This window comes from Lysinibacillus xylanilyticus (assembly GCF_001183605.1).
GTDB classification, from domain to species: Bacteria; Bacillota; Bacilli; order Bacillales_A; family Planococcaceae; genus Lysinibacillus; species Lysinibacillus xylanilyticus.
Genome location: NZ_LFXJ01000008.1, coordinates 346,029 through 403,699, shown reverse-complemented (window position 1 = coordinate 403,699; position 57,671 = coordinate 346,029). Strand labels below are relative to the sequence as shown.

Genomic DNA, 57,671 nt, shown 5'->3' with positions numbered 1-57,671 from the left:
TAGCAAAAGACTGCTTAAACTCTATACGCTTCAGGAAAGAATATAAGCAGTCTTTACGCAAATTAACCTACATATGTTAGTTTTTCATTATTTTTAAAGACTTCGTCGATTGTACCGCCACCTATACATTCTTCACCGTCATATAGTACAACAGCTTGTCCAGGTGTAATCGCACGTACTGGCTCAGCAAACGTAATATGAGTACGTCCATCCTCTAAAATTTCCACTTCTACAGGTGTATCTGTTTGACGATAACGGAATTTTGCAGTGCATGAAAATTTCCCGGGCAATTTTTTTGTCGAAGTATAGTTCATTTTCACAGCAGTCAGTGAAGTAGAAAATAGTGAATCATTATTGAAACCTTGTCCAACTAGTAGCACATTGCGCTCCAAATCTTTCCCTAACACGAACCAAGGTTCTCCGTCGCCACCAATTCCAAGACCATGACGCTGACCAAGTGTATAGTACATTAATCCATCATGTTGGCCCATTACGACTCCATCCATCGTCTCCATCTTACCAGGTTGAGCTGGTAAAAATTGACTTAAAAATTCTTTGAAATTACGCTCTCCAATAAAGCAAATTCCTGTTGAATCTTTTTTCTTTGCTGTAGCTAACCCAGCTTCCTCCGCAATTTTACGGACTTCTTTTTTCTCAATATGTCCAATTGGGAACATTACATGCGACAATTGTTCCTGTGATAATTGGTTTAAGAAATACGTTTGATCTTTATTATTGTCAATGCCTCGAAGCATTTTAACTTCGCCATCGCCACTACGATCAACTCGAGCATAGTGACCTGTCGCTAAATAATCAGCCCCAAGATCCATCGCATGCTCTAAAAACGCTTTAAATTTAATTTCCTTATTACACATAACATCAGGATTTGGCGTGCGTCCTGCTTTATACTCTTCTAAAAAGTATGTGAAAACCTTATCCCAATATTGTTTTTCAAAATTAACTGCATAGTACGGAATCCCAATTTGATTACATACTTTAATAACATCATCATAGTCTTCTGTAGCTGTACAAACGCCATTTTCGTCTGTATCATCCCAGTTTTTCATAAATATCCCGATTACTTCATATCCTTGTTGTTTTAGCAAATATGCAGCAACCGAAGAATCTACCCCACCCGACATGCCGACTACAACACGAATTTGTGAGGGGTCACGTGTTTCTTTCATTTTGGTCACCTTTTCTTTTATTCAAATTCCATTAAATATACAATTATTAGCAAACTATTTTTTTGCTAGTCTTTTCACAATCGCTACTGTTTTTTCAGCTGTATGTTGTACATCAGCTTCTGTTAAACCTTGACCGAAGCTAAAGCGGATCGAGTTACGTAATTCCTCTGCCTCTTGTCCAAACATCGCTACTAAAACATGTGATGGATCAATGGAGCCAGCAGTACACGCAGAACCACTCGATACGCAAATACCTGCCATATCAAGATTTACTAGGAATGATTCTACTTCCATACCAGAAAAACTTACATTTAAAACGTGTGGGAGCGTATTTTCTAAATCTCCATTCATATGAAATGCTAGATTTTCTTTCGTGAAAACATCCAGCATAATTTGCTTAAAGCGATTGTATAACGCGCGCTTTTCTTCTCGCAACTCATTTGCAATTTGCACTGCAGTCGCAAAACCAATCACTGCAGGCACATTTTCAGTACCCGCACGACGTTTTTTCTCGTGTGCTCCTCCTAATGCATAACTAGTGAATGGTGTCCCTGCTTTTTGGTATAGGAAACCAATACCTTTAGGACCATTAATTTTATGTGCAGAAACACTTAGTAAATCAACATGTAATTCAGTAACATTAATTGACTCTAAACCATATGCCTGAACAGCATCTGTATGGAAAATAGCCTTATGTTCACGCAACAAATCACCAATTTCAGCAATCGGTTGAATTGTACCAACTTCGTTATTGCCGTACATAATCGTTACTAAAATTGTATCCTCTCTTAATGCATTTCGCACATCTTCTACAGAAACACGTCCATTTTCATCTACCGGCAAATATGTCACATCAAAGCCATCTCGCTCAAGCTTTTCACAAGTATGCAACACCGCGTGATGTTCAATTTGTGTGGTAATGATATGCTTTCCTTCAGCAGCACGGGCATAAACAGTGCCAAAAATAGCCGTATTATCCGCCTCTGTTCCGCCACTTGTGATAATAATTTCTCCAGGTTGAGCACCAATTGATTGGGCAAGTATATCACGTGCATTATCTAAATATTTGCGTGCCTCTCGACCTATCCCATGAATACTTGATGCATTCCCATAAACCTGTTGCATTGCTGTAGTCATAGCGTCTATTACTTTGTCATTCATTGGTGATGACGCTGCATGATCGAGATAAATATATGAATTCATGATGAAATCTCCTTTTACGAAAAGCGCTAAAGACTCATCTCCCTTTCTCAGGGTAGGGAGATGTGCTTTAGCCTAATTTTAAATATAGAACATATAGCCTTCCGCTACATTTTCCTCAGTGTATTGTGCTAAATCTTCAATTGACGTTGTATCTAATACATTTTTCACAGCATCGCGAATGCGAAGCCATAACTCTCGCTGAGGTGCTTCTTCATTTTCAATACCCTCTACAGGTTGAATTGGACCCTCTAACACGCTAATAACATTAGCCGCTGAAATTTCACTTGGTGGGTTTGCTAGCATATACCCACCATATGCACCGCGTACACTTTTTACTAAGCCTGAATTACGTAATGGTGAAACTAACTGCTCTAAGTATGCCTCAGAAAGATCCTTTTCAGCAGCAATTTTGCGTAGTGGAATAGGTCCCTCTCCATAATGCTTTGCTAATTCAATCATAATCGTTAGACCATAACGGCCCTTTGTAGAAATTTTCATTTTATCACCCTCAAATAGTCTAGTCAAAAATACTACCAACAGTATATCATAATCTCCTCTCGAAGAACTCGGAAATACTCTCGGGAGGTTATGATATACTATTAATTGCGCCTTAGTATAATTAGGCAAAATACTATGTAACATTTCATTATAAGCACAAAAAAACATTTAGCAATCAATTATGCCCGGCATAATTGCGTCGGGAATCGGCTTTGTGCTCTTGTACAAAGAACTCCTTTCCAATACCGTGACACCCGCTGAAAAAAGTTAAAAAAAATTACGGAAACTGTTAAAAGAGGGAAATTTTAATGCATAATGAACCACTCGCTTATCGCATGCGTCCTTTAACCCTTGATGAGATTGTAGGACACCAAGATTTTATCGGTCCTAACACCGCTCTTTATAAAATGATCCAAAATGAACATATTCCATCCATGCTGCTATATGGTGAGCCAGGTATCGGCAAAACGTCAATAGCGAATGCCATAGCAGGAAGCTCGAAGCTCCCTTTTTTTGCGCTTAATGCTACTCGTGCTGGTAAAAAGGACGTCGAGGATATTGTACAGGAAGCTAGAATCTCAGGAAAAGTCCTTCTTTTTTTGGATGAGATTCATCGTTTTAATAAATTACAGCAGGATGCTTTGTTGCCACATGTTGAAAACGGCTCAATCGTATTAATTGGAGCTACGACGGAAAATCCGTACCATGATGTAAATCCCGCTATCCGCTCACGTTGCGGAGAAATATATCAACTTAAACGTTTAACGAAAGACAATTTAATTGAGCTTATAAAAAATGCACTTTCTGATGAAAAGCGAGGGCTAGGTAAATATCACTTTGTATTAACAGATCATCAAATTAATCAAATTTCAGAAGCAGCTAATGGTGACGCACGGAAGGCATTAACTTTGCTTGAATCAATTTATTATGCAAGTGATGAAGTAGATGGTCAAACAATCGCTGCGGATCATATCATTGAGCATCTTGTAGGCAGAATTGGCGTTTATGGTGATAAAAAAGGATCCCATTTTTATAATTTGCTTTCTGCATTACAAAAATCAGTTCGAGGAAGTGATACGAATGCAGCATTGTATTATTTAGCTCATTTATTGGAAACAGGTGATTTAGTAGCTGTTAGTCGACGTTTACTTGTCATGGCTTATGAAGATATAGGCCTTGCCAACCCTGAAGTAGGACCGCATATGCTTGCGGCTGTACAAGCTGCAGAGCGTTTAGGGCTACCAGAGGCGCGTATTCCGCTTGCAAGTGCTGTTATTGAAATGTGCCTTGCATCCAAATCCAATTCTGCAATTATAGCCATTGATGCCGCCATTGCCAGCATTCATGCAGGAAAAACAGGCGATATTCCACATCATCTACGCGACGCTCACTATGAAGGGGCAAAAGATTTAGGACATGTAGGCTATCAATATCCCCACAACAGCCCTATCGGAACATTTGGAGGATGGGTAGACCAGCAATATTTACCGGATGAGCTTGTTGGCACAGAATTTTATAAACCTGTTATCGCGGGTGAAGAAAAACGGATGGCAGGAATCTACGAAAAGCTTAAATCTTTTCATAAGGATGAAAAGTAATAAGGTTACTGAAAAATATATAATAAAGTTTTTTCATAAAAATAGGGCACTTCAAAGAAGCGCCTTATTTTTTTATCTTATTACTTTCAAAAAAACAGGACTGACTACTAAGCAATCATCCTGTAATAGTTGACTTATTTGTTGTATAGCGCTTTTTATAAAATCGGTTCAATGTATCTTCTACATTTTTTATCGATGGTAATTTATTCGTTTCTTCCTCCTCTTCGATATCATGTAAATAATGAAGAAAATTGTAGGTTTGATAAAGTAGACTAGCAAATTCCTGGGAGTTCTCCCGTACTTCAGAGCGAATTGCTTTTACAGCAATTGCTTGACCTATGGATTGCTCTCTTGATGGAGAGGTTTGATCATCTACATTATCATCTGAATTTCTATATAATAATATTAATGCCTCATAAACTTCCTGGTTATCACTAAACCGTTCCTTTATCCACTGTAAGACAAATTGTAATAAGACAACAGCATAAATAAGTGACAACCACTCATCTCCAAAGGATTTTTTCGACAAACGTTTAAAGTAATCGTCTTGTGTCACAAGTTCGAATATGATTAAACGAATTGGATACAGGAGCGCATGTTCACTGTTGATATATAATTTTTCTCGATCTTTATACATAGCCAACCAAAAATCCCTTACTAATGAGATAGTTTTTCTAGTCGACAGAGCTAATTGGCATTGGATAAGCTCATGTTCAAGTGTTGACTGTATAAGCTGTCGAAATAGAAGTTCTTCATCCTCTTTTACTAATAAGAGTGGTTTTTCTAATTTCGCCAAATCGATTTCGATACCGTTTATTAACATTGAACGGCCCCCTTCCTATAAATTCTTATAGCATGGAATAAACCTTAGCCATCACTATAACGTAGTATGATTACCGTTACGATTGATACTCAAATCCATGGCGTACGTTTTAACAAACGATGATGAGATAAACCTTACACATAGATTTTCATTTTTTAACTATATTTCGACAAAAATTTATAAATACCTTTTAAGAAAAAAGTCCCTTTTTTATTTTCATACAACAAAATTTTAACACTACTTCTACAGTCTTCTCTCAATAATTTATTAACATAAAAAAAATCTGCAAAACTTTAAGAGCTGGAAATCCAATACCTCCTCACAAAGCAGAGTGCTGTAAGGATTGGTGGATCAACTTCAAAAAGTAAGCAGATTCTAGACTATAATTCTATTTTATAAAAGTGATGATAAATCATTCCGTAAATTCTTTATCAACAAACGCTTTAAATTGTTGCAGACATTGTTTGACTGCACCTTTTTGTTCAAGCACCGCATTTCGTAATGATGCTGTTTGCTCTTCATTACCTACGACTTCACGATAAAGCGCAAAAATTGCTGATAATAATTGTTCATTCTCTTCCTGGTCAATGCTAGGTAAAGAATAGGCAGCAACCGTTAATAATTGCTCAACTTTTTCAGGTGTTTTTTGTAACTCATTGGATGAATAATAGGTTGATGCCGCTAAAAAGTAGCAAAGCTTTGAACAACAATCTATAAACAAATGCCAATATGTATTGGCACTTGGTAATTCACCCGCTCTATTATCTAAATACTCTTTATAAAATGTTATAGCTTGTGTATATAAAGGATTTAATTCTCTCATAGCCTTTGGATAATTATTAGATGTATCCAAATAGTCAAATACAATATCATTCATTTTCTCTTGAAGTTTTACAATGTCTAAATGATCACGAATTACTTGAATTTCCATTTTCCCACTCTCCCATGTTGTCATTTGCTTTCTGAATGTTATTCCTACTCCCCTAAGTAGTTCTGCACATCCATACAAACTTTTTTATTATCAATTGGAATTATTAAAATTATAGCAATAAACCAAATAAAGAAGTGGGCACATGAAAAAAATAAGACAATTTAGTGAATTATTAGCATTTTAAGCACTTAAGACGAACAATTTTGGTAGAATTATATTCTTTGTACATAAACATCAAATAAAGACTGCTCTTTCGTTCGATCAACAATTTCTATAATACTTCCTTGAGTATATTTTTTTATTCTTTTTTGTGGTATATAAAAATAGGCAGTATTTGTAATTAACCACTCGCTAAGTGTTCGTTCATTACCTGTTTGATTTGTCAAAATACGTTTATGTCGAAGTATATCTGCCATTTTGTAAAAACCATCTGATAGCTCGTATGCCGAAACATCAAAATTAAAAATAGGGCTAACAACCTGTCCAACATCAAAAATGTGAATTGTTTGCCCTTCTTCATCGATAGCTAATTCAACTGTGCTAATTTCATCGAATAGATTTAAGCCCCTATATTCCATTTGATAGATTTGCTCCATAATAAAACGCCTCCTTTTAAAGGTTCTACAGCAAATGTAAAGGAGCCATAATGTGCCTCTTCACCATAAATTGTATAAATAACCCAATAAGTATCGTAGACCCCTTTTTTACAACGTTCCTATTGTAACATAGAAAAAGTAGCTGTCTTAAATCTAGACAGCTACTTCCATAAAATGGACCATCAATATAAATGAGGGTGTATTCTTTCCTCATTTATTTTTATCGAAGAAATTTTTAAATTTATCGACAAAAAGTTGTATTAGCCTTGTACACGTGTAATTTTTACATCTTTTAAGATTGTATTCACTACCCAACTGGCAGCAATTAAGCCTGCCACAGAAGGCACAAAGGCATTGGAAGATGGGGGCATTTTCGCTTTACGGATAGCTGCATCGGGTTTTCCGACATGCTCCACGACATCTGGACGAACAACAATAGGACTCTCATCAGAGAACACAACCGTTACTCCTTTATGAATACCATCTTTACGTAATTTTGTACGGATTACTTTAGCCAATGGGTCTGTGTGTGTTTTAGAGATATCTGCAATTTTGAAACGAGTTGGATCCATTTTATTGGCTGCACCCATGCTAGATATAATTGGAATATTACGCTTTAGACATTCCTTCATAATATGAATTTTATACATCACTGTGTCACTCGCATCAATGACATAATCTATGCCCTGTGCGAAAAATTCCTCATATGTTTCCTCCGTGTAAAACATATGCATATCAATTACTTCACATTCTGGATTAATATCAGCAATACGTTCTTTCATGACACCTGACTTAGATTGTCCTACCGTTGAAAGATAGGCAACTAATTGACGATTAACATTCGTAATATCAACATTATCCTTATCTACTAAAATAATGCGACCAATACCACTTCGTGCACATGCCTCAGCAGCAAATGAACCTACACCGCCTACACCAAGAATGGCTACCGTTGTATTTTTTAATTTTTCGAGACCCTCTGTTCCTATTGCGAGCTCGTTACGTGAAAATTGATGTAACATCCTTACACTCTCCGTCTATTGAATTTTTATCACGCTTTAACTGGCAGTCATTTATCTGTACCGAAGACTCCCACCTTAACACTTTAGATAGGTGGGGGATTCACTGCCCGTAAAAGCCCAATTGTTGAAAACTAATAATCAGCGCTAGAAAAAAAACCATCACTGATTACTTTATTAGTAAACCTAGTTAAATACTAAGATAAAATCAAACCTATCTTACATTTTATCACGTTATTCATCAAGTGAAAATTATAACTAAAAAAATTAAGTATTCCTAATCAAAAGTACGTTTTATGTATGTAAAGGGTACCGCAATCAATATGTTCACATTGTTCTTGAAGTAGAAAATTTAGGGCAATTGAATAAAGGGTAATTCAATTGCCTTTAGTTTCATCACTTTCATTCCTGTTCATAATTTTTGGAGAATGTTTTCGCAAAATCTGAACCGAGCTGAGCATTTAATTGCTTAAAAGCTGCAATTACTGCCCCGCCGATTGGCTGTAAGACCGGTGCCATAAATTGCAATGGTATCTCGTCCACTTGTGCGAATTGCTGTAATTCCGGTAAAAAATATGCTTCATTATTAAAAACGCCACCCACCAATACGACAGGTACGTCCCCTTTCTCCCAAGACATTTGAGAGTAACATGCTTTAATCGCCACATAATGTTTCTTGCAGGCGTCTTCAATGATCTGGATAGCAATCCGATCTCCTTTTTCCGCCACGTCAAAAACATATTTACTTAACGGTGCAATAACTGTCCGAGGATGCTCTTCTCCATAAATACACTCTATTAATTGTGGTACATTTTTTACAGAAAAATAACGTAATACTACATCTGTCAATGCTGTTGGGGCACCTCGCCCATCATAGCTTTGAAAAATAGCCTTCAGCACTTGAACACCTAAATCATAGCCACTGCCCTCATCATCAAAAAGATAACCCCAGCCACCTACTCTATGAAAATGTTGTTCACGATCGTAGCCCATTGTAATAGCGCCTGTCCCTGCAATTTGCACAATACCTGCCTGCCCAAGTGTGCCTGTATAAAGTGCAATTAGAGCATCATTATCAACAATCACATGTGCTGTATTAGAAACATATTGACGTACTATCGATTCTACAACTTCTTCTGCCTGTAGCTCTTTAACTCCAGCCATTCCAGCAAAACAACTATCTATGGCTGCAAATACTTGCGGGTTTTGCTGTTGCAAATTTTGTAGTATATCATGAATCGTTGACTTAAAATATTGAATACCCATAGCTGTTGGGTTACTCCGGGTCGTTACTACTTTAGCATAAACATTGCCCAGTTCATCACAAATCACTGCTGACGTTTTCGTTCCACCACCGTCAATCGCTAATACATACATATCTCTTTGCTCCTTTCTTTTCAATCCATTTCACCCTGTCGTATTTGTAGTTGTTAATACAGAAAATATTGGTAAATCAAGATTAAAAAGGTTCATCATCAAAAGTTGTGGATGACTTTTGTTAAAACGTCTACTATGAAAATAAGTTGATTGGAGTGGAGGCTGGGCGACTCCTTGGGGATCAGCGAATAGAGGAACGAAGGCTAAAATCATCACGTCCTGTGATAACGCCTTCGTGACCAACATCGTGCTGTTGCTGTCGCTACGTTGCACTACGCTTTCGCACAGACAAAAACACTTTGCTGCCGCTACGTTAACACTACGCTTTCGCGCAAAAAACATCTGTTGGCCCGAGACCCTGCAGCGAAGCGAAGCGGCTCATCGGACGCCCCCTGGAAGCTCTGCTCTGTGCGAAAGCGTAGCGTCAGCAACAAAGCGCCCAGCCGGAACGGAAATCAACCACACGTTTTGTGATGAACCATAAAACAAGGGATTAAGCACTATCTACTAATGGCTTAATCCCTTCTTCTGTAATCATTTCGTAAAGCCAAATGATGCCCAAGGCTGAATATGTGCTAATAAAAATTGCTCTTCTTCTACAACTCTTGCCACAACATTTGTTGATCCGGCATTTGGCATTTCCTTTAAAACAATTTGGAGCTCACCCTTATAACGTACATCTAAATTATTATCGATTGTCACATCCCCCAATTTTAATGGGTGGCTATCATGTGCAGGGAAGTCACCATTTTTGTATTTAACACGAGATTGCGTACTACGGATAACATAATCCGAAACATCGCCACGATTAAAATGTGGCTCCTTAAAAAGGATGGCTTCTTCTAAAATAGACGTTTCAATAGACTGCTCAACTTTCAGCTCTAGTTTATGGCGATTTAATTGGCCTAATGCACGTATTTCTTCATCAGAAGCATACATATTGCCGATAATACAATCATCTATTAGACCAGTGTGCCATAAATCCTTTGCTTGCACAGTAATTGGCAGATGACGATGTTCTTCTAACGTAGGCAATCCATGCTCGGTTTCTTCCCAAGGTCCGAACATAGCATGCTGCGATGAAATCATGGCTGCTGTTCGAATATGATTTGCTTTAAATTGTTGAGACGTTTGTAAATAATGTTGACGTGATAAACCCGTGAAACGTCTCGGATAAAAATTATGACAGCCAATAATATTATTTCTATTCGGTTGATAGGATAATATATTTTCTACATATTTAGTACCGTTACTAATATTTAATTCTATTTTTAAATTACTTGCATCGAGAGACATAAATGCTTCTTCCTGGCCTGAGAAACCCATATCTAGGCGCAATGCGGCTAAATGATAATGCTCCTTAAAGTAACCAATATCTATATACGTTAAGCCTAAATCTTCAAAAACAGCTGGTGCAATATCAGCAGAAATTTCAAAGCCAAGCTGCTGCGCAAATTTATTTATTTGCTGTAATTTTTGTCGTTCCTGATCGTTATTTAACGACATTAGACATGTAAATATTCGATCAAAACCATTGTCATGAGCGAGCTGAACATACCGCTTCATATCTTCTAGTGTACTATGCTGAGGATATAGTGAAATCCCTAATCTTCTCAATCCAAATACCTCCGTTAGCTTACATTTACACTTCTACTTTTTGATTCTCTAATTTTGTAACTTGCTGTTCTTTTTGAGACTCTGCTTCAGCAACTCGTAGTTCATTCTGCTTTGCCATACGGTTTGCCATTGAAATGAACGGTAAATAAATACATACCGCGACTACAATTAAGACAATACTAAGGGCAGCTCCTTGCCAAGATTGAGTTGCTAAGAATCCATTAATAATCGGTGGCGTTGTCCATGGCGGTGAAACCGTAGCTGCTGGCACAAAGCCCCACTTCGTTGCAAAGAAAGCAATAGTTACGTTAACCATTGGTGTCAAAATAAATGGTACAAATAACACTGGATTTAACACGATTGGAAGACCGAAAAGTAATGGTTCATTAATATTGAAAAGCCCTGGTGCCGCCGACAATTTCCCGACGGTATTATATTGCTTGTTCTTTCTAGCGAAAATGAAAATGGCAATAATAAGTGCTATTGTCGTACCGGAACCACCCATATTAATGAAGGCATCAAAGAATGGTTTATTTACGATGTATGGTGCTATTTCACCAGATGAAATCGCTTTTACATTCGCTTCTATAGCTGGTAAATTTATCGTTTGCATAAATGGTTCAATAATGTTGGCACCATGAACACCTAATGTCCATAAAAACGTAGGAATGAATGCTAAAAGTAAAGCCGCAATCCATGAATTTGTTAAGCCCATAAACGGCTCTTGAACAGCTGAGTAGAATGAACCGACAATATCAGGAATATCAAAGCCTGCTGAAATAATTGTACGAACTAGAGCAAATAAACCAATTGTAATAATAGCAGGTAATAATGCGGCGAAAGATTTTGAAACAGCTGGTGGTACTCCATTTGGCATTTTAATTAGCAGCTTAGGATTGCCAGTCAATTTACAAAATAATTCAGTTGACAGCAACGCAACAATAATGGCAATAAATATACCGCCTGTACCTGTCGTTAACCCTGTTAATCCACCTTCACCGAAGGTACCAAAAGTCAGATAAGTAGAAAGACTGATTACACCGGCAGAAAGTCCATCCTTGTCGTAACTTTTTGCGAGATTATAAGCAATTGTGAAAGCTAATAACAGAGAGATGATTCCAAATGTTGCTCCCCAAACATTGCCGCCCCACTGTGTCCAAGTTTCATGCTTCCAGATGGCATCGAGCGCATTTTGATAGAATTTGATAGGCAAGTTATTGACAAGAACTGCAAGTGATCCAACAATTGTCAATGGCATGATTGTAATAAATCCATCTCGAATGGCAACTAAATGACGCTGATTCCCTACTCTAGCTGCAACTGGTACAAATTTTTCTTCTAAAAAACGGAACATTTCACACACTCCCTTTACTTTTTATTGTGACATCAAGGTTTGATGCTATTCCCCTTTGATACGTTCATACAACTCAATCATTTCAGTTGCTAAATCACGAAACGTAATGGCATTCATTAAATGATCTTGCGCGTGAATTAACAGCATTGATACTTCTACTTTTTCTCCCCTTGCCTCTTGTGATAATAGAGCCGTCTGAGAATGATGCGCTTCAATCAATGCATCATTAGCTAACTGTATTTTTTCCTTTGCTTCTTGAATCTGTCCATTTTTTGCTAGCTGGATAGCCTCCATACATTCACTTCTCGTATTACCACTGTGCACAATCAGTCCCATAATGGATTCCATTAAAACTGTTTCTTCCATTGTCGTCGCCCCCTTAACCAATCAACTGTAACGCCTGCTTTAAAACATTTTCACCATTCATCATGCCGTAATCCGCCATATTGATGACATCAATCGGAAAATTCATTGCCTTGTATTTTTTTTCAAATGTCCCTTTTAAGTAACGGACTTGTGGACCTAGTAACAGCACATCCGCCGTTTTAGCAGCTAATACTTTGTCAACCTCACCTTCAGCAATCGCATAAATATCTGCCTCAATGTTTTGTTCTTGTGCCGCTTTTTGCATCTTTGACACTAGTAAACTAGTACTCATACCCGCCACGCACACTAGCATAATGTTTTTCATAAAAACACTCCTTTTTTTGATTAAGTTCGTCTTTCTAACTACCTTTATTTTTATGATTTTTTAACTATGAAATCGCTTTCTTAAGATGAGAATAGCATTAATTGGTATATACCACAATATACTTTTTAAACCATTTCCTTCCTCATAAAAAGACTTTAAAAATTGGGCTATAACTCTGCTACAGACAACTGAATGGATTCGACCAACTGGTATAGTCCAGAAAAAAGTTCAAAAAAATTTAAATTTTTAGAACAAATTACGTTCATATCCACTTTTCAATACGCGTAGCTGTCGCTACAGATAAACAATGCGTCCGGAAATGGAAAAAAGTTAAAAGTATTCATAGAATGCTGGTTTATTAGTGGGTAACGCTTGTTGCCATCGATCAATAACGTCTTCAGTCAATTGTTTATTTGCATACAAGACCGTATCCTTTACAGAAAGATAGCCAACCATCATCGCTGAAAAAAGATTAATTGGTAATGTTAACATATGCATTTCTGGGATAGAATTTGTCTCAATTATCGATACGTCACCACTTTTATTTATTTTATATGCGTGCTCATTCCAACTACAAAATGCATCTTCAATTTGAATATATAAGGGCTCCAGAATATCGCCCCACGGATAATGTTGCATAAACCTTAAAGCATCTACTATTCTTACCATCACATCCTGAACAACTTCCTTTTCAAACTGTGGTTCTTTAAAATAGAAGCCAAATTGATGGTTGTTAGAAGTAACTCCTTTAATGCTACCTACACTCGCCGCATGAGACGTTATATAACGCCAAATTGCTTGTTCTGCTAGTAAATCCTCTGCTATAAAATCATGAATCTCAAATGTTCCATCCTGAATGATATAGCGAATATAACCTGCAATTTTATCATCCTTAAAATATGCCGCAAAATGACTATCAGGCATCCTTCTCTCTATTCTTTTCCACCAAGCATCATCTCGAAGCATACTTCCATTATTAAAGATCGACTGTGCATTATGATAATCCTTAATCGCCTGAAAAAGATCACGATCTGGCCATTCGAAGCTCATACGTCTCACTTCGTCCAGCTGCTTTCCGAAAGAAGGAAACATCGATTGCGGAATGGTGTAACATAGCTTTTCAAAAAATAATTCCCAGCCAAAGTAACGATAAAAGGACACAGAAAATGGTGCTAACACAGAAATACTCTGCCCATTCTCTCGCATTTTCTTTAGTGCCTCAGTCATAAGATTTTTGATAATACCTTGTTGCCGATATTCAGGATATGTTGCAACAAAACCAATTCCACCCATCTTATAATTTTCACCATGAATTGTCATATTAAGTGGCAATATTAATAGCTGTCCAACTACTTTATGTTCATCGTAAGCACCCAATGTTGTGCTATGCTCAATCCAATAATGAAAATCATCGCGCCGCGCACCCGAATACTTATTAGGAAAACAATAATCTCTTAATTGATGTACCTGTAAATAATCTTTTGGTGGGATTATTTTTATTTCCATATGCAGGATCACCCCTTTTAGGTACTGAATATTCGTGCAATTCAAGGTAAACTTAATAGATTATTTTTCACATATTCCTCGACCTCCGAGGCTGTGGATAGCTGTAAAATGCGTTCATTATGTGGCATTAGCTGCTGTTTAGAAAGCTTAGCGATATGTGCACGAGTCCTTAAAATAGAAGAAGCACTCATGGAAAACTCATTTAATCCAAATCCTAGTAATATCGGTAACGCTATTTCATCCGCTGCCATTTCACCACACATACCTACCCATTTACCATGATTCTGTGCGGCATCAATGACAGTTTTTATCAGTCTTAAAACAGCGGGATGGTACGGTTGATATAAATAAGAAACATTTTCGTTCATGCGATCCACCGCTAACGTGTATTGGATTAAATCATTAGTACCGATTGAGAAAAAATCTACTTCCTTTGCAAATAAATCTGCAATGATGGCTGCCGATGGAATTTCAATCATCATTCCTACTTCTAGCGTTTCAGATATAGGAAACCCATCACTTGTCAAACTTTGTTTTTCTTCAAGAAATATAGCCTTCGCCATCTTAAATTCGTCCAATGTAGCAATCATCGGAAACATAATTTTCAAATTGCCGTAAGCGCTTGCTTTTAATAATGCGCGAATCTGTACACGAAACATTTCTTGTTGCGTTAAACTAATTCGAATTGCTCGATAGCCAAGAAAAGGGTTCATCTCATCAGCAAGTTTTAAATACGGTAGATTTTTATCGCCGCCAATATCTAATGTTCGAACAATCGTTGGCTTGCCTTGCATTTTTTCAAGTACGCTTTTATATGCTTGAAACTGCTCCTCCTCAGTAGGTAACTCCTGTCGTTCCATATATAAAAACTCCGTACGAAACAGGCCTATACCATCTCCACCAGCATTAATGACCATATCCGCATCTTCAGGGTTTCCTATATTCCCTGCAATTTCTACTGAAAACCCATCCGCACTCAAACTTGGTATTGAACGATACTGAAGAAGTTCTTCATTCTCTTCATTGTGTAAACGTTGTTGCTGCATATAAAAGCTAGATACTTCCGATGTAGCGTTGACAATAATCTTGCCATTTGTCCCATCTAAAATAATTGGTGCTCCATGTTGAATATTTTCCGTGGCATTTTTCGTCCCGACTACCGCTGGAATCTCTAATGTTCGTGCGAGAATAGCAGAATGAGATGTTTTGCCACCAATATCGGTTATAAACCCCTTTACATACGTTGTATCTAACATCGCAGTCATGGACGGTGTTAAATCTTTAGCAACTATAATAACATCAGAGGTTAAACGATTCATATCCACCATTTCAACCCCTAACAAATGGGCTAACACTCGTTTAGACACATCTCGAATATCTGCAACTCGCTCCTGCATATAGACGTTATCTAACCCTTCAAACAAAGCAATGAACATATTTGATACTTCGTCTAATGCAAATTCAGCATTCACCCCTGATTGAATTTTCGCTTCAATAGACGCTAACATTTCCGGATCCTCTAGCACTAATAGATGTGCAGCAAAAATGGCCGCCTTTTCAGCCCCAAATTTCTGCTGTGCGATTTCATGGATTTCTTGCAGTTCAGTTTTCGTTTTTACAATAGCTGCCTTGAATCTTTCTAGTTCAGCATGTACATCAGTAATCTTAACTTCTTCAAAAGTTAAATCTGGTTCTTTTAAACAATACGCATTTGCAAAGGCAATACCTCGGGAAACTGCAATTCCTTGTATTTCTAACATTCCTCACCAATTCCTTTTGAAACCATAACTTCTGTTATTGTTTGAAAAAGCTTCTCGGCATCAGGTCCCTCAGCGGAAATTTCTACAATGCTTCCTGGTGCTACGCCTTGTGCCATAACTCCCATAATTGATTTTAAATTAACCGATTTCTCTTTATACGTTAACTGAACGTCACACTCAAACGGTGTTACAGCCGTTACCAGTAATGCTGCTGGTCTAGCATGTAGTCCCTCTGGCGCTGTTATTTTAAACATTTTCTTCATCGATATCCCTCCACATGTTATTTAAAGTTAATACGATGTTGATAATTGGTAATCATAGCCTCATTATGAGACAAATCAGAGTCAACATTATTACTTTTAAAAACTGGTAATATTTCGTCAGATAAAGCCATGTTCTCAATGATTTCACTGATTAATGCATTTAAAATAAATGAACCGATAACTGTAGAGGATGGTGCATACTGTATTTCATTGTGATGCAGCAAACCATCTCCTATTGGTATATGCGTATCGATAACTATATCTACTACATCCTCTAAGCGCTGCCCACTTTGATGGCGTGTCGGCTGTTCACAATAAGCAAGAGATTGCAGAGACATAACAAGTACCCCTGTTTCTTTCGCTAAAAAAGCCACATCTATCGGTGCTTGATTTCTTCCGGATGTCGAAATGACTATACAAACATCATTTTCATGAAAATCAAAATGATCATTGTACCGTTCAATTATAGTCGGGTCCTTCTCGTTTTTAGAAGATGTCATTGCTCCGGCATGTAAAGTTAAAGCTTCAATAATTATAGGACGTACAGGTACAAGCCCTCCCGCACGATAAAATGCGTCCTGTGCTAAAAGATGAGAATGGCCACAACCGAATAATTGGACAATTCCTCCGCGTTGAAGCCTTTGGACAATTAATTGTGCGGCATCTTTTATTTGGGCATACTCTTGCTCCTTCACAACCTGCATTAGCTTTTGAATTTCTAGAAAATATGCATCCATAAGATCACCTTTTTATTTCACTAATGAATTTGTATCGATCAGCTCGATAAGTACTTCGCACAAGCTCAAACGGAACTCCATCAGATAAATAACTTGTACGTTTAATAATTAACACAGGTGCAGTATGATTAATTTGCAAAAATTTACTATCTTCTTTTGGAACAATAGCTGCCTCCATTTGCTGAATAGCATTTCCAATTTTTTGATGGAATTTCGCTTCAATTAACGCATACAATGACCCCATTATTTTCTTTTCATCTAGTTCTGGATATATTTTCACAGGAATATAAGTTCTTTCTATTGCCATTGGCTTGGAATCTGCACTACGAATTCGTACAACGAAGAAAACCTCTTCGCCCGCCTCTAACATTAAATCTCTAGCAATATCAACTGGTGGTACGATTTTTTCAAAGCGTAAAACTTTACTGCTTGGTTCCATCCCTCTAGACCGCATATCCTCTGTGAAACTTGTTAATCCTTTTAGCGGTTGTTCTAATTTTGGATTAGCGACATATGTACCTCTCCCTTTTTCACGATACAACAATCCGCTATTAACTAAATTTGTGATTGATTGACGAACAGTCATTCTACTAACATCAAACTGCATAGAAAGCTCTCGCTCGGAAGGTATATTTTCACCGATTTTGTATTCTTCTAAATAAATACGTTGTTTAATGATTTCTTCTATTTGTATATAGATAGGTATATGAGAATTTTTATCTAACAAGTATTGCACCATCCTTATCGCCTCTTTACTCTTTCATTTCTCAAATACAACTTTACCCCGACAAATAGTTTTTTGTACATTTAAATTTTCATCTAGTAATACAAAATCTGCATCATAACCTTCTGCAATACGACCTTTAGTTGGAAGCTGTAATTGCTTAGCAGCATTCGTAGAAGACATTGCAACAATTTCCTGCAATGAGCAATTGGTAATTGCTTTCATATTTTTTATTGCTTGCTCCATCGTTAATACACTACCCGCTAATACCCCATTAGATAAATGAGCTCCATCCTTTGAAACATGAACGGTTTGACCACCTAAATCATAATCACCATAATGTAAACCTTTTGCCCGCATCGCATCGGTAATTAAGATAATACCATTCGCTCCTTTAATACGATACGCTAGCTTTACAGCCTGAGGATGACAATGCACGAAATCAGCTATAATTTCAGTCTTCACCTGATCCTCTAAAAGCACTGCACCAACGACACCTGGATTGCGATGATGGAAAGGGCGCATTTGGTTATATAAATGTGTAGCCTGTCTTACGCCCAATGTTACTGCCCTATCCACCTCTTCAATTGATGCATCAGAATGGCCAATGGAAGCAATAACATTTAAATCTTTTAACGATTCAATAAACGTAAAGCCTCCCTCTACCTCAGGTGCAATTGTGACTTGTTTAATACGTTGTTTACTTATGTTCTGCCAGGATGTAAATTGCTCAGTAGACGGTAAAATAATGTATTCTATTGGCTGAGCTCCTGCCCGTTCTTTCGATACATATGGCCCCTCTACATGTATACCTAATAAACTTGCCTCTTCATCATTATTTTCGAATTGAGCAACATTTGATAAAGCGCTTTCAATCGCTTCTATAGATTGCGTCATTGTAGTAGCAAGAAAGCCCGTAACGCCCTCCTGTACTAAAGAACGTGCCATTTGATGTAATGCTAATTGCGTTGCATCCATCACATCATGCCCAGCAGAGCCATGTATGTGCATATCGATATAGCCAGGTAGCAGTAACCAATTTTTCTCTTTACCATCTATATAATGCTCAGCCTGAACAGATAAGTTATGACTTATTTTAATAATCCTACCATTTTCAATGAGTAAGTCGCCCTTAAAAGGTGCTCCATCATGATTGACTATCGTAACATTGGAAATTAAAAGTGTATTCTTCAATAGATCACCCCCTAATCATTTTTTGAGGAGCCTTGCTGAAGTTAACAAGCTATCATTTTATTTGGTATAGTTGTCTATACCAATTATATGACACTTTTACAAAAATAAAAAGTATTTTTTATATTTTCTAAATTTTTCAGATTCTTCACCCTAACTTTGGGGTAATTTCCGTTCAGACTAGTCGCATTCCTTGGGGCGTCGAGGCAACAACAGGTTTTGTCTGCGCGAAAGCGCAGTGATAACTTAGCGGCAGCAGCAAATGTTTCACTTCATTCTTTTTTAAGCCAAGGATCATTGTCATTTCTCCTCTGCAATTTGTACTATTATAAGTCTTGCTTGTGTGGTTGTCTTTTTGAATAGCCATTTACTCGCACTAAAAAAGGAGCCAATTTTACGCTCCTCTTTGTGCTTATTTCCTATGTATGACGAATCCCGATTGTGCCGTTATGCCAAGAAACATTCGTTTTGAACCCGCAATTCGCAGGGGGGTGCCCGCTTTGCAGCTTTAAACGTCCCGCTCCGAGTGGGGCTTGTTTGCGACTACAAAATGAAGACTCCCGATTCTAAAATGTTCGGTCAAAACTGTTAAGTAGAGCTAGCAATTAGACAAACACTTCAGGATTCGTATTACAGTTATAATAACATTAACTGTCTGATAATTCAAACTATTTTCTTTTAAAAAATCTAAATTCTTGTGAAAACGCAAAAAATACCTAGATTCTCAACAAATTTCGCTAGAGAATCCAGGTATTTAGGAGTATTAATTATCTTTTAAATGTTTTAATTGCTAGATTTAGCTCATCCAATTGTTCTAGAGAAACTTCACTTGGTGCATTTGTTAATAAGCAGCTTGCACTTGCAGTTTTCGGGAATGCAATTGTGTCACGTAAGTTAGTGCGGCCAGCAAGTAACATTACGAAGCGGTCAAGACCAAATGCTAGACCTCCATGTGGCGGTACACCATATTCAAATGCTTCTAATAAGTAGCCAAATTGAGCTCTTGCTTCTTCTTCTGTGAAACCAAGTAAATTAAACATTTTTTCTTGTAATTCACGTTCATAAATACGTAGTGAACCTCCACCAAGCTCATAACCGTTTAATACGATATCGTATGCTTGTGCTCGGACAGCAGAAGGATCAGTATCCATTAACGGAATATCTTCGTCAAATGGACGTGTGAATGGATGGTGCGCTGCTTTGTAGCGACCGTCTTCTTCAGAGTACTCTAATAATGGCCAATCTGTAATCCATAGGAATGCAAATTCTGATTCGTCGATTAATCCTAAATCTTGACCTAATTTCGTACGAAGTGCACCTAGAGAAGCTGCTACTACAGATGCTTTATCAGCAACGAATACTAAAATATCGCCCACTTCTGCTTTCATACGTTCGATTAATGCAGCTGCTAAAGCAGCGTCAAAGAATTTTGCAATCGGCCCGTTTAAGCCTTCTTCCGTTACTTTTAACCAAGCCAGACCTTTTGCTCCATAAATGCCAACGAACTTTGTTAGTTCGTCCATGTCTTTACGAGAATATTTGTCTGCTGCACCTTTAATGTTGATACTCTTCACTTGCTTGCCTTGTGCTACTGTATCAGCAAACACTTTGAAATTACAGCCATCAAAGATATCATTTAAAGCAACTAGCTCTAAGCCGAAACGTACGTCAGGTTTATCTGAACCGTAACGATCCATAGCTTCTTGATATTTCATACGTTGGAACGGAGCTGGAATATCAATGCCTTTTACATCTTTCATAACTGCTTGGATTAAGCGTTCGTTCATTTCAATAATCTCTTCTTGCGTTAAAAAGCTTGTTTCAATATCAACTTGTGTAAACTCTGGTTGACGGTCAGCACGTAAGTCTTCATCACGGAAACAACGTGCAATTTGGAAGTATTTTTCGAAACCAGACACCATTAATAATTGCTTAAATAGCTGAGGTGATTGTGGTAATGCATAAAATTCACCTTCATGAACACGTGATGGTACTAAATAGTCACGAGCGCCTTCTGGAGATGATTTTGTTAAAATTGGCGTTTCTACTTCTAAGAAGCCTTCGTTTTGTAAAAAGTTTCGAATTGTACGAGTAACGTCTGAACGCATTTTGAATGTATCAAACATAACAGAACGACGCAGGTCAAGATAACGATATTTTAAACGTAAATCTTCTGATACGTCAGTGCGATCTTCGATTTGGAATGGTGTTGTTTTTGCCGTATTAATAACGACTAATTTTGTTGCTTCTACCTCAATTTTACCGTTTGGTACATTTGGGTTGATTTGATCTTCTGCACGAAGAATAACTGTCCCTTCCACTTCGATTACGTACTCACTACGCACTTTATCGGCTAAAGCATGTGCTTCTGCTACATCAGGGCTAAACACTACCTGTGTGATCCCAGTACGGTCACGTAAATCAATGAAAATTAAACCACCTAGGTCGCGACGACGTTGTACCCAACCTTTTAATACGACTTTTTCGCCTTTTAATGCTTCTGAAAGTTCATTACTAGCATGTGTTCTTGTTGCCATTTATTTAATTCCTCCAAAATTTATTTGGCTCATCACCATTACTTATGGTTGATTTCCGTTTTCACAATTCTCATCCCAAGCTTTCGGTGATGACCTATTTATTTTACATATGTAGCATACAGTTCCTACTAAGTAGTGAATGGATGCCAAGGAAAATTAGCAGTTCATTGTTAGATAAATTATCTGTCCAAAATAACGTAAATACTTTAGACAGATAATCCTAAATTGATATATAAATGATATCTGTTTAGTTTGTATTCGTTTATTGTTTTAATAGGTAGTTCACTAATTCTGAGAACGCTACTTTTTGTTGTTCACCTGATTCCATATGTTTAACAGTAGCTACTTGTTCTTCAAGCTCTGTTTCGCCTAAAACAATCGTATATTTCGCACCTAAACGGTCTGCCGATTTCATTTGAGCTTTCATTTTGCGATCTAAATAATCCATCTCCGCAGAAATGCCCTTAGCACGGAAGGTACTTGTTAATTCTACCGTTTTTAGCTTTGCTTCTTCGCCCATAGCAATCATATAGACATCGAGTCCTGATGCTGTGTCTAATTCAACACCCTCAGCTTCAAGCGCAAGCAACAAACGCTCAATACTTAATGCGAAACCGATACCTGGTACATCCGGTCCACCAATTTCTTGCACAAGGCCATTATAGCGACCTCCACCACAAAGTGTAGTAATTGCTCCAAAGCCAGAAGCCGTTGACATAATTTCAAAAGTCGTATGATTGTAATAATCAAGACCTCTTACAAGATTTGGATCAACCTCATACGAAATTCCCAGTGTATCTAAATACGTTTTAACTTGAGCGAAATATGCCGCTGACTCCTTTGTTAGGAAATCAGTTAATGCAGGTGCAGATTTCATTAATGGGTGCTCGCGGTCCACCTTACAATCTAAAACGCGCAGTGGATTTTTTTGCAAACGATTTTGGCAATCCGAACAAAACTCATGAATATGTGGTTCGAAGTGTTGTAACAGTGCTGTACGGTGTGTATCACGTGTTTCTTTATCGCCAAGTGAATTAATGACTAATTTTAAATCCTGTAAACCTGCTGATTCATAGACATCCATTGCTAGTGCAATAACTTCTGCATCAATAGCTGGATCAGCTGAACCAATAGCTTCTACTCCAAATTGAACAAATTGACGGTAGCGTCCTGCTTGCTGACGTTCATAACGGAACATTGGTCCTAAATATGAAAGTTTTACTGGTTGGTCAGGTGCACCAAACATTTTATGTTCAACATATGCACGAACTACTCCAGCTGTATTCTCCGGACGCAATGTTAACGAACGGCCACCGCGATCTTCAAATGTATACATTTCCTTTTGAACAACATCCGTTGTTTCACCGACACCACGTGCAAATAAATCTGTTTGCTCAAAAATTGGTGTGCGAATTTCATTGTAGCGATAGACACGACAGATATCACGGATAACCGCTTCTACCTTTTGCCATTTTTCTGATTGGCCAGGCAAAATATCTTGTGTCCCTCGTGGCACTTTAAAACTCATAGAAAAACCTCCTTTATAAATTGCTTATGAGCAAGCTGTCTTCTGGACTTCTCTCATTTTTTGTCCACAAAAAAAGCCCTCGCCTCCTTGCGTATTGCAAGGGACGAGAGCTGTACAAGCTTCCGCGGTTCCACCCTAGTTGACGCATCAAATTCATGCGTCCTCCTCCTAATCGGATAACGGCCGATTCCGTTTTTTCCTACTAAGCATTACTTTTCAGAAAAAAGCCTCTCAAGTGTTGTTCACAATATACTTTTTTGTAGGAAAGATTTCAGCCTAGGTCTTTCCCTCTCTTCTCCAATAGAGGTATATGCTACTTGCTTGGTCATAAGCGATTAATCATTTTTTGATTACCCTTTATGTTAGTCACAACAAAAGGCAATGTCAACTGTTTTTGTTTTTTTAACAATACATTCTTGAAAATAACAAATTCCATTACCTTTTTCCCACGAATTCTATTACTAAAGCATGGTAAAATAGGACAAGATAGGAGGAATCTGATGAGGACAAAACTTTTAAATATTAGTATCATCTACATACTAGTGCTAATGATTGCGATTCCAAATATGAATAATGTTCAAAGAGCACTAGCCGACACCAGTGATTTAAAAGTAACTGGAACGATTCTTCATTTACGTGAGGGACCTGGACTGTCTTATCCAATTATTACGACATTAGATGAGGGTGATCAGCTAACTTCTATTAGTCGTGAGGGCGATTGGATCCAAGTAAAAGCAGGCGATAATGAAGGTTGGGTAGCATCTTGGCTAACAGCCTCAATTAACGATAAACAAACGATTGATAAAACGTTGATTTCACAAGTCGATCGTCTAAATATTCGTACTGAGCCTGACATATCTTCGGCAGTTCTTGGACAATTATCAATAGGCAATCAAGCAAAACTTATTGAAAAAAATGGCGAATGGGCAAAAATAGATTGGAACGGACTAGTAGGATGGGTTTCTACTGACTATGTTACAATCAATGACCTACCTGAAAAAAAGGTAAAGGCCGAGGCTGATGAACCTAAAGTTGAAGTATCTACAAAAAAAATTAACAAAGATACTACATTTACAGTTTTAGTGGATGCACTTAATGTGCGCCAAACGCCCGACTTAAATGCTAAAAAAATAGGAACAATTTCAAATGGACAAGCCTTTAAAGTGCTGGCTCAAGAACATAACTGGGTACAAATTCAATATAACGATAATAAAGCAGGTTGGGTTTATAGCTTTTATGGTACTTTTTCAAATATAGAAAAAACGACATCAAAATCTGCTTCTTCTTCCTCAGAGCTTGAATCTGTCACAATCATTTATAACGGGACAAACCTACGGACAGATGCAACAACAGTTGCTGATGTTGTTGCACGTGTTGATGCTGGTGAAACCTACCCTATTGTAGGCGCAAAAAATGATTTTTATGAAATTCAAGTAGATGACAAAACTGCATTTGTGGCGAACTGGGTCGTTACTACTACTTCGTCGAGCAAAGCCACTACTGCTATAAAAAAAGATAACTCTAAACCACGCAAGAAAGGCACTTTAAATGGGCTAACTATTGTCGTAGATGCTGGACATGGTGGAAATGATCACGGCACTACCGGACAACGTGGAACAGAGGAGAAGGAAATTACATTGAAAACAGCATCTCTTCTTGCTTCAAAGTTGAGTGCTGCTGGAGCAAATGTTGTCATGACAAGAGAATCAGATGAATATGTTGCACTCCGTAAACGCGTATCAATTGCGCACCAGTATGAAGCAGATGCTTTTATTAGTATTCATTATGATGCAACAGAGGATAGCTCCGTTAATGGCTTTACCTCATATTATATGAACAGTAATCAACAAGGTCTTGCAGACGCAATAAATAATGGACTTTCAAATAAAATCGATCTTAAGAATCGTGGTACTCAACAAGGAAATTATTTAGTGCTACGAGAAAATCGCCAACAAGCTGCCCTCATTGAGCTAGGCTACTTAAGTAATGGTAGTGAGGAACGTGTGATTACAACCGCTAAATTCCGAGAACAAGCCACGCTCGGCATCTACCAAGGCATTTTAAATTACTTTAATGAAAATCAATAAAGAAGTCGGGACTTTCTTCATCCCCACTTCTTAATAGTCTTTTCAATCGAGATAAATAAATAAGCTGCAAAGGAAGCATTATACTTCCCTTGCAGCTTTTTTATTATTATCAATCAATTATAAGACTGTTTTAAATGACTCTTTTGTTATAGTAGTCATAAGTAGATAGAAAGTTACGATGTTTGCTGTCTGTGTTGCAAACAGTACATGTTCATACAAACAGGTCTTAGATTTCAGTAATCGCTGTTTTACACACGCTAAAACGTAAAAGATCTCCAATTATACGAGAGTATAGGTCCTTTATGCGTTTATTTTTTCATGGTTGCTAAAGTAACCCATACAATTTCCTTCATACTAAAGAAAAATGGCGTACGGCTAACCTCTAAAACAATATCATCAGCTAATACAGAGATTAATTTTCCTTGCTGAATATTTTTCTTAGTTTGCACTACAATTGCCTGACCAATCATCATGTTAAGAGTTTCGTATAAATATGGATTTGATATGCTTCCTACCTGCGTCATATTAATACACTTCCTTCCTACAAAACTAACCATACTATTTAATGTATGAAGGAATCATAGGAAATGTACCATTTATTTAGACTCAAGAAGGATTGTAATAGGGCCATCATTTATAAGTGCAACATCCATCATCGCGCCAAATATTCCTGTTTCCACATGTAAACCGTGTTCACGCAAGGAATTATTAAATGCCTCCCATAACGGTTCCGCAACCTCAGGTCTTGCTGCACTTGTAAAACTTGGACGATTCCCTTTTTTGGCATCCCCATACAATGTAAATTGTGAGACAGATAGAATAGCCCCTCCATTTTCTAAAATGGAATGATTCATTTTTCCGTCAGCATCTTCCCAAAGGCGGAGATTCGCTACTTTTTTCGCTAAATATTCTACATCCTCTTGTGTGTCCCCATGTGTAATACCAACCAGAAGAACATAACCGCTATCAATAGCTCCCGTTACTTTTCCGTCAACAGTAACAGAGGCTGCTTTACTACGTTGTAAAACTACTTTCATTCTTTAAAACCTCAATTCTCACTTTGAATGCACCAGAAGATCCACTTTCAATACAAATAAAGTTGCTACTGTCCAACCATTCCAATTAGTTAATAACACGTTGCACTGAATATATATCAGGTGTTTGCTTAATACGTTCCACCACTTTATGCAAATGCGAAATATTTGAAATCGAAATCGTTAAATGAATCGTTGCCATTTTATCACGATCTGCACGACCACTCACTGCTAAAATATTCGTTTTTGTTTCGCTAACAATTTGCATGATTTCATTTAAAATTCCTGGTCTATCGAAGGCTGAAACTTCAATATCAACAGGGTATTCTTTTTTCTCTGGAGTAAGTCCGTGTTCCCATTCAACTTCTATTAAACGCTCCTGCTCATCATCAACTTGAATATTTGGACAGTCTGCACGGTGCACTGAAACACCTCTTCCTTTCGTAATGAAGCCTACAATTTCATCTCCAGGAACTGGCGTACAACAACGTGAAAGTCGAATAAGCATATTGTCGATATCTTTTACGATAACACCCGATTCTGTACGTTTTTGTGGAATAGGGTTTTTCATTTTTTGTTCAATTTTCTCAAGAGCTTCTTCCTGTTCACGCTCTTTGCGACGTTTTTCCGCTAAACGATTAACAACTTGTTGAGCTGTAATTCCATTCATGCCTACAGCTGCATATAAATCTTCTTCATTTGTATAATTGAATTTTTCACATACACGCTTCAAATTTTCCGCTGACATTGTTTCTTTTATCTCAAAACCTTGTGCACGGATTTCCTTTTCTATCATCTCTTTACCTTTGATGATATTTTCTTCACGAAGATGACGTTTGAAAAATTGCTTTATTTTATTTTTCGCCTGTGAGGATTGGGCTATTTTCAACCAATCACGACTCGGACCAAATGATTGCTTAGAAGTTAAAATTTCAATAATATCTCCCGTTTTCAACGGTGTATCAAGTGGTACCATTTTACCATTGATTTTCGCGCCAATTGTACGATTCCCAACTTCTGAATGCACACGGTATGCGAAGTCGATAGGTACAGAGCCTGCTGGTAATTCAATGACATCTCCTTCTGGAGTAAATACATAAACCATATCAGAAAACAAATCAAATTTTAACGATTCCATAAATTCTTCAGCATTAGAAGATTCGTTTTGGAACTCTAAAATTTCTCGGAACCACGTTAATTTTTGGTCGACATTTTGTTTTTCATTATCAACTTTTTTACCTTCCTTATACGCCCAATGCGCAGCAATCCCGTACTCGGCAATTTTATGCATTTCCTTCGTACGAATTTGAACTTCTAATGGGTCACCATAAGGACCAATTACTGTTGTATGCAGTGATTGATATAGGTTTTGTTTTGGCATCGCAATATAATCTTTAAAGCGTCCAGGCATTGGCTTCCATAATGTATGCACAATCCCAAGTACGGCATAGCAATCTTTAATACTATCGACAAGTACACGAATGGCTAATAAATCATAAATCTCATTGAACTGTTTCTTTTGTAACACCATCTTACGATAAATACTGTAAATATGTTTTGGGCGACCATAAACATCCGCTTCAATTTCAACATCTGTAAGCTGTGACTTCATCTCAGCCATTACATTGTCTAAATATGCCTCACGCTCATCACGTTTTTTCTTCATAAGACTGACAATGCGATAATATTGCTGTGGATTTAAATAACGAAGTGCTGTATCCTCAAGCTCCCATTTAACAGTCGAAATCCCAAGACGATGCGCAAGTGGTGCAAAAATTTCAAGCGTTTCTTTAGAAATACGGCGTTGTTTTTCTGCTGGTAAATGCTTTAACGTGCGCATATTATGTAGGCGGTCTGCCAGTTTAATTAAAATGACACGAATATCCTGCGCCATAGCTACAAACATTTTTCGATGGTTTTCTGCTTGTTGCGCTTCTTTAGATAAATATTTAATTTTCCCTAGCTTTGTTACACCGTCTACAAGTATCGCAACCTCTTCGCCGAATTCACGAACCAAATCGTCACGCGTAAAATCTGTATCCTCGACAACATCATGTAAAAAACCAGCCGCAACTGTTTCAGGATCCATTTGTAATTCGGCTAAAATACCAGCTACTTGCACAGGGTGAATAATATACGGTTCACCCGAGCTTCGGAATTGCTCAATATGGGCATCCCTTGCTAATTCATATGCTTTTTTCACGAATGCGACATTTTCATCATTCATGTAGGATTTGACTAACTCAAAAACGTCCTCGGGAGTCAAAATTTGCTCTTTCGCCATAACATGTCCACCTTGCTCGTCAAATTTTTCAGATTAGATATAAACTTAATTGTATAAAATATTATGGGCTATTGTAAAGTAACTGTGTCATTTTGTTTAGTTATTCTCGTGAACAATGTGAAAAATGGAAAAAATATTCATGGTAATGAATAAAAAGACCCTTTGCGAATGAAATATTCGCAAAGGGTCTCTATCTATATTTATAGTTGTTTAGCTTAATTTATTATACGCTACAGCAATTTTTGACCCAACTACTGCATTATTTTTCACTAATGCAATATTGGCATCAAGGCTTTTACCTTCTGTTAATTCTTTAACTTTTCCAAGTAAGAATGGTGTCACGTTTTTACCTTGAATACCGTTTTCTTCTGCTTCTACTAAAGCTTTTTCAATGATTTCAGTAATGAATGAATTCTCAAGCGCTTCAGACTCTGGGATTGGGTTAGCGATGACAGCTCCACCTTTTAAGCCCAATTGCCATTTTGCACGTAGCATTTCTGCCACTTCCTCTGGAGTATCAATCTTGAAGTTAACATCAAAACCGCTTTGACGTGTATAGAATGCTGGTAGCTCATCTGTACCATATCCAACAACTGGTACACCTTTTGTTTCAAGATATTCTAAAGTTAAACCAATATCTAAAATTGACTTAGCACCCGCACAAATTACAGCAACATTTGTTTGAGCTAATTCTTCTAAATCTGCTGAAATATCCATTGTTGTTTCAGCACCACGGTGTACGCCACCGATACCGCCAGTTACAAAAATTTCAATATCAGCTAGCTCCGCACAAATCATTGTTGCAGCTACAGTTGTCGCTCCTAATTTTTTTGTTGCTAAAAGATAGCCTAAGTCACGACGAGACGCTTTTGCTACACCTTGTGCATTACCGAACATTTCAAGTTCTTCATCTGATAAACCAATTTTAATTTTACCATCGATTAATGCAATAGTTGCTGGTACTGCACCATTATCACGAATAATTTGTTCTACTTCACGTGCTGTTTGTACATTTTGTGGATATGGCATTCCGTGAGAAATGATTGTTGATTCTAATGCTACGATTGGTAAGCCTTTCGCTTGTCCTGCTTTTACTTCTTCTGATAATACGATGAATTCTTTCATGTTTATTCCTCCATTTCACTGTTTAACAAATCAACTGATAGCTCAGGTCTTACTGTATATGGGGATGCAAGTGTATTTTTGGCATTCGTTAAGCCTGCATCAATACATGTTGCAAAGGATTGCCCAGTAAGCCAGCTATGTATTACAGCACTGACAAAGGCGTCTCCTGCACCTGTTACATCTTCAATTTTTTCTATAGCTTTAGCTGCGTAATGACTTGGCTTCGTTGTTGTGGAAGCTGCATACACACCCTTGCTACCCGCAGTAATAATTACCTGTTCAGCACCTAATTTAAGAAGTTGCTGTAAAGCCTTTTCATAATGCGCAGAGTTTTCGATTTTGTGACCAACAATCGTCTCTGCTTCATCTGTGTTACAAATAAACCATGTTACACCTTGCAACGTATCGGGTAATCGATTCATTTTTGGTGAAGATACCGGTACGATGACAAAAGGAATGTCACGGGCAATTGCAACCTGCTGTATGTAAGCCACTGTTTCCTTTGGACAGTTTAAGTCCATAATAAAGCAGCCCGCATTCATCAGCATTGCCTCATGTTTTTTTAGCAAACTTGGCAATAAAAGATCATATACTTCCATATTTGCTACCGCTAATGCTAGCTCGCCCTGCTCATCCATAACCGCAGTATAGGAACCAGTCGAAGCGTCAGGTAGCTGCTCTACATAACGTAAATTCATAAATGGCTCAGAAGCTTCTTGGATAACATGCCAATCAGCATCTTTGCCGGCAGTAGTCAGCAATGTTACTTGATGATTTAATCTGCCTAAGTTTTCAGCAATGTTTCGTCCAACACCACCTACACTAAATGAAGAGCTTGCAGGATTGGATGTACCGAACTGGACATTCCCCTTCACATGAAATTTTCGGTCAAGATTAGCTCCACCGATACAAATAATTTCATTTTCCTCAGGCAAAATATACGCACGACCTACAATTTTCCCCTGTTTCGTTAAGCTCGACACTAAATTAGCAAGGACTGGTCGAGACAGATTCATTTTATCGGCCATCTCTTGTTGAGACATAAACGGATTCTGGCGAATTAATGCAAGGACCGCCTGTTCTCTTTCATTCATAGCATCACCTTTTATTATATTTGTTTACATTATAAACTTTTGTTTGATTGATGTCAAAAAATTTTTAAAGAAAAAGTTGAAGCCGATATAATATTGGCTTCAACTACATGTTGTTATAACTATTGCTTCAATGAAATTTGATGCTTTACTAAATAAAGTATGGCTTTTCAGCATAACGTGGGGTTGATTTCCATTCCGGCTGGGCGCTTTGTTGTTGCTGTCGCTAATCCCCAAGGAGTCGCCCAGCCTTCACTCCAATCAACCATTTCACTTATATGCATTTTCTGGCATGTCACTCTAATTTATCTTCATAAAATGAAACTCCAGCAACAAATGTTTTTTGTGCGAAAGCGAAGCGACAACGGAAACAAATCGGAGGAACGGCTCGATACTGCAAAATGCCGATCGCTAATAAAATTTCGAGAACCGACGAAAGCTAGAATTGCGCCCAAAGGAAAATCGAGTAGCCTATTATCAAGTATTGGCATGATGAGGTGTTTGTTTTTTCACGATGATAACAAATAAACTTGCCAATGCACAGAACATCCCTGCAAGGAAAAAGGCCCAAGTATATGAATTGAAAAACTTATAGATAAGGCCACCACCATAAGCTGCAACTGCTGCCCCTGCTTGATGTGATGCGAAAATCCACCCATAAATAATGCCACTTTTATTTGTTCCAAAAATTTGTCTAGAAATACTTATCGTTGGAGGCACTGTTGCAATCCAATCTAATCCATAAAAAATTGTAAAGATTGTCAGTAAAGTGAGCGACCCTTGCATTAATGCATACGGGAGTAAAATCAGAGACGTTCCTCTTAAAAGGTAATACCAAAACAATAACCATCGATTATCAAAACGGTCAGACAGCCACCCTGATAAAGTAGTGCCTACGAGATTAAACACTCCCATAAAAGAAAGGAAGGATGCAGCGGTTACTAAAGGGATACCAAAGCTAATACAATAAGAAACAAAATGAGTACCAACTAACCCACTAGTTGAAAGTCCACAAATGAAAAAACTTCCCGCTAATAACCAAAACTCTTTCTTCTTTATAGCTTCAAATAAACCATTAAACGCAATACTAATCGGATTTTTCTTATGATTCTCCTGTTGCATTTCTAGATTTTCTTCCATTCCATAAGGAAGAATTCCAATATCCTGTGGTTTATTTTTAATAAATATAGAAATAGTGATGAACATAACCATACTTAAAATGAGAATTAATCCAATCGCCCATCGCCAAGAATAATGCTCAATAATAATTGCCAATATAGGAAGGAGAATTAACTGCCCTGTTGCAGTACTTGCCGTTAAAATCCCTACTGCCAACCCTCTACTTTTCACAAACCAATGATTGGCTACATAAGGACTTAACACCGTTAAAAAGAGACTTGCTCCTAAGCCAATAATACAACCCCATATAATGATTAATTGCCATGATTGTGTCATAAAAAGCGTAAGCATCATGCCTATGAATAATGTAGCCATCGCTCCAAGCATCATTTTCTTTAAACCAACTACTTCTAGTAATGCCGCCATAAATGGACCTGAAAAACCATATAAAAATAGACTCACTGCAAAAGCTAAAGCTATTAAAGATCGATCCCAATTAAATTCTTTTTCAAAGGAGTCTATAAATACCCCTGATGATGACATTGTAATCCCTGCAACAATAATTGAGAAAAAGGTTACGACTAAAATAAACCAGCTATAATGAATACGCTTCATCTGAACACCTTCATTTCTTAATTGATTTTTTAAATACTCTTTAATGAAAAAGATTACAGCTCAATATATGTATATGCATACATCACTGGAGTAAATCCCTTTCAAAAACATGTATATACATATATAATCTTAGTAATCGCTTTTATTACTGTCAAGAAACATTTTCCACCTTAACAAAATAAATCAATAAGGCTACTATAATATTGAACCAACTCGAAAAGGAGTACGGAGCAATGAAGAATATAGATTACACACAAATATGTGTATGTGCAAACCTTCGTAAAAAAACACGAGTCGTGACACAATTGTATGATAAATTACTACAGCCCACTGGCTTAAAAGTTACACAATACTCAATGCTAGCAAATATCGATCATCAACAATCAGTTTCCATAAGTCGACTAGGAGAAATTTTGCTGCTCGATCAAACAACTATTACACGCAATATTAACTTGTTAAAGCAAAATGGCTATGTGGATTTAAATAGAGATCCGCAAGATGCTCGAACAAAGGTCATTACACTAACTGAAAAAGGGGCTGAAAAATTAAATGAGGCTGCTCCAATTTGGCAAGATATTCAAGAAAAAATTATCAATGATATTGGCTTAGAAAAATACAATGATTTTTATGAAACATTGAAAACTATGCAAAAAATAATTCAATCTTATGAAGAAGAATAAATAAACGGACCTAAACAAAAGAATCCATTTTGAAAATGATTGATCAAAATGGATTCTTAAAGTTGTTCTAGAGTTTTTATGCCAATGAAATTAAGTAAGTATGGCTCTTCGGCAAAACGAGAGTTGATTTCCGTTCCGACTGAGCGCTTTGTTGCTGTCGCTTCGCTTTCGCACAGATAAAACATTTGTTGCTGTCGCTTTGCTTTCGCTACAGAAAACATTTGTTGCTGTCGCTTCGCTTTCGCACAGATAAAACATTTGTTGCTGTCGCTTTGCTTTCGCTACAGAAAACATTTGTTGCTGTCGCTTCGCTTTCGCACAGATAAAACATTTGTTGCTGTCGCTTTGCTTTCGCTACAGAAAACATTTGTCGCTGACGCTTCGCTTTCGCTACAAAAAACATTTGTTGCTGTCGCTTCGCTTTCGCGCAGAGCAAAGCTTCCTGGGGGCGTCCGATGAGCCGCTTGGGCCAACAGGTGTTTTTTGCGCGAAAGCGAAGTGCTAACGTAGCCGCAGCAAAAGGGGTTCATTCTGAACACCTGCTGGATTACCGCCAAATTTTATCTCTGTAAAAGCATCAATTACATAATATGACAAAGCTAACTCTCCCTTACTTTAGAATTTAAATTGTTACTAATACCTTACTATATCGATTAATCTATATATAAATAAAAAAACGCCACAAAAATGTGACGTTTTCATATTATTGAAGTACGTTATGCCGATGATTTTAAGGTGCCATATTAAATAAATTATGGCTCTCCTGAAAACGAAGGGTTGATTTCTGTTCCATCTGAGCACTTTCCTGTGAGGTGTTCAATCTCCACTACAATCAACTAATTCGTTTAGCAAGTATCCAATAGTTATTAATATTCAATAAGTGTTTTTATGTTAATGTCGCCAAGTTTTGCACGTCCGTTTAGCTCTGTTAACTCGATAAGGAATGCACAGCCAACAACTTGACCACCTAATTCTTCAATTAAACGTACAGTCGCTTCAACTGTACCACCTGTCGCAAGTAAATCATCACAGATTAATACTTTTTGACCTGGTTTAATTGCATCTTTGTGCATTGTTAGCGTATCTTTACCGTACTCAAGACCGTAGTCAGCACTTATCACTTCACGTGGTAATTTTCCTGGCTTACGAACAGGCGCAAAACCAATTTCAAGTGCATAAGCAACTGGACATCCGATAATGAAGCCACGAGCCTCAGGACCTACCACAATTTCTGCACCTAATTCTTTTGCGTAACTTACGATTTGATCTGTTGCATATTTATATGCAGCACCGTTATCCATAATTGTTGTAATATCTTTGAAGCTAATGCCCTCTTTCGGCCAGTTTTCAACCGTTGTTACGTATTGCTTTAAATCCATGTTATTGTTCCTCCTACGAAACTTATTCGTATATTAATTTAATCGTTCATCAAACCATTGTTTTAATTCTATATAAGGGGCATATACTAGCTTCTGCTCCATTTCAATCTGTTCTGAACGCTGTTTGTAAGACGGTGCCTCTGTAAGTGCCTGTTTTGGTGCATTCACGTTGACAGTCGTCAGTCCACTCTCCATTTTAACAAAATCAAGCTCAAAAAACACCTGTGTCATAAATTTTAATGCATCTAATGGCCAACCTGTATGCTTAGCTAATTCAGCCAAATGCATATTTAATGGAAAAGCAGGACGATTTTTTAAGAACTTATAATACCAAGAGAATTGCTCACGTGTAGGCAATCCATTGAAGTACTGAGAATCAGGCATGTAAAAATGTGCATATATACGGGAAGGCGCTGTTTTTCGCAAGACATTTTCTAACATTTGAACATTTTGTGGCAAATCCAGAAGCACGATATAATTGCTTTGTTCTACATTTGAAAGTGTAGGATCCACTGCTAGGATTGGTACACCAATTAGTGACTGGTAATAGGTAATCGACTCTGAACGGAAGGCTATAAATGTTGCCTCTTCTTTTGGAACCGTATTTAACCAGCGGGATGTTTGGCGAATACCACGAATATCAAATAATTGCCATTCAGTCGTTTGGACATCCTCTATCATAAATTGTGCTTTTTTACGTCCTTGCCATTCGTTAATTTGTAAATCCCCTGTAAATGATACTTTTATTCCATATGTTAACTCGTCGTGTAAATGTCCTTTATTGAATCCGACACTATCCAATTTTTCATAGCCATCCGTCAATTCCATTTTTATATGATTTTCTGCTGCTCCAATTTTCCGCATGGATGCTATCTCTACATCTTCAAGCACATAAACCGGCTTCCGAAAATCTGTACCATACGGACCAAGCGTAGAAATTTCCTCAATGGCATCTGCTGAAATTTCATCCATTTTTAGTGGTATATCAATATTGAGTACAGGTGTCAATTGTTCTTCTGATAAACATGCTTTTGCTTGAGCATCTAAGCGTGATCTTAATTCATCCACATGCTCAATGGGTAATGTCATCCCCGCTGCCATAGGATGCCCACCAAAATGGGGTAATATATCTCGATTCTTCGCTAATTCATTATACAAATGGAAGCCTTCAATACTACGAGCTGAGCCTTTAGCTGTTCCTTTTTCATGGTCTAATGAAAGTACAATTGTTGGACGATAATAAAGCTCTACAAGACGAGATGCAACAATTCCTACTACTCCAGCATTCCAGCCTTCTCCAGCAATAACTAAAACGAGTGACTCTCCGACCTTTTTATCTGATTCAATGAGAGCAATTGCCTCATCTGTAATACTCTTTACAATATCTTTGCGTTCGCTATTACACGCATTAAGCTGCTTCGCTAATGCTATTGCCTTAGCATTATCTTCAGCCATTAATAGCTCTACACCTGGCGCCGCTTCTCCTAGACGGCCAACTGCATTTAAGCGCGGCCCAAAGTAAAAACCGATTGTTTCTTCGTTAATTTTAGCTTGCTCTGCACTGGCCACTTCACACATTGCTTGTACCCAAGGGCTGAGTGAACGGCGCATTTCTTCTATACCTCGTTTTACTAAGTAGCGGTTTTCATCAACTAAAGGTACTAAATCCGCTACTGTTCCAACAGCGACATATTCAATTAAATGCGTTGGTAGTTCTCCATATAGAGCATGTGCTAACTTAAAGGCTACACCCACGCCTGCAAGCTCGCCAAATGGATAATGTCCTTCTGGGATACGAGGATGTAAAATAATATCTGCAGGTGGTAATTCATCGCCTGGTTCATGGTGATCTGTAACAATAACATCCATACCTAGTTCCTTTGCGACACGAATCGGTTCCATGCCTGAAATACCATTATCAACTGTTATAATTAGCTGAACACCCTCTTCATGTGCTTCACGAAATAGCTCTTCATTCGGTCCATAGCCGTGAATAAAACGATTCGGTATTTTAAACGATACATCGGCACCGAGATCAAGCAACACATTCAGCATTACTGTCGTGCTTGAGACACCATCCGCGTCGTAATCGCCAAATACAAGGATTTTCTCACCGTTTTCAAGCGCTTGCTCAATACGCGCTACAGCTTCTGCCATTCCATGCATTAAAAACGGGTCATGAATACTTGCTTCTGTCATATTTAATAAGCTCTCTGCGTCAGCTGTTGTTTCGCAGCCTCGTGCTGCTAAAATTTTCGCTGCAATCGCAGAAAGTTGTAGGTCATTTTGTAATGTTTGGACAAGCTTAGCGTCTGGGCGCTCTACCTGCCATCTCTTTTTCGATAGGATCATCTTTTCACTTCCTTACGTAGGCTATTATACAGAAAATCTAGCCTATCCGCACTATTTGACAGAATGATAGTTTTATCCATCAGATCGTCAATTCAATCCTTATGTTTTTCTAACTACCCGAAGGATAGAACCGGCCAAGTGACGGAAAGAGATCAACGTAACGGATAGAAGAGCCGAAGTCGTGGTTAGAACGGTCAGAGTCATGGATAGTACAGCCGTAGTCGCGGATAGAACCGTCAAAGCCTTGGATATCAGTCTCAAAAGAAAAAAGCCTACTCCGTTAAAGAGTAGACTTCTGAAACACACCTTATCAATTATGCCTCGGCATAATTGCGTCCGGAATCGGCTTTGTGCTTAGGCCTGCGAGAGGGCCGAAACGATGTCGGTCATTTCGGTAATGCCACAGGACGTGGCGTTTTTACCGATGCAGGTCAGTTAGCCGTTATCGCATGGATGCGATGATTTTAGGCTAACATCCTTTATTGAACTCCATTCCGATTCCGTGACATCCGCCGGAGGCTTAAATTTCTTTCAGCGGATGTTTGGACACCCGCTGAAAGAAGTTGAAGCAAACACTAATGCCTCAATCTTCTCCAAATTATCTTCATGCAATGCTGTCACGATCGCACTGCCAACGATTACACCATCACTTAGTGCCCCCATGCTTACTACTTGCTCGGGCGTTGAAATTCCAAAGCCAGCTAGTACTGGTATATTGCTTGCTTCACGTAAGCGAGCAAAATGATCATTTAAATCATTAGCAAAGCTTGTGCGAGCACCTGTGATTCCATTGACTGTTACAGCATAGACAAAGCCTTGACTAGCGGCCGCGATACGTTCAATTCGCGCTGGAGGACTTGTTAACGATACTAGCTGGATGATGTCGATACCATGGGGATTTAATGTGTCACGTAAGATTTCACTTTCCTCAAGTGGTACATCAGGAACGATTAACCCTTTAACACCCCCTGCCACGCAAGCCTTCGCAAAAGCTTCTAACCCAAAAGCTAACACAGGATTAAAATAAGTCATGACAACTAACGGAACTCTGATTTCTTCTTTAAATGAAGCTAATGCTTCTAGCACTTTTCGTAATGTCACACCTTCTGCTAATGCCCGTTCACCTGCTTGCTCAATCGTCGGCCCATCCGCTACAGGATCTGTGAATGGTATACCAACTTCAATTGCCGTTACACCCATTTGCTGTAGCTTCAGGATCGTTGGCTTCAAAGTTTCCAGACCTCCATCGCCTGCCATAATATATGGTACAAATGCTTTATTACCAGCGATCTTCGTTTCTTCAATTGCCTGCTGTAGAGTTATCATGACATATCTCCTCCTAATGCTTTACGAACAGTATGAACATCTTTATCCCCACGGCCAGATAAGCACACAACAATGATGTCATCTGTAGCCATTGTCTTCGCAAGTTTTGCTGTATAGGCAATGGCATGAGAGCTTTCTAGTGCGGGTAGTATACCTTCTGTTCTACACAGTAATTGCAAGCCCTCAAGTGCTTCACTATCTGTAATCGAATCGAATTTAACACGCCCAATATCATGTAAATAACAATGCTCTGGGCCCTTCCCTGGATAATCCAGACCAGCTGAAATAGAATGCGCTTCTTGTACAAAGCCATTTTCATCTTGTAATAAATACATGTAGGCACCGTGTAAAACGCCTAGCTGTCCACCGGCAATTGCTGCTGCATGCTTCCCTGTCTCAATGCCACTACCTGCAGCCTCTACTCCGTAAAGCGCTACAGTTTCATCGTCGACAAAAGGATGGAACATACCGATTGCATTACTACCACCACCTATACAAGCTACGACTGCATCTGGTAAACATCCTTCCTTAGCTAAGATCTGCTCTCTAGTTTCAACACCAATTACACGCTGGAAATCTCTTACGATTTTCGGGAATGGATGTGGTCCTAAAGCTGAGCCTAAAATATAATGAGTATCGTCAACATTTGTCACCCAGTAGCGCAGTGCTGCATTGACAGCATCCTTCAATGTTTTTGAACCTGTTTCTACAGACTCTACTTTTGTACCGAGTAACTCCATACGAAAGACATTCAATTGTTGGCGTTTTATATCCTCTGCGCCCATAAATACAACACACTCAAGATTCAATAATGCGCATGCAGTTGCCGTTGCGACTCCATGCTGCCCTGCTCCTGTTTCTGCCACTACTTTCTTTTTACCCATTCGTTTTGCAAGAAGCGCTTGACCAATCGCATTATTAATCTTATGGGCTCCAGTATGATTTAAATCTTCACGCTTTAAATAAACCTTCGCGCCGCCTAGCTCTTTTGTTAAATTTTCTGCGAAATATAATGGCGTCTCGCGACCTACATATTGTTGTAAATAATATTCCAGTTCCTCAGTAAATGTTTGATCATTCATTGCCTCATCATAGGCCGTCTCTAATTCCAACAAAGCTGTCATTAATGTTTCCGGAACAAATTGTCCACCAAATTTTCCGTAACGCCCTTCCTTTGTCGGTACACTATTTGCAATTGAATTCGCCATTATGCTCTCCCCTTCTTCAATGCCTGTATAAATGCGTTTATTTTCACTATGTCTTTTACACCATCTGTCTCCACACCACTCGATACATCTGCCATAAATGGCGACACAAGTGACACTGCTTCTTCAATATTTTCAGCTTGCAATCCGCCTGCTAAAATTAATTTTTCTCGCGGAATCCCTACCATTTCTAGCAGGGTCCAATCAAACGTGTGACCACTGCCACCTTTAAAATCTGTGCCAGGTGCATCAAATAAGTAGTAGTCTACATCATAGTTAGCAGCCATCTGAACATCTTCAGCACCTCTTACGGACAAAGCTTTAATGGCCGGATAACCTTGCTGACGAATAAACTCCGGAGATTCTTCCCCGTGGTATTGCACATAATCTAATGGCACTTCTTCTACTGCTGTGCGTAATTCCTCTGCGCTTGGATTAACAAAAACACCGATTTTTAAAACGCCATCTGGCACATGTTTGGCTAATTGCTGTGCCTGTTCAACCGTCACTCGTCGTTTACTTGGTGCAAAGACAAAACCAATTGCATCCGCTCCTGCCTCTACTGCTGCCTGCACATGCTGTTGTTCCTTCAGTCCACAAATTTTTACCTTCGTCATACAGATGCCTCCACCTTATTGACTTGTAAACTTTTTAGAGCAGAACCTGCATCACCACTGCGCATTAATGACTCACCTACAAGAACGCCACTAGCTCCCATGGAAGTCACCGCTTTAGCGTCTTCTTGTGTCCAAATCCCACTTTCACTTATTAATACTTTATCTTCATCAAACGGAAAAGCTTCTGCAATTTCACGTGTACGTTCTAAGCTCACCTCAAAGGTACGTAAGTCGCGGTTATTAACGCCAATCAGCTTGGCACCAACCGTAATAGCACGCTCAAGCTCCTCAAGATCATGTACCTCAACTAATACCTCTAAATTTAAGCCAGTTGCATAACTAAACAGATCACGTAATGCCTCATCTGTTAATGCGGCCACAATTAGTAAAATAATTGATGCACCTGATGCCTTTGCAAATCGAATTTGTACGCGATCAATCATAAAATCCTTACAAAGAAGTGGCGTCTGAACAGCATTTGCAACTGCTGCTAAATCATCAAAGGAGCCTTTAAAAAACTTTTTATCTGTTAAAACGGAAATGGCTGCTGCTCCTGCTTCCGCGTAAGTTATTGCTTGTGCCACTGGATCTGCACCTTCTGCGATTAACCCTTTTGAAGGGGATGCACGTTTCATTTCTGAGATAACCTGTAATGTTTCAGCTTTACGCAATTGCACAAATAATGATGGACGCGGTTTTTCTGTAAAATTAGCTAATGGGTCAGGCTGTTCAAGTAAAGCACTAACTTCTATCTTTTTTTGTTCGAGAATTTTGTTTAAGATATTCATTGTCGGACCTCCACTCCTTTAATATGCTCACTATAAGCAACGACTGCCTCTAATTTTTGAAGGGCACGCCCGCTAAAAATACTGTCCTTCGCCATTTCTACACCCTCTTTAACGGTTTCAGCAATTCCATAGCTGAACAATCCAATACCAGCATTCAATATTACTGTGTCAAAGTAAGCACTTTGCTTACCAGCTAATAATTTACGCATAATAGCGGCATTTTCATCTGCATTGCCTCCATGAATAGCCTCTATTGGTGCATAGCTGAGACCCGCTTCCTCAGGAGTTAAAGAAAAAGGAACCAAGTCTCCCTTATCTACTAAGACAAAAGTATTTTGACCAGCTAACGATGCCTCATCTAAACCTAGTGGACCAGAAACGACCATTGCTCGTTCACGCCCGAGCATTTGTAATACGGAAGCATACTCCATGACAAAATTAGGACGATTAATACCTGTAAATTGTGTCGATAAAGGCACTGGATTCGTAAGAGGACCGACAAGATTAAATATAGTTGGCTTACCTAATGCCCGTCGCACCTCGCCGATTCGCTTTAATTTCGGATGGACATTCGGAGCATATAAAAAGGCTATTCCTTCTTTCTCTAACAGCTCGACAGTTTGCTCAATGGAAATATTCGTATGAATACCGAGTGCTTCCAATACATCAGAGCTCCCTGATGCCGAAGAAATTTTGCGATTGCCGTGCTTCGCCATTTTGACACCTGCCCCCGCTAATACAAAGGCGCAAGCCGTACTTATATTAAATGTATTAAGACCATCGCCACCAGTACCGCAATTATCCATATAGATCCCTTCTTTTGCTGGTACGTCTAATGCAAACGAACGCATAATGGTAGCTAATGCTGCAACTTCATGTGCTGTTTCACCTTTGACAGATAATGCCGTTAAAAAGCTTGCGATTTCTTCCTTCGGTGAGTCATCTTGGAACATCCATGTTGCTGCCTGTAGCATTTCCTCATACATTAAATGCTCTCGTTGTTGTACTTTTTGACGAATATCTTCCATTAGTGTGAACCTCCTTCTTTTTCAAGTAGCTGTAAAAATTCCTGTTTGTCCTCTTCTACTTGTTTTATCATTGCTTTGACATTTGTGTATTTTGTCATCGTTAAAGTTGATTGCATATGCATCGTTTCATTTTCAATGACAATGGATTTTCCTGTTAAAGCAAAATCAAGATGACCGTTAAAACCGATAAATCCAAGGGCTCCTCCAAATATCCCAGCAGTTTGACTAGATTTTTCTAAATAGTCCTTTGCCTGATCCTTTGGAATACCTGTTGATGCAAAAGGTGGTAACATCGCTGCTAATACATCCAATGCATGAAGCATCGGTAATATTTGACCCTCGACTCTCGATGTCATGTGTAATGCATGCTTTGAACGCTCAATCCTCATTGCCTCAATGACTTGAATGGTATCTCGGAAGCATACAGACTGTAGCTCTTGTTGCACGGTAGAAACAAGTACAGCATGTGACTTCCTAATATTTGTGTTTTCATACAGCTTTCGTTCATGTTCTAAATCTTCACCTTTTGTGGAACCCCTAGGAAATGTACCCTCAGTTGGTGTCGCAATCACTCGTTCACCTTTTACTCTAATTAGGCTTTCAGGAGATGTTCCTAAAACAACATGATCCTCAAACTCTACATAATACATATAAGGAGCAGGATGTTTTTTACGCAATTGACGATATAAAGCGAAAGCATCTCCTTGTAAATTTGCTAAAAAACACTTTGATAAAACGACTCTTGTAATATCTTCATCTAAAGTAGCTTTGATAGATGTAAGAGAATCTGCAAATTGTTCGTTCGTAGTCGATTCAAAAAGTTCATAGTTACAAGTTGTATCTTCATCCTCTCTGCCTTTTAGAAGTTGCTCTGCTAACTCTTCTAAATTTGGTTCTTTTTTTTCTGCATCAATATTCGTATGAATCAAAGTAACCTCATCTGTTACATGATCAAACACAATGACTGTCTCATATACATGGAAATGTACATCTGGTAGTTGCACTTTATCCTGAGCAGTTGATAATATCGTTGTGGTACCATGACCAACATATCCAATAGCTCCACCTGAAAACGGGAATTGTGTCGTATTGGATATGCGTGGCATTAATCTTTTCAATAAAACAAACATATCGCCCTTATGTGTATATGTGTTTCCAGTCGTATATGAATATTCATGAATCTCATCTCCAAAGCCTTTATACGTTTTTCTTGGATTAGCACCGATAAAAGAAAAACGTCCTGCTCCCTCATGCTGTGCTGAACTCTCAAGTAAAAATTTATGATTTCCTTGTAGGCGTCTAAAAATTAAAATCGGTGTTAAAGAATCAGCATTAATGGTTTTCATTTTTGTTCTTGAACTAGTCGATTGCATAATTACCAAGCTCCTTTTCTTAAAAATCCATTACCATTGGACTTATAAATGTTTAGCAGCTGAATCGTTTTTTTGTTGAATAAAAAGAATCGTCATAGCGTGGGGTTGATTTCCGTTCTGGCTGAGCGCTTTCCTGGGGGCGACCAGCCTTCACTCCAATCAGCTTATTTACATGGCGAAGGTTTCAACTAATGTTGTTCCTAATTCTTAGTGGTAAGCCAAGCAATTAAAGGAACAGTACTTCAAATGTTCATCATGTTACGCCCCCTAGAAAGTTCCAATGAAAGTCCCTCATTTTGACACAGTCAAGTATTTTTGGCATTCAGATTGAAGCATTCATCCCCATGCAAATGGAAGCAATAAAAAAAGTCCCCTGCAAAAAGGATTTTTCCTAATTGCAGAGGACGATCATGACCGCGTTGCCACCTCATATTAGAGCATATTTGCTCTCCCTTATGTGCTCAATCTTAGTTCACCAAATCAATTATGACTCGGCATAATTGCGTCCGGAATCGGCTTTGTGTTTAGGTCTGCGTGAGGGCCGACACGATGTCGGTCATTTCGGTAATGCCACAGGACGTGGCATTTTTACCGATGCAGGTCAGTTAGCCGTTATCGCATGGATGCGATGATTTTAGGCTAACATCCTTTAAGAACTCCTTTCCGATTCCATGACATCCGCCGGAGGCTTTAGGCCAACACGATGTTGGTCACTCAGGCGTTTTCACTGGATGTGAAGTTCTTAGCCTGAGTTCCTCTATTTCAGCGAATGAATGGACACACGCTGAAAAAAGTTAAATTGACATATCTTTTGAGTTAATAAAGATTTGTCTTGACTAAGTCGATGCACCCCCTATAACGTGGGGAATCCGTTCGCTATTATCAATTGCGCCTTGGCGTAATTGCATCCAGAGGAATTTATCTCGTTCAGCAGGTGTTTGGACACCCATTGGATGAAGATAATTAGCGACTCTCATAAGTCCATTCACATAAGCTACAAATCAGTTCGCACCATCCACTGACTCTCTAAATTGCACACTTATGCTACTACTCTTATTCAACAATTTCTCAGCTATTCTCATCTAAACTCAGCTCATCTGTTCTAAGGCTGACCTCGCTCCCGAGATCAACTACCTTGGATCGAACAAAAAAGTTAGCCTTATTCTATGCCAAACAACGAAAATTGTCAATCAATTCAGAGAAAAAGGAAAATCTTGAAAGAAGTTTTGACATTATATAAAAGGGAAAATCATCCTTCATATATACCAGAAAAAGCAAATAAAACTACCTACTTTTGTGTATTTATCAAGTATTGACCATGTAAAAATATCAAGTTATAGTAAATTCAGAACATTTATTAATACATAAAAGAAGGTAGGAACGAAAATGTCCGTTCGAAAAAAACTAAATATAGGTTTTATTTCACTCACTTGTTTACTCTTATTATCAAGTATTATTGCATTTTTTCAATTTAAGTCGGTTGAAGGAGATATAGTAGAGGTACTTGATCACAGAATCGTGCAAATTCAATTAACAGAGAAAATACAGCAGCAGATTGCCTCACAAGGTCTATTTTTACGTTCCTATATTCTAAATAGTAAGGACGAGACCACAAAATCAAATTTAGAACGTTATGAAACACTTTTACCAGAAACGATTCAAGAGCTTTCAGGCATTGTTCGTTCCGATTACACAAAAAATATTATGAAGCAAGTAACCGAATTACAGCATGATTTACTAACAAGTTCTGACAAGGCAGTGCAAGCATTTAATAGTGGAAATACAGATTTAGCTTTATCATACATAAATGGAGAAGTGACAAAAAGCAACAAAGAAATTTATACACTGACAAATGATTTATTAAATTACCACGATGAACAGCTTGAAAAGGTTAAAAGCAGTGTTGTCCAAACAGTTGAACGAGCTATTATTATTTCTATTGTCTTACTTGTTTTAAGTGCAATTGTCGGTTTATATTTTATGTATTTTGTAAAACGCTCCATCACTCAACCGCTTCGTAAAGTGATTGACGCTGCCGATACATTAGCACACGGCGATTTAACGATCGCTGAGCTTAAACATAGCTCTAAAGATGAGATTGGTACACTTGCCACAGCAGTAAATACGTTGAAACAAAATTTATCTGTACTACTTAAAAATGTTCAGGACAACGCTACACAATTATCTGCTGCTTCTGAAGAGCTTTCCGCAAGCACTGTAGAAGTGACAACAACTTCAAGCGACATCTCGCATCGAGTACAAGACACGTCAAACCATCTAGCATCATCTGCTAGTGCCTCTCAACAAAGTGCTCTAGCTATGGACGAAACAGCTGCTGGTGTACAACGAATTGCTGAGGCAACTCAAAATTTGCATCACAATGCTATAAATATGACACAGCTTGCTGATACGGGAGGAAAAACTATTACTACTGCCAAAGTGCAGATGGATACAATTTCCGAGGCAACTACACGAATTGCCGATTTAACGCAAAAGCTAAGTAAGCAATCTGAAGAAATCGGGCAAATTACAAAAGTAATTACCGCTATTACGGAACAAACAAATTTACTGGCACTCAATGCTGCCATAGAAGCAGCACGAGCTGGTGAGCACGGCAAAGGCTTCGCGGTTGTAGCAGATGAAGTAAGAAAGCTTGCTGAAGAATCCAATCAATCTGCTGGCCAAATTGTTGCCCTTACAAATGAAATTCAAACGGATACAAGAAATGTTGCCGCTGCTGTGCATGAAGGATTAGCATCTGTCCAGGATGGTGTAGCAAAAATTCATGAGGCCGGTGATGCATTTGATTCCATTACAGAGTCTGTGCAAGCCTTTACTGATCAAATTGAAGATATTTCGGCCACTTCGGAACAAATTTCTGCAAGCGCTGAAGAAGTTGCTGCCTCTGTAACAGAAATTGCAAATGGTGCGAGTATTTCAGCGAGTAATTCTCAAATCATTGCTGAAGCAGTAGAAGAGCAAGCTGCAACAATGCAGCAGGTGAATGAGGTAGCTGAGGAATTAAGCAACAACGCTCAGCAACTGCAATCATTACTACTGCAATTTAAACTTTAATAAACGAAATAAAAAGAATCTGCTGCTTTCCAAAGAAAGCAAGCAGATTCTTTTTATCATCAAAAAAACAGGGAAAGAAATATTTCTTTCCCTGGCTTTATTTGAAGTTAAACAGTAGGCTCGTCAGTACCCCATTGTTTTTTCTCTTTTTTGTGTATTTGACCATCTGACTTTTTCATTTCACGAACTTTAAGTGAATACCAGATTTGTGCAGCAATACAAATTGAAGAATACATACCTGTGATTAAACCAACTAATAACGCGATTGAGAAGTTTTGAATCGACGGTGCACCTAAAATAAGAAGTGACACTGTAACGATAATAACTGTTAACACTGTATTAACAGATCGACCCATTGTTTGACGGAGTGATTTGTTAACGATATCCGCCAACAATTCACGGTCTTTAATCGTATCATATCGATTTAAGTTTTCTCGCATTCGGTCAAACGTAACGATGGTATCATTAATAGAATAACCGACAATCGTCAGTACAGCTGCTATAAACGTAATATCGACTTCTAAGCGCATAAAACTAAATACAGCAACAATTAAGAATACGTCATGTAGTAACGAGACAATTGCCCCAACACCCATGCGCCACTCGAAACGAATTGCTACATAGATAATGATTCCGATAGCCGCAATAGATAATGCTTTAATAGCATTTTTCACAAGCTCTTTACCAACTGTTGGTGACACTGTACTTACGCCAGGTTCATGACCATACTTTTTGCCTACTTCTTTTTTGAATTTTGCAATTTCGGATTGTGATAGATCATGTTTATAACGGATAACCGCAGAGTTACTCTTTTCACCTGCCAAAAGGATATCTTCAGATGAGAAGTCGATACTATCTAAGTATTTAGATACTTCTTCTTTAGTTAAAGTATGATCCGCTTCAATTTGAACACGAGTACCACTTGAGAAATCAATACCAAGGTTTAGACGGAATATACCAAGAACCACTAAACCGGCTACTAGAATAGCTAACGAGAATGTATAGAATTTCTTACGGTTGTGTACAAAGTCAAAACGATCAAATTTCGTTGATAAATCTAATGTTCCGATATTTTCATCTAAGCTATGCTGTTTAGATTTTGCAATACCAAACCAGGCTGGATTGTTGAAATAGCCACTGTTGACAAGTAAACCTAATAGTACACGAGAACCCCAAACAGCAGTTAAGAAGCTTAGTAAAATACTAATTATTAAAGTTGTTGCAAATCCTTTAACAGAGCTTGTCCCCCATTGGAATAATACAGCAGCTGCTAATAATGTAGTTAGCTGTGCATCGACAATTGCTGATAAAGACTCCTTCGAGCCAATCTTGAATGCTTGTTTAACCGAATAACCTACCCGTAGCTCTTCACGAATACGCTCCGCTGCTAAAATATTCGCATCAACGGCCATTCCTATACCAAGCACGATAGCTGCGATACCTGGAAGTGTTAACACTGCATTAATCCAGTCGAATACAACAAGTACTAAGAAAGTGAATATAGCAAGTGTAATGATGGAAATAAAGCCAGGCAAACGGTAGTAGAATAGCATAAATAAGAAAATTATTACTACGCCCACAATACCAGCGAAAATTGTACTTTTCAGTGCTTGGTCACCAAATTGTGCACCAACTGAAGTAGAATAAATTTCATTAAGTTTTACAGGAAGTGCCCCAGCATCTAAAATACCCGCTAGATTTTTTGTTTCTTCAACTGAGAAATTCCCGCTAATCATTACATCTGTTGTATCTAATCTTTGGTTAACTGTTGCTGCAGATGCATAGCGAGGCTTCGCTTTTTGTGATTCAGCTTTATATGAATCAACACCTTCTTCAAAGTCTAACCATACAACGAGTAAATTTTGACCTGCTGGTTTAGCAGCAATTTTACTTGTTACATCAGCAAATTTTTTCGCATCTTTTAACGTTAGCGAAACAATCGGACGATTTTGCTGGTCAAAGGAACCTTTAGCACCACCTGGCTTTAAGTCATTCCCATCCAACAATAAATTGTCATCGACATCACGGAATGTTAAATTTGCAGAAGTAGACAATAATTCACGTGCTGATTCTTGGTCTTCGACACCCGCTAATTGCACACGAATACGGTTTTTGTCTTCAACCTGAATACTCGGTTCACTTACCCCGATAGCATTTACACGTTCACCAAGTGCTGTTGCTGTTGCCGACACAACTTCTGGTGTAATTTTTTGTCCCTTTTGTAATTCTGTCACCTCATAAAGAACCTCAAACCCGCCCTGTAAATCAAGGCCTAGCTTAATATCCTTTAAGACGCCGCCTACAGTCGTACCTATGGTTGCTACAAAAATAACCATTAGTAGTACGAATGCAACTATACGACTTTTTAGTTTCATTTATAAATCCTCCTCGAATTGGTGTAAGGCAATTCCTTACACTACAAACAAGTATATAGCAAGTCCTTTTGAAACGTTTATTCCTCCTTTTCCTGTAGAATAATGTTGCCTGTGCTTCAAAAAGGTTGCTCTACTTATTTCAATCGTTCATAACGCGCAAATTTATCCTTTTATTTGATCAGGTGTATTCCTCCAAAATTAGAAAAGAATTATTAGGAGGGTTTTGAATAAATATACTTATACAAATAAAAAAAGCGCAACACACTCATTATGAAACACGTTGCGCTTGGTGTCAATTCAACACTTTTAGTATTCTTTTATTATTTGACAAATTTCACACATTCTTCTTAAGTTTTAACCGGACCAAGCAGCATTTTTAACTCTTCCGTATTCAAATCTGTAAACCAATCATTACTTTGTAAAAATTCTACTTGATTAAATGATACGATATCGGATGGTGATACTGAAAAAATAGTGGAGATAACTTCATGTAAACGTAATTGTTCAATATTTTTTTTGCGCCATTTTTTTTCTATACAGAAGCGCCATAGTTCTTCTGCTGTAATCGCATCGTATTGATAATGTTTAAACTCTTCCATCTTACTATCAATTGCAGGACGAATTTTTTCAAATAGTTGCTCATACTGCATACTCATTTTGAATCATCTCCAATCAAAGTTGTATCGTAAGACATGTCTGCATACAAATAGTGTAAATGAATTTTTGTGGCTTGAGAAGGGACGGATGGCATGAGTTCTTTTGTACGGGGTACACTATTTTTAATGTTCGTGATTTTTTTATCGAAACTCTTTGGCTTCTTTTATAGAATGCAATTTATGCGTATCGCTGGTGAAGAGGCAGTCGGCATTTATATGACCGTCTATCCGGCGTTCATTTTCTTCATCTCACTCATTCAACTTGGACTACCTATCGCTGTGGCAAAAATTGTAGCAGAGTTACTAGCAAAAAACAAACGCGAAGGCATCTATGGTGTTATGCGTACGGCTATTCTTTGGTCATTTATTGGAATGATTGTCTTTATGCCGATTGTTGCACTTACAATACCATATATCTCGTCTACTCTTTTACATAATGAACAAACAACAATTACGCTTTGGATTGCACTCTTTGCTGTACCAGTATCAGTTGGTTCTGGATTATTGCGCGCTTATTTACAGGGTATTGCGAAAATTACACCAACAGCTTGGGCTCAAATGATTGAACAAATTATCCGCATTAGCTTCATCACATTTACGCTACCTTTTGTGGCTGCCTATGATAATGCTGCCATAACAGCAGCATCTGCTATGGGTATTACGCTACTAGCTGAAGTCGTTGCTTTTTTGTATTTGTGGATGCATTATATTGTTTCAAAGAAAAAATTATTGACACAAAAAAACAAAATCGAGGCATATCCTTCCTCCCCGATGTTACGGATTGCCCTTCCTTCTGCAGGAAGCAAGCTGTTTGGATCCTTTACTTGGTTTTTAGAGCCTATCATTTTTTTAAAGGCTTTAACTATGGCCGGATTGACAGCCTCAGCAGCAACAATTTTATATGGGGTTATTTCGGGTGTATTAGTCCCTCTTTTATTATTCCCGGCTTTTGTGTCTGCAGCACTTTCGATCGTTCTTATACCGGCTGTAAGTGATGCTGTTGCACGTCAGCATATACCGCTCCTGCAAGAACGTATTTCTGTATCATTGCGACTATCATCCTTAGTGGGCTGTGTTGCTGCTACGTACTTTTTCGTTCATGGAGACGACTTAGCTGTAAAGCTCTTTCACTTACAAGAAAATCGTGGTTATGTGAAAATATTAGCGCCTATTTTTTATTTTTATTATATACAAAGTCCATTGCACTCTATATTACAAGCAATCGGTGAGGCTCGCGCTGCAATGATGAACTCCATTTACGGTGGTCTTGGTAAGCTCTTTGTTATGTTCGTACTTGCTTCTCAGCCTGGGATACAAGAAAAAGGTGCCGTTGTAGCAATTGGCTTTGGCGTTTTATTAACTTCATTCTTGCATATTGCAACAGTAAGACAGCGCAAAAATTTACGTGCTGGATTTAGAATGTTTGTAGTTCCATATAGCTGCTTTATTGCCGTTTGTGTTTCTCAATATTTCTTGATGCAGATTATGCCACTACCTTTTATTTTAAGTAGCTGTGTAACCTTGTTTTTACTATTTACTTTCTTACTATTTTCCAATCAGTTGCGCATTACTGATTTGCGCTACCTTCGTAAGCTGGCCAAGAAAGTTTAAGACTCTTTCAGCTGGATATGAAGCCGATCTTCCTCCCATACACAAAAAAATACAGTGTTACTATCCGTAATATTATTTTTAGCAAGCTCTGCCATTAACCAATCAGCATCTTTATGCAAAACCTTTAAATGCCTATCCTGAATATCACCATCGATAATTAGTGGGTAAACAAATGCCTTTTCATCTTTTTGGTATACGGATAGATTGCCAGATGGCTCTAAATAGGCATAAGCAATATCTGTAACGGAAGCATTTCCATTTTCGCGTAATTGTTGACACAAGTCATCTAAATTATAGCGTTGCTTACGCATTTCACTTTCTAAAATAACACCATCTCTTATAAGTAATACTGGATCACCATCAACTAGGTCACGAAATTTTTTATTTTTGAGTGACAAATAAGCAGTTGTTATTTGAATGAAAAACAGCACGATGATTGGTAAAATGACCTTAAATATAGGACTTTCGAAATCATCAAGTGCAAATGCTGCAACCTCAGCCATTAAAATGGATACGACTAAATCAATTACAGACAATTCGCCGACCTCACGTTTACCCATTAAACGGAATATTATTAGGATAAACACATATAAAAAGCATGTTCTTAAAATAATCGTCAAATATTCTTCCATGCAGTCACCCCCATACTAATCAAGGTGACCTTACTCATCGTTTTTTATACAGGATAATGTTATATCATAACTTTGTCTTTTTTTACTTCTTTAAGCAATTATTTTTAGTAGCGAAAGCGAATCGGCAGCTAGAAATGCCTTTTGTATCCAAAGCGTAGCGACAGGTACAGATGTTTTTTGTAACGTAAGTGAAAGGCAGTTATGGAAGTCTCCACCTCTATGGATGGTGAGATGAATGCGGGTATAAGTTACTTTTCAGCGGGTGTACAAACATCCGCTGAAAGCCTAAGTACAAAGCCAATTCCGGACGCAATTATGTCGAGGTATAATTGCTCACTTTTAGTCTCCCAAAATTTTTCTGTGATTTTTGCATACTAACCTTTAAGGAAACCTAGTTTTGAATTAAGAAGAACGCACGAAAACATTAACAAAATAACACCCACTTGCATATAAAAGTAAATACCACTGTGAACTTTCGTAAATCAAAAGAATAAACCTTAGTTGTTTGTGTACAATACAAAGAGCAATAATTCCTGCTTTTCAAATGGCAAAAAGTAAAATTTCCCCGGACAATTAATAATGTTCCCCCAACAAATGTAGTTATTTTAAGCACAAAGCCGATTCCAGACGCAATGTATATCTGTAGCGAAAGCGAAGTGACAGCGGTAACTATTTTCTGTAGCGATAGCAAAGCGACAGATACAATTATGCAGTGGCATAATTGATAATTCAAACATAAAACAAGGTGAGAAAATGAAAAGGATAGTAATTTTTCTAGTTGTTGCTTATAGTATATTGCTCATTAAACCATACCCTATTTATGGAAATAATAATGAGAAGATTCCAGTTCTTATGTACCACCATTTAGAAACAAATGTGAATAATAATACAGTCATTTCCCCAGAGAATTTCGAAAATCAAATTAAAACGCTTAAAGAAAATGGGTACAATTCGATTACAACCCAAGATTTATATGATTACTTAAACGGTAAAACAGAGTTGCCTAAAAATCCGGTGTTAATAACTTTTGATGATGGTTACTTAAGCAACTTTGAAAAAGCTTATCCAATTTTGAAAAAATACAAAATGCATGCAGAAATCTTTGTTATCACCAGTCACATCCTAGAAACAAATGAAAAAAATGTATATACAAACGAAATTCCCAAAATGAATTGGGATCAATTAAAAGAAATGAAAGATTATATAACCATCCAAAGCCATACTTGGAATTCACATTATAAATTACAGTCATTCAGCGGAGGAATGAAAGGTGCCATATATGGTCGTAGTTACATTAATGGAAAACTAGAAACACAAGCAGAGTACGAAGAAAGGGTTAAAAAAGATTTTAATCTTTCCAGGAAAATTATTAAAGAAAAATTAGGATATGAACCCATTGCTCTTAGCTACCCCTTCGGAACTAATTCTGAAGATGCAATGAAATTAGCGAAGGATGTTGGATTTAAAATGGCTTTTGTTATTAAAAATAAAGGTGTTACTATGGGCGATAATGTATATGCTTTAAGCAGAATAACGGTAAACGGCAATGAAACTGGAGCAGAATTAATTAAGAAATTACAAAATGGTGGCACTTGAATAAAACAAAAGAGAAAAAATCATGTATCGATATATGCCTTGGCATAATTGCGTCCGGAGTCTTTAGGCCAAATAATTTCATCTGTACCTATCGTTTCGCTTTCGCTTCAAAAAATAATGCTGAAAGAAGATAAAAAAAAGACTTACAACTAATGTAAGTCTTTTTCTAATTATTATTTTTATTGGTCGCCATTCACTACTCGTCCAATTGCTTGGCGGTCAAATTTAACGCGCACATTGTCTGAGATCTTTAATGTCACAGCTGTGTCCTCAATTGAGTCTATCTCACCATGTAAGCCACCGATTGTAATAACTTTATCTCCACGTTGCAAACTACCCTGCATATTTTGTGTTTGCTGCTGTCTCTTTTTAGCAGGGCGGATTAAAATAAACCACATTGCAACGAACATTAATAATATTGGTGCGAATCCTAATAGTTGATCCATCATTCTTGCCCCCTTTCCAGTTCTTTTTTAGTATAGACTATTCCACCATAAAAAAGCGATGGACAAGCCCAAATTTTTTCTATATTACTAATATTTTTTCTAAGATAGACATTTTTTTGCTAGAAATATTCACAGTTCGCACAAATTTACATAGTTTTTTACCAAATTTTAGAAGTTCTTTGCATTTGGTTCATTAAAGCCGTACTTCTCGAAAAATTCTTCTCGGAAATCGCCAAGACGGTCTTCGCGTATTGCCTCACGTACTTGTTCCATTAGCTTCAATAGGAAGTGTAAGTTATGGTAAGTCGTTAAACGGATACCAAACGTTTCTTCTGTACGGATTAGGTGACGAATATATGCGCGTGAATAATTTTTACATGTATAGCAATCACAGTTCGGATCAATTGGTCCGAAATCACGTGCATATTTTGCATTTTTAACAACTAAACGGCCTTCAGATGTCATTAATGTGCCATTACGAGCAATACGTGTCGGTAATACACAGTCAAACATATCAATGCCTCGAATAGCACCATCGATTAATGAGTCAGGTGACCCTACCCCCATTAAATAACGTGGTTTATTAGTTGGCATTAAAGGTGTTGTAAACTCTAACACTCGGTTCATAATATCCTTAGGCTCACCAACAGATAGCCCTCCAATAGCATAACCTGGGAAATCTAGCTCAACTAATGCTTCTGCAGAACGGCGGCGTAAATCCTCGTATTCTCCCCCTTGAATGATACCAAATAGACCTTGGTCTTCTGGACGATTATGTGCCTCTTTACAACGTTTAGCCCAACGTGTTGTTCGATCTACTGATTTCAGCATATAGTCATATGTCGCAGGGTAAGGTGGACATTCATCAAAAGCCATCATAATATCCGAGCCTAAATCATTTTGAATTTCCATCGCCTTTTCTGGACTTAAAAACAATTTGTCCCCATTCAAATGATTGCGGAAATGAACGCCTTCTTCTTCGATTTTACGGAATTGACTAAGTGAGAACACTTGGAAACCACCTGAATCTGTTAAAATCGGGCGATCCCAGTTCATAAATTTATGCAAGCCACCTGCTTCCTTAACAATATCATTACCTGGTCGTAGCCATAAATGATACGTATTTGACAGAATAATACCTGCATTCATGTCCTTTAATTCCTCAGGTGACATTGTTTTAACAGTTGCTTGTGTACCAACAGGCATAAATGCTGGCGTTTCAAAAGAGCCATGCGGTGTATGCACGATTCCAAGGCGTGCTCCTGTTTGCTTACAAGTATGAAGTAACTCATAACGAATTGCTGGTTGTGTCATATTATAAAAATCCCTCTCTTATCTAAAGTAAAAACAGTACTCCGATTTTTTCTTTATTCTCCTTTTGGACGAATAAACATAGCATCACCAAAGCTAAAGAAACGATATTTTTCTTCTACAGCTTGATGGTATGCACTTAAAATTGTTTCTCTTGTTGCAAGCGTACTAACAAGCATTACAAGGGTAGACTTTGGTAAATGGAAGTTTGTGATTAAACCATCCACAATAGTAAATTCATATCCCGGATAAATGAAAATAGACGTCCAACCTTGTTCTGCTCGCACTTCGCCTCCATATTTAGAACCGATAGTTTCTAATGTACGTGTAGAGGTTGTACCAACTGCAATCACTTTTCCACCATTACTCTTTACTCGGTTTATGATAGATGCTGTTTCTTCCGTTACACTATAAAATTCGGAATGCATTTCGTGATTTTCAATTGAATCTACACTTACAGGACGGAAAGTTCCAAGTCCCACATGTAAAGTGATAAATACAACTTCGACCCCTTTTGCTTTTACTTGCTCAAGTAATTCTTCTGTAAAATGCAGGCCTGCAGTCGGCGCTGCAGCTGAGCCACGCTCTTTTGCATAAACGGTTTGGTAACGATCCTTGTCCTCTAATTTTTCACGAATATATGGAGGTAGTGGCATCTCACCAAGTTGCTCTAAAATTTCATAAAAAATCCCATTATATTTAAACTCAAATGTACGCCCACCATGATCAAGCTCTCCTGTACAAGTAGCTGTCAGTAAGCCATCTCCAAATGTTACAACTGTGCCGACTTTTACACGTTTAGCTGGTTTAACAAGTGTTTCCCATTCATCTGTACCTGCCATTTGCTTTAATAGCAGTACTTCTATATGAGCACCAGTTTCCTCTTTAACGCCCATTAAACGTGCTGGCAAGACTCTTGTATCATTTAACACAAGGCAGTCTCCCGCTTGTAGCTCATCTAAAATATGAGCAAAATGATGATGCTCTACATTTTTTGAGCCTGGCGTCACTACCATTAAACGACTAGCTGTTCGGTCCAAAAGTGGTGTTTGTGCAATAAGCTCTTCTGGCAATTCAAAATCAAAATCTTCTACACGCATGAAAATACTTCCTTCTTCTAGGTTTGTTGGGGATATTCATATCCGAAATGTTCGTAGGCTGAATGTGTTGCCACACGTCCACGTGGCGTACGCTGTATAAAGCCAATTTGCATCAAATATGGCTCGTACACATCTTCAATCGTTACGCGTTCCTCACCAATAGATGCTGCCAGCGTATCTAAGCCTACAGGGCCACCACGGAAGCGCTCAATCATATTGGTCACAAGTTTATGGTCAATATGGTCAAGCCCTCTAGGATCGACTTGTAATAGCTCAAGCGCTTGCTTAGCAAGTCCCTCCGTTATCATACCATCTCCGAGCACCTGTGCATAATCTCGCACTCGTTTTAGCAAACGGTTGGCAATACGGGGTGTTCCACGCGAGCGTGTCGCCATTTCAAGTGCTGCTACTTGCTCAATCTCAACATCAAATAAATGCGAACTACGTACAACAATTTCTGCAAGTGACGTATTATCATAATACTCCAATCTCAATAACACGCCAAAGCGATCCCTTAAAGGTGCTGATAATGCGCCCGCTCTTGTTGTTGCACCAACGAGTGTAAATGGCGGTAAATCAAGTCGTACAGAACGCGCCTCAGGGCCTTTACCAACGACAATATCTAGACAAAAATCCTCCATGGCAGGGTAAAGCACCTCTTCTATTGCACGAGGCAGGCGATGGATTTCATCGATAAAAAGCACATCCCCTGGCTCCAGTGAGCTTAAAATAGCTGCTAAATCTCCAGGACGTTCGATCGCAGGCCCACTAGTCATGCGCACATTGACATTCATTTCATTAGCAATAACAGCAGCTAATGTAGTTTTCCCAAGTCCAGGCGGTCCATATAACAGCACATGATCTAAACTTTCCTGACGAAGCTTTGCCGCTTCAATGAAAATTTGTAAATTCTCCTTTACCTTATGTTGACCAATATATTGTGCTAATCTTTTTGGCCGTAAAGATAATTCAAACTGTTCATCATAGCTACCTGCCTCTCTAGCCATCATACGTTCAGACATGTACTTCCCCCCCTTTCACTATTTTAGCTTTAATAGCAATTGTAAAGCTTGTTTCATAAATGCATCTGTTGTTTCAAGCATGTCGTTCTCTTCGAGCTGTGGACGTATTTTTTCTAATTCTTTTTCAGAATAACCAAGTGCCATTAAGGCAAGAGTAGCTTCTTCAAGCTCATGTTTATACGGATTAACACCAAATAACGGTAACTCATCTTCTGTGCTTGGTAACTCAATAGTATCCAGCAATCCGCCGAGTTTTCCTTTTAAATCCAGAATCATTTGACGTGCTGTTTTCTTACCCACACCAGGAAACTTTACTAAAAACGATTCATCTTCTCGTTCAATGGCACTGATAACCTGTTGCGGATTCCCAGTAGCTAAAATAGCAAGTGCACCCTTCGGTCCAATTCCTGACACTAAAATAAGCTTACGAAACAGCTCTCGTTGGTCTAAATTTGGAAAGCCATATAATACTTGTGCATCTTCACGTACATGCAAGTGAACAAAAATTTGTTGCTCAAGCGCCGATGTCCGGAACGCAAATGGATTTGGTGTATTTAGCTGCCACCCAATCCCTTGCTGCTCAAGGACGATATACTCTGGAGTT

General features: G+C 38.2%; 51 protein-coding genes, 1 other RNA gene and 1 other annotated feature (1 of these 53 only partly in view). Of the genes, 6 read left to right on the top strand and 46 right to left on the bottom strand.

All coding sequences use genetic code 11. From position 1 onward, the window contains the following. Positions 1-62 precede the first annotated feature (62 nt). The 3 genes from mnmA to cymR all read right to left on the bottom strand — a co-directional run bounded on the left by mnmA (position 63) and on the right by cymR (position 2,888). Entirely contained in the window at positions 63-1,187 is a 1,125-nt protein-coding gene (gene mnmA / locus ACZ11_RS17030; RefSeq protein ID WP_049667718.1) for a tRNA 2-thiouridine(34) synthase MnmA, read from the bottom strand. Between the two features lie 54 nt (positions 1,188-1,241). Next, on the bottom strand, positions 1,242-2,390 hold the full coding sequence (locus ACZ11_RS17025) for a cysteine desulfurase family protein (RefSeq protein WP_049667717.1): 1,149 nt from the start codon (positions 2,388-2,390) through the stop codon (positions 1,242-1,244). Positions 2,391-2,468: 78 nt separating this feature from the next. Beyond that, complete coding sequence (gene cymR / locus ACZ11_RS17020) at positions 2,469-2,888, bottom strand: cysteine metabolism transcriptional regulator CymR (protein ID WP_049667786.1); 420 nt, start codon at positions 2,886-2,888, stop codon at positions 2,469-2,471. A gap of 308 nt (positions 2,889-3,196) precedes the next feature. On the opposite strand from cymR, the gene ACZ11_RS17015 reads away from it, so the two are divergent. Continuing rightward, positions 3,197-4,486 (top strand): replication-associated recombination protein A, encoded by a 1,290-nt coding sequence (locus ACZ11_RS17015; RefSeq protein WP_049667716.1) that lies wholly within the window; start codon positions 3,197-3,199, stop codon positions 4,484-4,486. A 115-nt stretch (positions 4,487-4,601) separates the two neighbouring features. Here the strand turns inward: ACZ11_RS17015 and ACZ11_RS17010 are convergent, their stop codons facing one another. The 19 genes from ACZ11_RS17010 to hisS all read right to left on the bottom strand — a co-directional run bounded on the left by ACZ11_RS17010 (position 4,602) and on the right by hisS (position 23,140). Beyond that, positions 4,602-5,309: a hypothetical protein gene (locus ACZ11_RS17010; protein ID WP_049667715.1), complete on the bottom strand. Its 708-nt coding sequence runs from the start codon at positions 5,307-5,309 to the stop codon at positions 4,602-4,604. A gap of 412 nt (positions 5,310-5,721) precedes the next feature. Then, positions 5,722-6,240, bottom strand: a complete 519-nt coding sequence (locus tag ACZ11_RS17005; protein ID WP_049667714.1) for a hypothetical protein — start codon at positions 6,238-6,240, stop codon at positions 5,722-5,724. Between the two features lie 212 nt (positions 6,241-6,452). Continuing rightward, positions 6,453-6,836, bottom strand: coding sequence for a hypothetical protein (locus tag ACZ11_RS17000; protein ID WP_049667713.1), 384 nt, complete (start codon positions 6,834-6,836; stop codon positions 6,453-6,455). Positions 6,837-7,096: 260 nt separating this feature from the next. Beyond that, entirely contained in the window at positions 7,097-7,858 is a 762-nt protein-coding gene (locus ACZ11_RS16995; protein ID WP_049667712.1) for a tRNA threonylcarbamoyladenosine dehydratase, read from the bottom strand. Positions 7,859-8,257: 399 nt separating this feature from the next. Next, positions 8,258-9,256 (bottom strand): N-acetylglucosamine kinase, encoded by a 999-nt coding sequence (locus ACZ11_RS16990; RefSeq protein WP_236690894.1) that lies wholly within the window; start codon positions 9,254-9,256, stop codon positions 8,258-8,260. Positions 9,257-9,262: 6 nt separating this feature from the next. Continuing rightward, positions 9,263-9,574: a hypothetical protein gene (locus ACZ11_RS25935; RefSeq protein WP_152911528.1), complete on the bottom strand. Its 312-nt coding sequence runs from the start codon at positions 9,572-9,574 to the stop codon at positions 9,263-9,265. A 192-nt stretch (positions 9,575-9,766) separates the two neighbouring features. Then, on the bottom strand, positions 9,767-10,849 hold the full coding sequence (locus ACZ11_RS16985) for a DUF871 domain-containing protein (protein WP_049667710.1): 1,083 nt from the start codon (positions 10,847-10,849) through the stop codon (positions 9,767-9,769). A 25-nt stretch (positions 10,850-10,874) separates the two neighbouring features. Beyond that, entirely contained in the window at positions 10,875-12,203 is a 1,329-nt protein-coding gene (locus tag ACZ11_RS16980; RefSeq protein WP_049667709.1) for a PTS sugar transporter subunit IIC, read from the bottom strand. A gap of 45 nt (positions 12,204-12,248) precedes the next feature. Then, positions 12,249-12,569, bottom strand: coding sequence for a PTS lactose/cellobiose transporter subunit IIA (locus tag ACZ11_RS16975; RefSeq protein ID WP_049667708.1), 321 nt, complete (start codon positions 12,567-12,569; stop codon positions 12,249-12,251). Positions 12,570-12,582: 13 nt separating this feature from the next. Continuing rightward, positions 12,583-12,894 carry a PTS sugar transporter subunit IIB gene (locus ACZ11_RS16970; RefSeq protein ID WP_049667707.1) on the bottom strand — a complete coding sequence of 104 codons (312 nt, stop codon included), beginning with the start codon at positions 12,892-12,894 and terminating at the stop codon, positions 12,583-12,585. Positions 12,895-13,224: 330 nt separating this feature from the next. Then, positions 13,225-14,400 carry a GNAT family N-acetyltransferase gene (locus ACZ11_RS16965; protein ID WP_049667706.1) on the bottom strand — a complete coding sequence of 392 codons (1,176 nt, stop codon included), beginning with the start codon at positions 14,398-14,400 and terminating at the stop codon, positions 13,225-13,227. Positions 14,401-14,441: 41 nt separating this feature from the next. Further along, positions 14,442-16,160: a phosphoenolpyruvate--protein phosphotransferase gene (gene ptsP / locus ACZ11_RS16960; RefSeq protein WP_049667705.1), complete on the bottom strand. Its 1,719-nt coding sequence runs from the start codon at positions 16,158-16,160 to the stop codon at positions 14,442-14,444. Then, entirely contained in the window at positions 16,154-16,423 is a 270-nt protein-coding gene (locus ACZ11_RS16955) for an HPr family phosphocarrier protein (protein WP_049667704.1), read from the bottom strand. Before ACZ11_RS16955 ends, ptsP begins: the two co-directional genes overlap by 7 nt. A gap of 17 nt (positions 16,424-16,440) precedes the next feature. Next, positions 16,441-17,160 carry a sugar isomerase domain-containing protein gene (locus tag ACZ11_RS16950; RefSeq protein ID WP_049667703.1) on the bottom strand — a complete coding sequence of 240 codons (720 nt, stop codon included), beginning with the start codon at positions 17,158-17,160 and terminating at the stop codon, positions 16,441-16,443. A gap of 4 nt (positions 17,161-17,164) precedes the next feature. After that, positions 17,165-17,887, bottom strand: a complete 723-nt coding sequence (locus ACZ11_RS16945) for a GntR family transcriptional regulator (protein ID WP_049667785.1) — start codon at positions 17,885-17,887, stop codon at positions 17,165-17,167. 33 nt (positions 17,888-17,920) lie between these two features. Then, the gene (gene nagA / locus ACZ11_RS16940; RefSeq protein WP_049667702.1) at positions 17,921-19,078 is read right to left on the bottom strand and encodes an N-acetylglucosamine-6-phosphate deacetylase; all 1,158 of its coding nucleotides are present in this window, start codon (positions 19,076-19,078) and stop codon (positions 17,921-17,923) included. A gap of 425 nt (positions 19,079-19,503) precedes the next feature. Next, a non-coding RNA gene (gene ssrS, locus ACZ11_RS25330) (6S RNA) lies at positions 19,504-19,703 on the bottom strand. A 139-nt stretch (positions 19,704-19,842) separates the two neighbouring features. Beyond that, positions 19,843-21,612 carry an aspartate--tRNA ligase gene (gene aspS / locus ACZ11_RS16935; RefSeq protein WP_049667701.1) on the bottom strand — a complete coding sequence of 590 codons (1,770 nt, stop codon included), beginning with the start codon at positions 21,610-21,612 and terminating at the stop codon, positions 19,843-19,845. A gap of 262 nt (positions 21,613-21,874) precedes the next feature. Beyond that, on the bottom strand, positions 21,875-23,140 hold the full coding sequence (gene hisS / locus ACZ11_RS16930; RefSeq protein WP_049667700.1) for a histidine--tRNA ligase: 1,266 nt from the start codon (positions 23,138-23,140) through the stop codon (positions 21,875-21,877). A 96-nt stretch (positions 23,141-23,236) separates the two neighbouring features. Continuing rightward, positions 23,237-23,478, bottom strand: a binding site (T-box leader). 162 nt (positions 23,479-23,640) lie between these two features. Between hisS and ACZ11_RS16925 the strand changes: the two genes are divergently transcribed. Then, positions 23,641-25,227 carry an SH3 domain-containing protein gene (locus tag ACZ11_RS16925; RefSeq protein ID WP_049667699.1) on the top strand — a complete coding sequence of 529 codons (1,587 nt, stop codon included), beginning with the start codon at positions 23,641-23,643 and terminating at the stop codon, positions 25,225-25,227. Positions 25,228-25,535: 308 nt separating this feature from the next. Here ACZ11_RS16925 and ACZ11_RS16920 read toward each other — a convergent pair whose 3' ends face one another. The 6 genes from ACZ11_RS16920 to ACZ11_RS16895 form a co-directional block, all read right to left on the bottom strand. Beyond that, positions 25,536-25,751, bottom strand: a complete 216-nt coding sequence (locus ACZ11_RS16920; RefSeq protein ID WP_049667698.1) for a DUF2642 domain-containing protein — start codon at positions 25,749-25,751, stop codon at positions 25,536-25,538. 72 nt (positions 25,752-25,823) lie between these two features. Continuing rightward, positions 25,824-26,264 (bottom strand): D-aminoacyl-tRNA deacylase, encoded by a 441-nt coding sequence (gene dtd, locus ACZ11_RS16915; protein ID WP_049667697.1) that lies wholly within the window; start codon positions 26,262-26,264, stop codon positions 25,824-25,826. Between the two features lie 85 nt (positions 26,265-26,349). Then, positions 26,350-28,545 (bottom strand): RelA/SpoT family protein, encoded by a 2,196-nt coding sequence (locus tag ACZ11_RS16910; RefSeq protein ID WP_049667696.1) that lies wholly within the window; start codon positions 28,543-28,545, stop codon positions 26,350-26,352. 210 nt (positions 28,546-28,755) lie between these two features. Continuing rightward, positions 28,756-29,670 (bottom strand): pseudouridine-5'-phosphate glycosidase, encoded by a 915-nt coding sequence (locus ACZ11_RS16905; RefSeq protein ID WP_049667695.1) that lies wholly within the window; start codon positions 29,668-29,670, stop codon positions 28,756-28,758. Between the two features lie 2 nt (positions 29,671-29,672). After that, positions 29,673-30,764: a carbohydrate kinase gene (locus ACZ11_RS16900; protein WP_049667694.1), complete on the bottom strand. Its 1,092-nt coding sequence runs from the start codon at positions 30,762-30,764 to the stop codon at positions 29,673-29,675. Positions 30,765-31,238: 474 nt separating this feature from the next. After that, complete coding sequence (locus ACZ11_RS16895) at positions 31,239-32,495, bottom strand: MFS transporter (RefSeq protein ID WP_049667693.1); 1,257 nt, start codon at positions 32,493-32,495, stop codon at positions 31,239-31,241. Positions 32,496-32,728: 233 nt separating this feature from the next. Between ACZ11_RS16895 and ACZ11_RS16890 the strand changes: the two genes are divergently transcribed. Then, the gene (locus ACZ11_RS16890) at positions 32,729-33,175 is read left to right on the top strand and encodes a MarR family winged helix-turn-helix transcriptional regulator (protein WP_049667692.1); all 447 of its coding nucleotides are present in this window, start codon (positions 32,729-32,731) and stop codon (positions 33,173-33,175) included. A gap of 56 nt (positions 33,176-33,231) precedes the next feature. On the opposite strand, the gene ACZ11_RS26395 is transcribed toward ACZ11_RS16890, so the two are convergent. The 10 genes from ACZ11_RS26395 to ACZ11_RS16845 form a co-directional block, all read right to left on the bottom strand. Further along, positions 33,232-33,396, bottom strand: coding sequence for a hypothetical protein (locus tag ACZ11_RS26395; RefSeq protein ID WP_161804476.1), 165 nt, complete (start codon positions 33,394-33,396; stop codon positions 33,232-33,234). Further along, a complete protein-coding gene (locus ACZ11_RS16885; protein WP_049667691.1) occupies positions 33,384-33,611 on the bottom strand; it encodes a hypothetical protein in 228 nt (75 codons plus the stop codon). Before ACZ11_RS16885 ends, ACZ11_RS26395 begins: the two co-directional genes overlap by 13 nt. Before the next feature lie 430 nt (positions 33,612-34,041). Continuing rightward, entirely contained in the window at positions 34,042-34,554 is a 513-nt protein-coding gene (locus tag ACZ11_RS16880) for an adenine phosphoribosyltransferase (protein WP_049667690.1), read from the bottom strand. 33 nt (positions 34,555-34,587) lie between these two features. Continuing rightward, positions 34,588-36,906 carry a single-stranded-DNA-specific exonuclease RecJ gene (gene recJ, locus ACZ11_RS16875; protein WP_049667689.1) on the bottom strand — a complete coding sequence of 773 codons (2,319 nt, stop codon included), beginning with the start codon at positions 36,904-36,906 and terminating at the stop codon, positions 34,588-34,590. A gap of 531 nt (positions 36,907-37,437) precedes the next feature. Next, positions 37,438-38,232: a tryptophan synthase subunit alpha gene (gene trpA / locus ACZ11_RS16870; protein WP_049667688.1), complete on the bottom strand. Its 795-nt coding sequence runs from the start codon at positions 38,230-38,232 to the stop codon at positions 37,438-37,440. Further along, the gene (gene trpB, locus ACZ11_RS16865; protein WP_049667687.1) at positions 38,229-39,440 is read right to left on the bottom strand and encodes a tryptophan synthase subunit beta; all 1,212 of its coding nucleotides are present in this window, start codon (positions 39,438-39,440) and stop codon (positions 38,229-38,231) included. The genes trpA and trpB overlap by 4 nt, the downstream gene beginning before the upstream one ends. Further along, positions 39,440-40,054 carry a phosphoribosylanthranilate isomerase gene (locus ACZ11_RS16860; RefSeq protein ID WP_049667686.1) on the bottom strand — a complete coding sequence of 205 codons (615 nt, stop codon included), beginning with the start codon at positions 40,052-40,054 and terminating at the stop codon, positions 39,440-39,442. The genes trpB and ACZ11_RS16860 overlap by 1 nt, the downstream gene beginning before the upstream one ends. Next, positions 40,051-40,842, bottom strand: a complete 792-nt coding sequence (trpC, locus tag ACZ11_RS16855; RefSeq protein ID WP_049667685.1) for an indole-3-glycerol phosphate synthase TrpC — start codon at positions 40,840-40,842, stop codon at positions 40,051-40,053. Before trpC ends, ACZ11_RS16860 begins: the two co-directional genes overlap by 4 nt. Then, positions 40,839-41,870, bottom strand: a complete 1,032-nt coding sequence (gene trpD / locus ACZ11_RS16850; RefSeq protein WP_049667684.1) for an anthranilate phosphoribosyltransferase — start codon at positions 41,868-41,870, stop codon at positions 40,839-40,841. The genes trpC and trpD overlap by 4 nt, the downstream gene beginning before the upstream one ends. Further along, positions 41,870-43,243: a chorismate-binding protein gene (locus ACZ11_RS16845; RefSeq protein WP_049667683.1), complete on the bottom strand. Its 1,374-nt coding sequence runs from the start codon at positions 43,241-43,243 to the stop codon at positions 41,870-41,872. The genes trpD and ACZ11_RS16845 overlap by 1 nt, the downstream gene beginning before the upstream one ends. Positions 43,244-44,629: 1,386 nt before the next feature. Here ACZ11_RS16845 and ACZ11_RS16840 point away from each other — a divergent pair. After that, entirely contained in the window at positions 44,630-46,318 is a 1,689-nt protein-coding gene (locus tag ACZ11_RS16840; protein WP_049667682.1) for a methyl-accepting chemotaxis protein, read from the top strand. 107 nt (positions 46,319-46,425) lie between these two features. Here the strand turns inward: ACZ11_RS16840 and secDF are convergent, their stop codons facing one another. Together secDF and ACZ11_RS16830 are read right to left on the bottom strand one after the other, a co-directional pair. Continuing rightward, positions 46,426-48,693, bottom strand: a complete 2,268-nt coding sequence (secDF, locus tag ACZ11_RS16835) for a protein translocase subunit SecDF (RefSeq protein WP_049667681.1) — start codon at positions 48,691-48,693, stop codon at positions 46,426-46,428. 347 nt (positions 48,694-49,040) lie between these two features. Continuing rightward, positions 49,041-49,349: a post-transcriptional regulator gene (locus ACZ11_RS16830; RefSeq protein WP_049667680.1), complete on the bottom strand. Its 309-nt coding sequence runs from the start codon at positions 49,347-49,349 to the stop codon at positions 49,041-49,043. 93 nt (positions 49,350-49,442) lie between these two features. On the opposite strand from ACZ11_RS16830, the gene ACZ11_RS16825 reads away from it, so the two are divergent. Further along, the gene (locus ACZ11_RS16825) at positions 49,443-50,960 is read left to right on the top strand and encodes a putative polysaccharide biosynthesis protein (protein ID WP_049667679.1); all 1,518 of its coding nucleotides are present in this window, start codon (positions 49,443-49,445) and stop codon (positions 50,958-50,960) included. Here the strand turns inward: ACZ11_RS16825 and ACZ11_RS16820 are convergent. Continuing rightward, on the bottom strand, positions 50,957-51,592 hold the full coding sequence (locus ACZ11_RS16820) for a DUF421 domain-containing protein (RefSeq protein ID WP_049667678.1): 636 nt from the start codon (positions 51,590-51,592) through the stop codon (positions 50,957-50,959). The two genes, ACZ11_RS16825 and ACZ11_RS16820, sit on opposite strands and share 4 nt — an antisense overlap. A 753-nt stretch (positions 51,593-52,345) precedes the next feature. Here ACZ11_RS16820 and ACZ11_RS16815 point away from each other — a divergent pair. Next, on the top strand, positions 52,346-53,188 hold the full coding sequence (locus ACZ11_RS16815; protein ID WP_049667677.1) for a polysaccharide deacetylase family protein: 843 nt from the start codon (positions 52,346-52,348) through the stop codon (positions 53,186-53,188). Between the two features lie 179 nt (positions 53,189-53,367). Here the strand turns inward: ACZ11_RS16815 and yajC are convergent, their stop codons facing one another. The 5 genes from yajC to ruvA all read right to left on the bottom strand — a co-directional run. Further along, the gene (gene yajC / locus ACZ11_RS16810) at positions 53,368-53,634 is read right to left on the bottom strand and encodes a preprotein translocase subunit YajC (protein WP_049667676.1); all 267 of its coding nucleotides are present in this window, start codon (positions 53,632-53,634) and stop codon (positions 53,368-53,370) included. 168 nt (positions 53,635-53,802) lie between these two features. Next, positions 53,803-54,948, bottom strand: a complete 1,146-nt coding sequence (gene tgt / locus ACZ11_RS16805) for a tRNA guanosine(34) transglycosylase Tgt (RefSeq protein ID WP_049667675.1) — start codon at positions 54,946-54,948, stop codon at positions 53,803-53,805. Positions 54,949-55,001: 53 nt separating this feature from the next. Further along, a complete protein-coding gene (queA, locus tag ACZ11_RS16800) occupies positions 55,002-56,045 on the bottom strand; it encodes a tRNA preQ1(34) S-adenosylmethionine ribosyltransferase-isomerase QueA (RefSeq protein ID WP_049667674.1) in 1,044 nt (347 codons plus the stop codon). Positions 56,046-56,062: 17 nt separating this feature from the next. Then, positions 56,063-57,067: a Holliday junction branch migration DNA helicase RuvB gene (gene ruvB / locus ACZ11_RS16795; protein WP_049667673.1), complete on the bottom strand. Its 1,005-nt coding sequence runs from the start codon at positions 57,065-57,067 to the stop codon at positions 56,063-56,065. Positions 57,068-57,085: 18 nt separating this feature from the next. Next, positions 57,086-57,671: the 3' portion of a Holliday junction branch migration protein RuvA gene (gene ruvA / locus ACZ11_RS16790; RefSeq protein ID WP_049667672.1), read on the bottom strand. Its footprint extends 35 nt past the window's final position; the window shows 586 of its 621 coding nt (coding positions 36-621); the start codon falls outside the window, past its right edge; it ends in the stop codon at positions 57,086-57,088.

Bases quoted from the DNA above. Each gene is read 5' to 3' on its own strand.
- ACZ11_RS16970 (WP_049667707.1), bottom strand. From the start codon at position 12,894: ATGAAAAACATTATGCTAGTGTGCGTGGCGGGTATGAGTACTAGTTTA.
- ACZ11_RS17015 (WP_049667716.1), top strand. From the start codon at position 3,197: ATGCATAATGAACCACTCGCTTATCGCATGCGTCCTTTAACCCTTGAT.
- ACZ11_RS17000 (WP_049667713.1), bottom strand. From the start codon at position 6,836: ATGGAGCAAATCTATCAAATGGAATATAGGGGCTTAAATCTATTCGAT.
- cymR (WP_049667786.1), bottom strand. From the start codon at position 2,888: ATGAAAATTTCTACAAAGGGCCGTTATGGTCTAACGATTATGATTGAA.
- ACZ11_RS16895 (WP_049667693.1), bottom strand. From the start codon at position 32,495: ATGAAGCGTATTCATTATAGCTGGTTTATTTTAGTCGTAACCTTTTTC.
- ACZ11_RS16920 (WP_049667698.1), bottom strand. From the start codon at position 25,751: ATGACGCAGGTAGGAAGCATATCAAATCCATATTTATACGAAACTCTT.
- trpD (WP_049667684.1), bottom strand. From the start codon at position 41,870: ATGGAAGATATTCGTCAAAAAGTACAACAACGAGAGCATTTAATGTAT.
- ACZ11_RS16925 (WP_049667699.1), top strand. From the start codon at position 23,641: ATGAGGACAAAACTTTTAAATATTAGTATCATCTACATACTAGTGCTA.
- ACZ11_RS16845 (WP_049667683.1), bottom strand. From the start codon at position 43,243: ATGCAATCGACTAGTTCAAGAACAAAAATGAAAACCATTAATGCTGAT.
- ACZ11_RS17005 (WP_049667714.1), bottom strand. From the start codon at position 6,240: ATGGAAATTCAAGTAATTCGTGATCATTTAGACATTGTAAAACTTCAA.
- ptsP (WP_049667705.1), bottom strand. From the start codon at position 16,160: ATGTTAGAAATACAAGGAATTGCAGTTTCCCGAGGTATTGCCTTTGCA.
- ACZ11_RS16825 (WP_049667679.1), top strand. From the start codon at position 49,443: ATGAGTTCTTTTGTACGGGGTACACTATTTTTAATGTTCGTGATTTTT.
- aspS (WP_049667701.1), bottom strand. From the start codon at position 21,612: ATGGCAACAAGAACACATGCTAGTAATGAACTTTCAGAAGCATTAAAA.
- queA (WP_049667674.1), bottom strand. From the start codon at position 56,045: ATGCGTGTAGAAGATTTTGATTTTGAATTGCCAGAAGAGCTTATTGCA.
- ACZ11_RS17010 (WP_049667715.1), bottom strand. From the start codon at position 5,309: ATGTTAATAAACGGTATCGAAATCGATTTGGCGAAATTAGAAAAACCA.
- tgt (WP_049667675.1), bottom strand. From the start codon at position 54,948: ATGACACAACCAGCAATTCGTTATGAGTTACTTCATACTTGTAAGCAA.
- ACZ11_RS16950 (WP_049667703.1), bottom strand. From the start codon at position 17,160: ATGGATGCATATTTTCTAGAAATTCAAAAGCTAATGCAGGTTGTGAAG.
- hisS (WP_049667700.1), bottom strand. From the start codon at position 23,140: ATGAGTTTTAAAGTGCCACGAGGGACACAAGATATTTTGCCTGGCCAA.
- ACZ11_RS16815 (WP_049667677.1), top strand. From the start codon at position 52,346: ATGAAAAGGATAGTAATTTTTCTAGTTGTTGCTTATAGTATATTGCTC.
- trpC (WP_049667685.1), bottom strand. From the start codon at position 40,842: ATGAATATCTTAAACAAAATTCTCGAACAAAAAAAGATAGAAGTTAGT.
- ACZ11_RS25935 (WP_152911528.1), bottom strand. From the start codon at position 9,574: ATGTTTTTTGCGCGAAAGCGTAGTGTTAACGTAGCGGCAGCAAAGTGT.
- ACZ11_RS16830 (WP_049667680.1), bottom strand. From the start codon at position 49,349: ATGAGTATGCAGTATGAGCAACTATTTGAAAAAATTCGTCCTGCAATT.
- ACZ11_RS16955 (WP_049667704.1), bottom strand. From the start codon at position 16,423: ATGAAGAAAATGTTTAAAATAACAGCGCCAGAGGGACTACATGCTAGA.
- ACZ11_RS16820 (WP_049667678.1), bottom strand. From the start codon at position 51,592: ATGGAAGAATATTTGACGATTATTTTAAGAACATGCTTTTTATATGTG.
- ACZ11_RS17025 (WP_049667717.1), bottom strand. From the start codon at position 2,390: ATGAATTCATATATTTATCTCGATCATGCAGCGTCATCACCAATGAAT.
- ACZ11_RS16880 (WP_049667690.1), bottom strand. From the start codon at position 34,554: ATGGATTTAAAGCAATACGTAACAACGGTTGAAAACTGGCCGAAAGAG.
- dtd (WP_049667697.1), bottom strand. From the start codon at position 26,264: ATGAAAGTAGTTTTACAACGTAGTAAAGCAGCCTCTGTTACTGTTGAC.
- mnmA (WP_049667718.1), bottom strand. From the start codon at position 1,187: ATGAAAGAAACACGTGACCCCTCACAAATTCGTGTTGTAGTCGGCATG.
- secDF (WP_049667681.1), bottom strand. From the start codon at position 48,693: ATGAAACTAAAAAGTCGTATAGTTGCATTCGTACTACTAATGGTTATT.
- ACZ11_RS16910 (WP_049667696.1), bottom strand. From the start codon at position 28,545: ATGGCGAAAGAGCAAATTTTGACTCCCGAGGACGTTTTTGAGTTAGTC.
- trpB (WP_049667687.1), bottom strand. From the start codon at position 39,440: ATGGCGAATTCAATTGCAAATAGTGTACCGACAAAGGAAGGGCGTTAC.
- ACZ11_RS16860 (WP_049667686.1), bottom strand. From the start codon at position 40,054: ATGACGAAGGTAAAAATTTGTGGACTGAAGGAACAACAGCATGTGCAG.
- ACZ11_RS16995 (WP_049667712.1), bottom strand. From the start codon at position 7,858: ATGTTACATCAATTTTCACGTAACGAGCTCGCAATAGGAACAGAGGGT.
- ACZ11_RS16900 (WP_049667694.1), bottom strand. From the start codon at position 30,764: ATGAATGAAAGAGAACAGGCGGTCCTTGCATTAATTCGCCAGAATCCG.
- ruvB (WP_049667673.1), bottom strand. From the start codon at position 57,067: ATGTCTGAACGTATGATGGCTAGAGAGGCAGGTAGCTATGATGAACAG.
- trpA (WP_049667688.1), bottom strand. From the start codon at position 38,232: ATGATAACTCTACAGCAGGCAATTGAAGAAACGAAGATCGCTGGTAAT.
- ACZ11_RS16980 (WP_049667709.1), bottom strand. From the start codon at position 12,203: ATGTTCCGTTTTTTAGAAGAAAAATTTGTACCAGTTGCAGCTAGAGTA.
- ACZ11_RS16840 (WP_049667682.1), top strand. From the start codon at position 44,630: ATGTCCGTTCGAAAAAAACTAAATATAGGTTTTATTTCACTCACTTGT.
- ACZ11_RS16965 (WP_049667706.1), bottom strand. From the start codon at position 14,400: ATGGAAATAAAAATAATCCCACCAAAAGATTATTTACAGGTACATCAA.
- recJ (WP_049667689.1), bottom strand. From the start codon at position 36,906: ATGATCCTATCGAAAAAGAGATGGCAGGTAGAGCGCCCAGACGCTAAG.
- ACZ11_RS16890 (WP_049667692.1), top strand. From the start codon at position 32,729: ATGAAGAATATAGATTACACACAAATATGTGTATGTGCAAACCTTCGT.
- ACZ11_RS26395 (WP_161804476.1), bottom strand. From the start codon at position 33,396: ATGTTTTCTGTAGCGAAAGCAAAGCGACAGCAACAAATGTTTTATCTG.
- ACZ11_RS16975 (WP_049667708.1), bottom strand. From the start codon at position 12,569: ATGGAAGAAACAGTTTTAATGGAATCCATTATGGGACTGATTGTGCAC.
- yajC (WP_049667676.1), bottom strand. From the start codon at position 53,634: ATGGATCAACTATTAGGATTCGCACCAATATTATTAATGTTCGTTGCA.
- ACZ11_RS16905 (WP_049667695.1), bottom strand. From the start codon at position 29,670: ATGAAAGAATTCATCGTATTATCAGAAGAAGTAAAAGCAGGACAAGCG.